The organism is Pseudomonas wadenswilerensis, assembly GCF_900497695.1.
In the GTDB taxonomy this organism is placed as follows: domain Bacteria; phylum Pseudomonadota; class Gammaproteobacteria; order Pseudomonadales; family Pseudomonadaceae; genus Aquipseudomonas; species Aquipseudomonas wadenswilerensis.
The window spans coordinates 342,250-399,920 of the sequence record NZ_UIDD01000006.1 but is presented as its reverse complement, the minus strand read 5'-3'; the positions used below and the strand labels follow the sequence as shown (position 1 = coordinate 399,920).

Genomic DNA, 57,671 nt, shown 5'->3' with positions numbered 1-57,671 from the left:
CAGGGTCAGCGCAACCCCGGCCTGCTCCAGAGCCTGGGCATAGGCCAGGCCTTCATCGTGCAACGGGTCGAAACCCGCCACCGCCAGGTAGGTAGGCGGCAAGCCGCGCGGGTCCGGGTGCAGCAGCGGTGAAACCCGCCAGTCCGTCGCCGAGCCATGCGCCCCCAGGTACTGGCGATAGAACCAGCGCAAGGTGGCGGTTTCCAGCAAGTAGCCTTCAGCGTAGGTGCGGTGCGAGTCACGCTCACGGGACAGGTCGGTCACCGGGTACAGGAGCATCTGCGCCCGCGGTGCAAGGTTCAATTGATCGCGGTGGTGCACGGCGGTCAGGCTCAGCACGCTGGCCAGCGAGGCGCCAACGCTGTCGCCGATGAAGATCACCTGCTGGCTGTCCAGTTGCAGCGCAGCGGCTTGCGTCGCCAGCCAGTTGGCCGCGTCGAGCGTATCGTTGAGCGGTACCGGAAACCCATGTTCCGGCGCGCGCCGATAGGATGGCGCGAACACCGCGAAGCAGCCGCTGGCCGCCAGACGCCGGCACACCGAATCATGGGAGTCGAGGCTGCCGACCACGTAACCACCGCCATGCAGGTAAAACAGCACCGGTAACGGCTTGCTGTCGCTGCCCGGCCGGCGGTACAGGCGCGCCGGCAACAACACCCCATCCCGCGCCGGCAGGGTCAGTTCGCTGACAGTCAGTAGCGCCGGCGGCGTCGGGTCGAGCACCGCCGAAGCCTGTTCGAACACTTCGCGAGCCTGGGTCACCGGCAATTCATGCAGAGGCCGGTTGCTCCCGGTCAGCCGGCCCAGCTCGGCCAGTTCGAGAAACGCCGCCAGGTCAGGATGCACATGCATCATCGTATCCTTCAATAAAGTGAAAAACGGGCCCTGCAAGCAGGGCCCGGGAAGACTCAGCCGTCGATTGCTTCAAGGCTGCACAATTGATCGCGCAGAGACTGCAACAAGGCCGGATGACGTGGAATCTCATCGTGACGGGTAGCCAGCACTTGCCGCTCTTGCCGGTTCGTCAGGCCCTGCTCGAAGCGCTCGACATCGGTGCCCTGCGGCTCGCCCGCCCACCAGCAATGGACCGGGGCGCTCACCTCAGGCAGCGTCTGCAGTTGCTCGCTCAAGGCCTTCAAGCGCATGGCGACCATGAAGCCATGGGCCAGGTCCTGTGCATCAAAGCCCATTCCAGGTTCAGCGCCTTGCTGCAAGCTGCCGACCAGCTCCAGCAACGCCGGGTACTGCAACGGGGCCTGGCAGGTCAGCGCGGGCAGGCTGTGCACCTCGCGCTGCAAGGCCACGGCCAGGAAGGCCTGCAGCTCGCCGGTGTAATCGCTGGTGGGCGCGACCGGTTGCGCCGATGGGATGAAGCTGTCGACCAGGGTAACGAACGCCACTTGCTGGCCCTGGCGTACCAGTTCATCGGCCACCAGCAACGCCAGGGCGCCACCCAACGACCAACCCAGCAAGCGGTAAGGGCCTTGCGGCTGTTTCTGGCGAATGTACTGGGCGTAATCGATGGCCATGGCCGGCAGCGATTCGTCCTGCCAGTCCCGGTCCAGCAACATTCGGCATTGCAGACCATAGACACTGCACTGCCCATCCAGCTGACGGGCCAGCGGCTCGTAGTCGAACACCGTGCCGAAACCGGCATGCAGGCAGAACAACGGCGGCACCTGCGGGCAGCGAGCATTGAGCAACAGCAACGGGTCGAGCCCTTGCTCCTGCACCGGTTCATAGCCGCTGAGCTGAGCAATGCTCGGGCTGTTCATCATGTCCCGCAGCTTGAGCTCGAAACCCAGCGCGGGACGACTACGGACCTTGCTCAAGACCTTGAGAATACGCAGCGAATCACCACCGAGCTCGAAGAAGTTGTCGGTGATACCGAGCTGTTCGACCTCCAGGACTTCCTGCCAAATCTGCACCAGCGCCTGTTCCAGCTCGTTGCGCGGCGCCACGTATTTGCGTTCGATGGCCTCCGGGTCCGGCAGCGCCTTGCGCTCGACCTTGCCATTGGGGCTCAGCGGCAAGGCATCGAGCACCAGGATCCGGCTTGGCACCATATAGTCCGGCAGCACCTGCTGCAGCGCACCGCGCAAGCGCTTCTCTAGCCCGGCCACGCTGTTGGCCACCACATAGGCGATCAACTGGTTGCCATGGGCATTGCGGCGTGCGACCACGACCGCATCGCGGACACTCTCCTGCTCACGCAGACGCGCCTCGATTTCACCCAGCTCGATGCGAAAGCCGCGGATCTTCACTTGATGGTCAAGACGCCCGAGGTAATCGAACACGCCGTCCTCGCGTTGGCGCACCAGGTCGCCGGTACGGTAGAGGCGACCACCCTCGCTGCTGAACGGGTCGGCGACGAAGCGCTCGGCACTCAGCCCCGGGCGTGCATGGTAGCCACGGGCAAGCCCTTGGCCACCGATGTACAGCTCACCGGCGGCGCCCATTGGCAGCGGGTTGAGCTGGCTGTCGAGCACATACAGGGTGCGCTCGCCGACCCGTGTGCCGATCGGCGCGTAGGCGGCGTTGCACTGGGCGTTGGCGTCGACTTTCCACAGCAGTGGCGTGACCACGGTCTCGGTCGGGCCGTAGCCGTTGGTCAGGTAGCGCGGTTTGAGCGTGCGTTTGACCCGCTCGAAATTGGCCTCGGCCACCGCATCCCCCCCAAAGCAGTAGACCTGCACCGCCGGCGGCACGCGGCCTTCGGCATACTCGGCAAGTTGCTGCAGGTAAGCCGGCGGGAAACAGGCGATAGTGATCGCCTGCTCGTGCAGGGCATTGAAGGTTTGTTCGGCTGTCCACAGCTGATTGTCGCGCACGATCAGGCACCCGCCGCACAGCAGGGTCGACAGCCAGCGCTCCTGGGCACCGTCAAAGGCGAACGACATGAACAACAGCTCGCGTGTTTGCGTGTTCATGGCGTAACGCTCGGCAATGGCCCGGCAATGCATGGCAATCGGGCCGCGGGCCACGGCAACGCCCTTGGGCTTGCCGGTAGAGCCGGAGGTATAGATCAGGTACGCCAGGTTGTCGGCCTCGGCGCGTGGCCATGGCCGTTGCGGCGCATCGGGCTGCAGGGTCAGTTGGTCCAGTTCCAGCAGCACCGGCACCCGGGCGTCCCCCAGCCGCTCACGGACGCTGCGCTGGGTGATGAGCACGGCCATGGCCGAGTCCTCGATGATCCAGTCGAAACGTTCACGCGGGTAGTCGATGTCCAGCGGCACATAGGCGCCGCCGGCCTTCATCACGGCATAGAACGCCACGATCACCTCGACCGAACGCTCCAGCGCCACGCCGACAAAGACTTCCGGCCCCACCCCCTGGGCCATCAGGTGCTGGGCCAGCAGTGAGGCACGTTGTTCCAGCTCGGCATAGGTCAGTTGCTGATCGGCGCAGACCACCGCCACGGCATCCGGACGCAGCCGGGCCTGGGTGGCAATCGCCTCGCTCAGGGCCTGGGCCTGGCCCGCCTGCGGCAGGGCATTGCGCTGTTGCAGGGCATGCAGCCCGGCATCGTCAAGCAGGCCAAGACTGCCGACTGTCGCGTGCGGCTGGTCGAGCAAGGCCCGCAGCAGGTTCTCGAAGCCTTGCATGAGTTGTGCGCAGGCTTGCGGCGTAAAACGCTCGCGCAGGTAGAGGAACTCGATCGACAGCGTGGCATTGAGGCTGACGGCCAGGTCCATGGCGTAGTTGGTGACATCGCGGCCACTGGTCTTGCCAAAGCGCAAGCCGGTCTCGCTGCCTTGTTGCAAGCGCTCGTCCACCGGGTAGTTTTCAAACACGATGATGCTATCGAACAGGGCCTGCCCCCCCTGCCCGGCCCAGCGCTGGATATCGGCCAGCGCCGTCTGTTCATGGTCACGGGCTTCCAGGTTGTAGGCCTGCAGCTGCGTCAGCCACTGGTGGACACTGACCTCAGGTTGCACGGTCTGGATGATCGGCAAGGTGTTGATGAACAAGCCGAGCATTTCGTTGGCCCCGGCCAGGGAGGCCGGTCGACCGGCGACCACCGCACCGAAACTGACCGTCTGCTGGCCGCTGTAACGCTGCAGCAGCAACAGCCAGGCGGCCTGTACCAGGGTGTTGGGGGTGACGCGCAGGCGCTGTGCAGCGGCCTTGAATACCTGGGTCTGCGCTTCGTCCCATTTCAGGTACAACGCATCATGGCCCTGCAAGCCGGGCGCCGGTTGCGGGCCGATACTGCTGGCCAGCAGGGTTGGCCCTTCAAGTTCGCGCAGGCGCTCTTGCCAGAACGCCTGGCGGCTGACCGCTGACTGGCGCTGCAGCCAGTCGATATAGTCGCGGTAGCGCCCTTGGCGCATTGGCAGTGCCTGCCCGGCATAGGCCTGGAGCACTTCACCGAGCAAGCGCGAATTGCTCCAGCCGTCCATCAGGATGTGGTGGCTGGTCCAGATCAACTGGTGCTGGTCGGCGCCGGTCTGTACCAGGGCCAGGCGGGTCAACGGCGCGCTCGGCAGGTCGAAGCCTCTGGCGCATTCGGCGGCCGCCAGGGCCTGCAGTTGCTCCTGGGTCACCTCGCGGTCACGCCAGTCCAGGCAGTTGATCGGCATACGCGCCTGCTTGTAGACCAACTGCAAGGGCTGCTCAAGGGTTGCGCTATTGCAGAAGCCAGTGCGCAGGATCTCGTGCCGTTCGATCACCTGGTTCCAGGCCGCTTCGAAGCGAGCGCTGTCGAGGCCTTCGACCTGGACACTGATCTGGTTGATATACAGGTCGGCGCCATTGCCTTCCTGGGTATGGAACAGCATGCCCTGCTGCATCGGCGACAGCGGGTAGATGTCCTCGACCTGCTCCAGGGCCACCGGCAGTTGCTCAAGCTGGGCCTGGCTGAGCCCGGCCAGGGGGAAGTCCGACGGCGTCGCCGAGCGTACCTTCAGTTCACAGCAGTGCTCGATCAGTGCCTGCAGTTCGGCGGCATAATCGTCGGCCAGGCGCTGCACCGTGGCTTCGTCGAACATCTCCCGGCTGAAGCGCCAGCCCAGGCTGAACTCACCGGCATACACCCGGCCGTTCAGGCTCAGCCAGTTGCCCAGGTTGGCTTGCGGGCTCTGGTCCGGGCCCACCGCTTCGGCCGCCGGCACGAACAGCGCCCCCTCCTCGGCATCGAAGCTGGCGTCGAACTGGCCCAGGTAGTTGAAGGTGATCCGTGGCACCGGCAGCACCGCCAGGCTCTCGCGGCTGGCGCTGTCGCCGAGGTAGCGCAAGGCGCCCCAGCCCAGGCCCTTGTCCGGGATCGCACGCAGCTGTTCCTTGACCTGCTGGATGCTGCTGCCCAGGGCGTCGGTGGCGCTGATGCGCAGCGGGAACAAGCTGGTGAACCAGCCGACGGTGCGGGTCAGGTCGAGGTCGTCGAACAGCTCTTCACGGCCATGGCCTTCGAGCTGGATCAGGGTATCGGCCTGGCCGCTCCAGCGCCCGATCACCCGCGCCAGGGCGCTGAGCAACAGGTCGTTGACCTGGGTGCGGTAGGCCGCCGGCGCTTCCTGCAACAGGCGCCGGGTCAGCTCCGGCGACAAGCGGCTGTGCACCGAGCGGCCATGCTGGTTGGCCAGGCTGGCGTCCGCGCGGGCGCCCGGCAGCGCCGTCTGCACCCCGGCCAGTTGCCCCTGCCAGTAGCTGCGCTGGGCCTGGACTTCAGTGCTCAAGGCGTAGGCCTGCAGGCGCTGGGCCCAGTCACGCACGCTGTGGGTGCGGGCCGGCAGTTGCACGGCCTGGCCCTCGCGCAGTTGCTCGTAAGCCTGCTGCAGGTCTTCGAAAATGATCCGCCACGACACGCCGTCCACTGCCAGGTGATGGATCACCAGCAGCAGGCGTTGCTCGCCATTGCCCAGGGTCGCCAGCACCGCACGCAGCAGCGGGCCGCTGTTCAGGTCAAGGCTGCGCTGGGCCTGCTGGCCGAGTTGTTCCAGCGCCTCGGCATCGGCGACCTCGCGCTGCCACAGCACGCTGTGGTTCGGCAGGCCATGGTAGGTCGCCTGCCACTCGCCGTGGTTTTCGACAAAGCCCAGGCGCAGCGCATCGTGCTGTTCCAGCAGCGCCTGCAAGGCCTGCTCCAGCACCGCGCCATCGAGCAGTTGGTGCGGTTTGAGCAGCACCGACTGGTTCCAGTGATGGCGCTCGACCTGCACTTCGTCGAAGAACACCCGGTGGATCGGCAGCAGCGTGCTCGCCCCTTCGACCCGGTTCTGGTCGACCGCAAGGCCGCTGGCCCCGAGGCTTGCCACCGTCGCCAGGCCCTGTACGGTCTGGTGCTGGAACAGTGCCTTGGGAGTGAAATGAATGCCCGCCTGCCGCGCCCGGCTGACCACCTGGATGGAGATGATCGAGTCGCCGCCCAGTTCAAAGAAGTTGTCGCTCAGGCCGACCCGTTCCAGCTTGAGCACGTCCTGCCAGATGGCGGCGATGCGCTGCTCCAGGTCGCTGTGCGGAGCCACGTAGGCGGCTTGCAGCTGGCTCAGGTCCGGCATCGGCAAGGCCTTGCGGTCGAGCTTGCCGTTGGGCGTCAGTGGCAGTTGTTCGAGTTGCAGCAGGTGCACCGGCACCATGTAGTCCGGCAGGTACTGGCGCAGGCCGGCCTTGAGCTGCTCGGCATCGAGCGCCTGGCTGGCCACCACGTAGCCCACCAGTTGCTGACCGCTGGCGCCGTCGACCGCCAGCACCACCGCTTCGCGCACCGCCGGTTGCTGGTGCAGGCGCGCCTCGATCTCGCCCAGCTCGATACGGAAACCGCGAACCTTGACCTGGTGGTCGATACGGCCGATGTACTCCAGCACGCCGTCGGCGCGGTAGCGGGTCAAGTCGCCGCTGCGGTACATGCGCTCGCCCGGCGGCCCGTACGGGTTGGGCACGAACTTCTCGGCGGTCAGCCCCGGGCGCAGCAGGTAGCCGCGGGTCAGGCCGTCGCCGGCCAGGTACAGCTCAGCGGCCACGCCCTGCGGCACCGCTTGCAGCTGGGCATCGAGCAGGTAGCTGGCGGTGTTGAACAATGGCCGGCCGATGTTGGCCTGGCCACCGGCCTGGCGGCGGCTGAAGGTCGAATAGGTGGTGTCTTCCGACGGCCCGTACAGGTCGTAGACCTGCTCCACCGCGGTCTCGGCGTACAGTGCCTCGACCAGCGCCTGCTTGAGCGGCTCGCCGGCCAGGTTGATGATTTTAACGCTCGCCGGGATTTCGCCGGCACGCTGCAAGGCGGCAATCGCCGACGGCACGGTGTTGATCAGGCGTACCTGCTCACGGGCCGGCAACTGCGGCAGTTCCAGGGCGTTGCGGGCCATGACCAGGAAACCGCCATTGGCCAGGGTGACGAAGATCTCCCAGACCGACAGGTCGAAGCACACCGAGGTCGAGGCCAGCACGCCCTGGATGTCTTCAGCGCGGTAGACCTGCTGCGACCAGTGCGCCAGGGCCGCGACGTTGCGGTGGGCGATGGCCACGCCCTTGGGCTGGCCGGTGGAACCGGAGGTGTAGATCACATAGGCGAGGTTCTGCGCCGTGGCGCGCGGCGCCGGCGCACTGTCCGGGTAGCGGGCGTCGTCTTCGACCAGCACGGTGACGATGTCGTCCGGCCAGGCCTCGAGCACCCCGGCCTGGGTCAGCAGCACTTGCGCCTGGCTGTCTTCGAGCATGTAGCTGAGCCGCTCGCGCGGGTAGTCCGGGTCCAGTGGCACATAGGTGCCGCCGGCCTTGAGTACCGCCAGCAGGGCCACCACCAGCTCGGCGCTGCGCGCCATGGCCACGCCGACCCGCACCTCGGGGCCGACGCCCAGTTCGATCAGGCGGTGGGCCAGGCGGTTGGCGCGGCTTTGCAGCCAGGCGTGGGAATAGGACTGTTCGCCATCAATCAGCGCCAGGGCTTGCGGTGCAGCCTGGGCACGCTGGGCGATCAGCTGGTCGATGCAGCTATCGGCATCGAAGGGTTCACGCGCCGGGTTCAGGGCAAACAGCTGGTCACGCTCGTGAACGGCGAGCAATGACAGCTCACCCAGGGCCTGTCCCGGTGCCTGGACAATGGCCTGCAGCAGGCGCAGCCAATGGTCTGCCATACGCTGGACAGTACCGGCTTCGAACAGGTCGGTGGCATAGGTGAACGAAGCCGCCAGGCTATCGGCACTCTCGTGCGTGCTCAGGGTCAGGTCGAACTGGGCATTCTCGCCCGACCAACCGAGGCTGGTGATCTGCAGGTCGAGCGGGCCACCGCCACGCTGCGCACCTGCAACCTGCTCGGCCTGGTGGTTATACATCACCTGGAACAACGGGCTATAGCTGAGGCTGCGCTCCGGCTGCAGGGCATCGACCAGTTGTTCGAACGGCAAGTCCTGATGTTCCTGGGCTTGCAAGGTGACCTGACGCACTTGCTTGAGCAATTCGTCGAAGCCTTGCTGGCCATCAAGGTCGGCTTGCAACACCTGGGTGTTGACGAAAAAGCCGATCAGGCGCTCGGTTTCCAGGCGGTTACGGTTGGCGATCGGCACCCCGACGCGAATGCGCGACTGCCCGCTATAACGGAACAACAGTGTCTGGTAGGCGGCAAGCAGCAGCATGAACAGGGTCACCCCCTGCTGCTCGGCCAACTGGCGCAACGCTCGATGCAACTGACTACTGATCGGCAACTCCAGTCGCGCACCGCGCAAGCTTTGCTGCACCGGCCGGACATGATCGGCGGGCAGCTCCAGGACCACACTCTGACGCCCGAGCTGCTCTTGCCAGTAGTCGAGTTGCCGCTCACGCTCACCCGCATCCATCCACTGGCGCTGCCAGGCGGCGTAGTCGGCGTACTGGATTGGCAGAGGCGGCAACTGCGGCACCTGGCCCTTGCACAGCGCGGCGTAGCACTGCAGCAACTCGTCGATCATCACCTGCATCGACCAGCCATCCGACACGATATGGTGCTGAGTCACCACCAGCACATGGCGCTGTGGGCCGACACCAAGCAAGTCGGCGCGCAGCAGCAGGTCGTGCTGCAGGTCAAAGGGCTTGCACACCGCCTGGCGTACGAAACTGTCGCTGAGCGCTGTTGCATCGCCGTCTTGCGCCAGGGTATGGCGTCGCACCTGGAAATCCACCTGGTCACGGATCAGCTGCACGCACTGGCCATCGCGCTCGGCAAATCCGGTACGCAGGCTTTCATGCCGTTCGAGCAAGGTCACGAACGCTTGCTCAAGCGCCTCGCCATCGAGCTCGCCATCGAGCTGCAGGACCATGGGAATCACATACGCGGTACTGTGCGGATCGAGCTGCCAGAGAAACCACTGACGCTCCTGGGCATAGGACAACGGCACGCCCGCCCTGCGATCGACGGCCTGCATCGGCAGCTGATTGCTGCTCGGCGCCTGGCACAGCGCGGCAACGAAGGCCTGCAAACGGCTGTGCTCGAACACCGTGCGCAGCGCCACCTCCACCGCCAGTGCCTGACGCACCCGAGAGACCAGCTGGGTAGCCAGCAAGGAGTGGCCACCCAGGGCAAAGAAGTCGTCGTCCAGGCCAACCTGCTCGCACTTGAGCAATTGCTGCCAGATTTCGGCCACGGCCTGTTCCTGGGCGCTGACCGGCGCCCGGTACACCGCCTGTACGCTATTCAGATCAGGTGCAGGCAAGGCCTTGCGGTCAAGCTTGCCGTTGGGCGACAGCGGCATGGCCGGCAAAAAGATCAACTGCGTCGGCACCATGTAGTCTGGCAGGCCCCGGCCCAGCTCAGCCTTGAGCTGATCGGCCAGGGCTTGCTGGCTGGCCTGGTCGGCCATGGCCACAGCGCCATCGCTGGCCACCACATAGGCCAGCAACTGCACCCCCGTCGCGCCCTGCCCGGCAATGACCACGCACTCGCTGACAGCGGCTTGCTCCTGCAAGCGCGCCTCGATTTCGCCAAGTTCGATGCGCAGGCCACGAATCTTCACCTGATGATCGATGCGCCCGGCATATTCGATCACCCCATCCTCGCGCTGACGCGCCAGGTCGCCGGTGCGATACAGCCGTTGCCCACTGGCGAACGGGTTGGCGATGAAGCGCTCGGCCGTCAGCCCCGGGCGGCGGTGATAGCCGCGAGCCAGGCCTTCGCCACCCAGGTACAGCTCACCGATCACCCCCGCCGGCACCGGGTTGAACCCGGCGTCGAGGATAAAAGTACTGAGGTTGGCAATCGGCTGGCCGATCGGCACGCTGTGGTGCTCCTGGGCCTGGCAGGTCCAGTGGGTGACGTCGATTGCCGCCTCGGTCGGCCCGTAGAGGTTGTACAGTTTCGCCTGGGCCAGCTGGGTCAGCACCTGCTGCTGGACCTCCAGCGGCAGCGCTTCACCACTGCAGATGATCCGTTGCAGGCTGGTGCAGGTGGCGGCCTCGCTATCGAGCATGAACGCCTGCAGCATCGACGGAACGAAATGCACGGTGGTGACCCGGGACTCGCGAATCAGCCGGGCCAGGCGGGACGGATCACGGTGATCCCCCGGCTGGGCCACGACCAGGCGCGCGCCGCTCATCAGCGGCCAGAAAAACTCCCACACCGATACATCGAAACTGAACGGGGTCTTTTGCAGGACGGTGTCACCGGCATCGAGGCTGTACGCCTGCTGCATCCAGTACAGGCGGTTGCTCAAGGCCCGATGGCGGTTGGCAGCCCCTTTCGGCCGGCCGGTAGAACCCGAGGTGTAGATCATGTACGCCAGGTGCTCGCCATCGTTGACGATGTCCAGATCACCCTGCGCCTCGCCTGCCAGGTCCAGCTCATCGACCGCCAGGGCATGCACAGCCGCAGGCAATGGCAACCCCGGCATCAAGGCAGCACTGGTCAGCACCAGGCTGACGGCGCTGTCTTCGATCATGTACGCCAGGCGTTCGCGGGGATACTCAGGATCCAGCGGTACATAAGCGCCGCCGGCCTTGAGCACCGCGAGCAAGGCAACCACCATCTCCACGCTGCGTTCGAGGGCGATCCCGACCAGTTGATCGGGACCGACACCGGCACTGACCAGCCGCCGCGCCAGCTGGTTGGCCCGGGCGTTGAGCTGCGCATAACTGAGCGCCTGGCCGGCAAACTGCAGCGCCGGCGCCTGCGGTGTACGCCGCACCTGGGCCTCGATCAGGCGATGGATGCACACCTCTTGCGGATAGTCGACGCCGGTCGCATTCCAATCACCGGTGATGCGCTGGCGCTCGTTTGCATCGAGCATGCCCAGTTCACCAACCACCTGTTGTGGGTTGGCAACGATGGCGCGCAACAGATTGCGCCAGTGGCCGGCCATTTTTTCTGCGCTGGCGGCACTGAACAGATCGGTCGCATAGGTCAGTGCCGCCGTCAGGCCCTGGGCGTGCTCTTCGGTGGCCAACGTCAGGTCGACCTGGGCCGTGCTGGCCTCCCGCGCCAGGGGCTGCACCTGCAAACCCAGCCCGTCGTTGCCTGGCGCAGGGCGTTGAAGCGCACTGCCCTGGTGGTTGAACATGGCCTGGAACAACGGGTTGTGACTGAGTGAGCGCTCCGGCGCCAGGGCTTCGACCAGTTGCTCGAACGGCAGATCCTGGTGCGACTGTGCACCCAGCACCCGCTGTTTGACCTGCTGCAGCAGGGAGGCAAAAGACAGCAATGGGTCGAACTGCGCAGCCAGTACCTGGGTGTTGGCGAAAAAGCCGATCAGGCCTTCGGTCTCGACCCGGGTACGGTTGGCCACCGGCACGCCGACACGCACAGCCTGCTGGCCGCTGTAGCGGTGCAACAGGGTCTGGAATGATGCCAGCAACAACATGAACACGGTGACATTGTGCTGTTGCGCCAGCCGCTTGAGCCCTGCCGCCAGCGCCGGATCGATATCGATCTCCAGGCGCGCACCGCGAAAACTCTGGCGCAGCGGCCGCGGATGATCGGTGGGCAGTTCGAGCACCAGCGGCTCACGCCCGAGTTCGCCGACCCAGTAGCCGAGTTGCCGCTCACGCTCCCCGGCGTCCATCCATTCACGTTGCCACAGGGCATAGTCAGCGTAGTCGACAGGCAACTCGGCCAGCTGCACCGGCACCCCACGAACCTGCCCGGCATACACCTGCATCAGTTCGCGGACCAGCACCTGCATCGACCAGCCATCGGCAATGATGTGATGCAAGGCCAGCGCCAGCACATGCTCATCTTCTGCCACCTGCAATACCGCCGCGCGCAGCAGTGGTTGCAGTTCCAGATCAAAGGGCTCGCCCAACTGCGCCGCAAGGAAGGCCTCGATGGCAGTCTCGGTCGCCACGCCTTCGCCGAGAGGCTGGATCGCCAGCTTGAAATCACCTGGCTGACGAATCACCTGCAGGGTCTGCTCGCCTTGCTGGACGAAGCCGGTGCGCAAGGCTGCATGACGGGCGATCAGCACCTCGAAAGCGGCCTGCAAGGCAGGCAGGTTCAGGGCCCCGCGCAAGCGCAAGGCAGCCGGGATGTTGTACGCCGCGCTCTGCGGCTCCAGTTGCCAGAGAAACCACTGGCGCTGCTGGGCGTAGGACAGCAACAACGGTGCGCCAGCCTCCCGCTTGAAGATCGGTGCAACAGCAAAGAGATTGATACCTTTCTCTTTGAGCATGATGGCCAGGGCCTTGCGCTCTTTTGCCGACAATGCCCCAACCGCACCGATCAATTCTTGCACGTCAAAAACTCCTTTAGGAAATCAGCTTTTCAAGCTCTGCGCTTGATAAACGTTTGAGAGCCTCCAAAGATTTAGCCAATTCGTCTTCAAGGGGTTTTGCCTCGTTTCGCAGCCCGCGCGCCTGGCTGCAGAACGCTGCCAGGTCGCTGGCCAGGAACAGATTTTCCAGGGGCACCTCCAGCCCCATCTGCCCGCGCAGACGAACAATGACCTGGGTCGCCAGCAACGAATGCCCACCCAACTCGAAGAAGTTGTCCGCCAGCCCGACCTGTTCGACGTGCAGAACCTGTTGCCAGATCAGCGCCACCTGTTGCTCGAACTCATCGCGAGGTGCCTGGTAGGCCGCAACGGCCTGGTTCAGGTCCGGCAGCGGCAGCGACTGCCGGTCAAGCTTGCCGTTGGGGCTGAGCGGCAGGCGCTCGAGCATGACCCAGTGGGCCGGCACCATATAGGCAGGCAGCGCTGCGGCGACCCAGGCCTTGCAGGCATCGAGCGCAAGCCGGGCTTGGCCGCCAGCTGGCACAAGGTAGGCCACCAGTTGCGCGCCGGTTGCCCCCTGATGCACCTGCACCAGCGCCTCGCCTACCTGCGGGTGCTCAAGCAGGCGGGCTTCGATTTCACCGGGCTCGATCCGATAACCCCGCACCTTGACCTGTTGGTCGAGCCGGCCAAGGTAACCCAGCACCTGGTCCGCGCCTGCCCAGACCAGGTCACCGGTGCGGTACTGGCGCGCCCCCGGCCCGGCAAAGGGATCGGGGATGAAGCGCTCGGCCGTCAAGCCCGGGCGCCCGTAGTACCCACGGGCAAGCAACTCGCCGCCGATACTCAGCTCGGCGGCGACTGCGGCCGCCGCCGGTTGTCCCTGGCTGTCGAGCAGGTACAGCCTGCGCCCGGCCAGGGGCCGGCCGATAGGCAGCACACTCGGTACCGTCTGCTGCGGGTCGAGGTAGACGCTGCAGTCATGCGCGCTGGCGGTCACCGTCGCCTCGGTGGGGCCATAGGCATTGAGCAGTTTTACCGGCGTGGCGAGGGCCTGGCGCCAATCGGCCAGGGCGGCGGCCGACATGGCCTCGCCACCGCAGATCATCAGGCGCAGCGCGGCCATGTCCTGCGGCCCGCCGTGGGCCAGATCACGGGCAATGGTCGCCCAATAGGCGGTGCTCAGGTTGGCCACGGTAATCCCCTGGCTACGGACCTCCTGCAGCCAGCGCTCACTGCTCCACAGCTGGTCGCCGCGCATGATCACCGTCGCGCCGACCGTGAGGCTGGCAAACAGCTGCTCAACGAACGGGTCGAAGTTGAACGTGGCGAACTGCAGCACCCGGTCCCGGGCACTGAGCTGCAACATCTCGATTGCCGCTTGCGTGTGGCGGGCCAGCGCCGCATGACTTACCGCCACACCCTTGGGCCTGCCGGTCGAACCGGAAGTGAAGATCACGTAGGCCAGGTTATCGGCCAACAGCGGTGTCTGCGGATCATCGCTGGCAAAGCCTTGCAGATCGTCATCCAGACTCAACACCTGCAAACCGGCCAGCGCCGGCAGGCGTTGCAGCAAGGCATTGCGGGTCAGCAGCAAGCGGGCGCCGCTGTCGGCGACCATGGCACTCAGGCGCTCCACCGGGTACTCGGGGTCCAGCGGCACATAGGCCGCCCCGGACTTGAGCACCGCCAGCACCGCAACCACCAGGTCGCTGCAACGCTCGATGGCGATCCCCACCAGGGTTTCCGGCCCGGCGCCTTCGCCGCGCAATCGGTGGGCGAGCTGGTTGGCCCGGGCATTGAGCTCGCCATAGCGCAAGTGCTGGCCTTCACAAATCAGCGCAATGGCCTCGGGAGTGCGCGCGGCATTGGCGGCGAAAGCCTCGTGTACCAGCGGGCCAAGGGCGCCGTCCTCGAGCAGGCGCTGCTGCAGATGCTCGGCGTCCAGCAGCGACAACCGTCCAAGGGCTTGGCCGGGATCCTGGGCAAGCCCCATGAGCAGGATGTGCAAATGACCGGCCAGGCCCGCTACGGCGGACGCAGAAAGCGCGGCACGGTCGTAGCTGAACTGGAACTGCAAGGTGTCGCCCAGCCCTGCAGCCAGGGTCAACGGGTAGTTGGTACGCTCGTGTTGTTGCACCCCGTCAAATTGCAGGGCCTGGTCACCCGCCTGCTGCAAGGCCTCGGCGATCGGGAAGTTCTCGAACACCAGAATATGGTCGAACAAGGCCTCGCCACCGCGCCCGGCCCAGCGCTGAATTTCGTACAGCGGCGTGTGCTCATATTCGCGCAAGGCCAGGTTGAGCGCTTGCAACTGTTGCAGCCACGCACCTACGGGTTGTTGCGGGTCCGGGCTGACGATCACCGGCAAGGTGTTGATGAACAGCCCCACCTGTTGCTCGATACCGGGCAATTGCGCCGGACGCCCCGATACCGTGGCACCAAAGCACACGCTGTCCTGCCCTGTGTAGCGTTGCAGCAACAAGGCCCAGGCAGCCTGCACGAGGGTATTCAACGTCAGTCTCTGTCTACGGGCAAAGCCCTTCAACCGCTCGCTGTCGTCGGCGCTCAGGCAGCTGTCGAAGTGACCGATGCCCGAGGCTTGCTCGGGCTTGCTGACAATCGCATCGAGCAACCGCGTGGGCGCTTGCAGGCCAGCCAGCTGCGTCTCCCAGAACGCCTGCGCGGCTGCCGGATCCTGCTCCTGCAGCCAGCCGATGTACTCGCGAATCGAGCGCGCCGGGCGCCCCGGGTCCTGGCCCTGATAGCGCTGCATCACCTCCCCCATCAGGCGCGAGCTGCTCCAGCCGTCCATGAGGATGTGGTGGTGGGTGTAGATCAACTGGTAGGACGATTGCGCGCATCGCACCAGTGCCACGCGCATCAGCGGTGCCTGGGCCAGCTCAAAAGCGCGGGCCCGCTCGCTTGCTGCCAGTTCCTGCAAGGCGGCCTGCAAGTCAGGGCGGCTGCGCCAGTCCAGCAGCTGGAATTCCAGCTCGGCGTGCCGATAGACCGCTTGCAGCGGCTGCGCCTGCTCACCCTGCCAGATGAACCCGGTGCGCAGGATATCGTGCGCATCGACCGTGGCTTGCCAGGCGTGATGCAGGCGCTCGGGGTCCAGGCCACGCACGGTACAGTCGAGCTGGTTGATGTAAGCCCCGGTCTCGGTCTGGTAGAGCGAGTGGAACAGCATGCCCTGTTGCATCGGCGACAGCGGGTAGAGGTCCGCCAGCAGATGGCTGGCCACCGGCAAGGCGTCCAGCGCGGCCTGGTCAAGCCCGGCCAGCGGCGCATCCGAGGGCGTCAGGCCACCCTGCCCGGGCGCCAGGCAATGGCCGACCAGGGCATTCAACTCGGCACCATAGTCATCGGCCAGGCGCTGGATCTGCGCCGGCTCGAACATCGCGTCGCTAAAGGTCCAGTCCAGGCTCAAGCGTCCCTGGTAGACCTGGCCGCTGACCGTCAGCCAGTTGCCCAGCGGCGCCTCCGGGCTGCGTTCGTCACCCTTGGACTCGGTGGCGGGCAGCAACAGCGCCTGGGCATTGAAGGCCCCGTCGACCTGGCCCAGGTAGTTGAAGGTGATACGCGGCGTCGGCAACCCCTGCAAGCGCTCACGGGCAGCTTGCGGGCCGAGGTATTTGAGCGCCCCGAAGCCGATACCACGCTGTGGCACTGCGCGCAGTTGCTCCTTGATCTGCTTGATCGAGTCGGCCAGCGTCGACGCGGGGGCCAGGCGCAGCGGAAACAGGCTGGTGAACCAGCCCACCGTGCGCGAAAGGTCAACATCGTCGAACAGCTCCTCACGGCCATGGCCTTCAAGCTGGACGTTGATCGCCGCCTGGCCGGTCCAGCGGCACAGCACCCGGCTCAGGGCCGTCAGCAGCAGGTCATTGATCTGCGTGCGGTAGGCGCCATTGGCCTGCTGCAACAACCGGCTAGTGGTTTCAGCGTCCAGGCGGGTGACGCACACCTGTTTGCTGGCGCTGCTGGCCGCCTGTGCGAAACGCATGCCTGGCAGCGAAGCGGGAACATCTGCCAACTGCGCCTGCCAGTAATCCAGGCGCGCCTGCTGGGCAGGCGCATGCGCCCATTGCGCCAGGCGCTGCGCCCACTCGCGCAGCGAACTGGTGCGCGGCGGCAATTGCAGCGGCTGCCCGGCCAGGCATTGGCCGTAGGCACTTTGCAAATCTTCCAGCAGAATTCGCCAGGACACGCCGTCGACCACCAGATGATGGGCAGCCAGCAGCAGACGCTGGCTGCCGTCTTCAAGGTTCACCAGCAAGGCGCGCAGCAAGCTGCCGCCGTCCAGGCGCAGGCTGCGCTGCGCCTGGTTGACCAGGCTATCGAGGTCGGCGGCGCTCACCTGATGCCGCTGCCACAGTAGTTCGGCCACCGGCGCCGGCGCCTGCAGGTGGCAGTGCCAGCCAGCGGCGCCAGGCTCGAAGCGGGCACGCAGGGCATCATGCTGATCCAGCAGGGCCTGCAAGGCTTGCTCCAGCACCGGCCCCTGCAGCGCCACCTGCGGGCGCAGCAGAATCGACTGGTTCCAGTGCTGGCGCTGGGGAATGTCGGTGGCGAAAAAGCCCTGCTGGATCGGCAACAGCTGACATACGCCTTGCTCGGCCCCGCGCTCGACCACCTGCCGGGCAGCGCCCTGGGTTGCCTGGGCGGCCAGGCTGCGCACGGTCTGGTGCTGGAAGATATCCCGGGCGCTGAAATGGATGCCGGCGCTACGGGCACGGCTGACCAGTTGAATGGAAACGATGGAGTCGCCACCCAGCTCGAAGAAGTTATCGTCCAGCCCCACCTGCGGGCAGCGCAACACCTCTTGCCACACACTCGCCAAACGCAGTTCCAGGGCCGTCCCGACGCCCTGGCTGGAGGCCACCGACACCGGTGTGACAGGCGCGGGCAAAGCCTTGCGATCAAGCTTGCCGTTGGCGGTCAGCGGCAGACGTTCGAGGACCACCCAGCGGCTGGGCAGCATATAGGCCGGCAGGCGTTCGCGCAGTGCATCAGCCACTTGTGCACTCAACTCGGCAGGCGCTGCAGCGGGGTCGACGGGCACCAGATAAGCCAGCAAGTGCTGTTGCTCGCCTTCCTGCCAGGCCATCACCAGGGCCTCGGCCAGCGCCGGATGACGCCGTAGGCACGCCTCGATCTCGCCGGTTTCGATCCGGTAGCCTCGAATCTTCAACTGCTGGTCAGCCCGACCGATAAACACCAGCTGGCCATCGCCGCCACGACGCACCAGATCACCGCTGCGGTACATCCTGGCACCGGGCTGGGCGGCGAATGGGTCCGGCACGAAACGCTCGGCGGTCAGCCCGGGCTGTTCATGATAACCGCGGGCAATACCCGCGCCGCCCAGGTACAACTCGCCCGGGCAAGTGCTGGCCATCAATTGCAACCCGGCATCGAGCACCAGCGCCTGACGGTTTTGCAGCGCACGGCCAAGGTGGATGGCCGTGTCACCCTCAAGCTCACCGGCCAGCGCACCGACGGTACATTCGGTCGGGCCATAGTGGTTGAACACCCGGCAATCCGGTGCCAGGCGCTTGATACGCTCGAGCAACCCGGGTGTCGGCGACTCGCCGCCGAGGATCAGGCAACGCTGGGGAATGACCGCCTGGTTGTCCTGGCCCAGCAGCGCGGCAAAATGCGAAGGCACCACTTTCAGGGCATCGATGCGCTGCTGCTGCAGGTACTGGCCAAAGCCGTGGCCATCGAGTGCCAGGTCACTGTCGATCAGGTGCAGGGTCCGCCCCTGGCACAAGGCCCCGAACACCACGGTATGGCCGAGGTCGGCTGCCAGGGTCGAGACCAGGGCCAGCCGCTGCACGTCAGCCAGCGGCAGGCGCGCTTCCAGGCCCTGCAGGTAATGCAGCAGCGCCCCATGACTGACCATCACCCCTTTGGGCTGGCCAGTGGAGCCGGAGGTGTGAATCACATAGGCCAGTGCCTCAAGCTCGCTCCGGCATTGCGGGTCGTGCTGCGCCGGGGCATAGGCCTGCGCATCATCAAGGGCCAGGGTCGCCAGTTGCGCGCACGGCGCCAGCGCTTGCAGCGCGCCGGCGCGCCCGAGCACCAGGCTACAGCGACTGGCCTCGACCATCTGCTGCAGGCGCCGTGGTGCCAGCTGGGGATCGAGCGGCACATAGGCCGCCCCACTCTTGAGCGTTGCCAGCAGCGCGACCAGCGATTCCAGCGAGCGCTCGGCAAGTATCGCGACCTTGTCCTGCGCACCGACTCCCAGGGCAATCATGCGGTGCGCCAGCTGGTTGGCGCGGGTGTTGAGCGCGGCGTAGCTCAGTTGTCGTTCGCCCTCCACCAGCGCCAGGCGCTCGGGATGCAACCTGGCCTGTTGCTCGATCTGCCCGTGCACACTGCCCTGCAGCGTCAGCGCTTGGGCTGGCGCCGCACTGGCCAATAGCGCCTGCTGTTGCTGCGGCGCGAGCAGTGCCAGTTCACCCAATGGCCGCTGCGGTTCGGCCAGCGCTGCACGCAACAGGTTAAGCCAGTGCCCGGCCATCTGTTCGATGGTTGCGGCGTCGAACACATCCTCGGCGTAGACCAGCGATGCCTGCAGCTGGCTACCCAGCTCATGGGTGTTGAAGGTCAGGTCGAAACGGGCCGATTCGCTGCCGCTGTCCAGTGCCTGCAGGCGCAAGCCCGGCAGGTTCCGCTCGGTTGCTGGCGCAGCACTGGCCTGGTGATTGAACAACACCTGAAACAGCGGCGTCTGGTTAAGGCTGCGATCAGGCTGCAGGGCATCGACCAGTTGCTCGAACGGCAGGTCCTGATTGGCCTGGGCCTCCTGCACCCGTTCCCGGACCTGGGCAAGCAGTTGCTCGAAGCTCATCCACGGTTCAATCTCGGCCTGCAACACCTGGGTGTTAACGAAGAAACCGATCAGGTGCTGGACCTCGGCACGGCCGCGGTTTGCCACCGGGGTGCCGACCCGCACCGTGCCTGCGGCGCTGTAGCGATGCAACAAAGCCTGGATGCCGGCCAGCAGCACCATGAACAGGGTCGCCCCCTGGCCACTGGCGAAGCGCCGCAAGTCCTGCCCCAGGCCCGGCTCCAGCGCCAGCGTGTGGCGGGCGCCGCGCTGCTCGCGCAGCATCGGCCGCGGGCGATCCAACGGCAACGCCAACGACACCGGTTCGCTGCCCAGCCGTGCCTGCCAGTAGGCCAGTTGCCGATCGGCTTCCCCGGCCTGCAACCACAGACGCTGCCACTTGGCATAGTCGGCATAGTGCACGCTCAAGGCCGCGGGTTGCGCGCCCGCCTGGCCCTGACTGATACGCGCATAGTGACCGCTTACTTCATCGACCAGAATCGGCATCGACCAGGCATCGGTAACGATATGGTGCGTACAGAACACCAGCACATGCTCGTCCTGCCCCAGACGAATCAGCGTGGCACGCAGCAACAGGTCGGTTGCCAGGTCAAAGGGCTGCGCAATCAAGGCGGCCAGTTCGGTCTGCAGAGCCGACTCATCCAGGCCGCTGCGATCCAGCACCTGCAAGCTCAACGAGCGGTCAGCGTGACAGCGCTGCACGACCCTGTCGTCGATCAGTTCGAAGTTGGTGCGCAAGGCTTCATGGCGGTTGATCAGCGCCTGCAGGCTAGCGCCCAGCGCCGCGCAGTCCAGTGCGCCTTGCAGGCGCAACACGGCCGGTTGATTGTAGGCACTCGATTGCGCATCAAGTTGCCAGAGAAACCACAGCCGTTGCTGGGCATAGGAGGCCTGGATGAGTTCGTCGGCCTGCTGGCGCGGCGGGATCGGCAGCATCTCCAGCGACAACCCCTGCTCGATCATTCGCGCCTGCAGTGCTTTCTGCTCCAACGGCCCCAGCGCGGCAAAGCGCTTGGCCAGGGTGAGCATGCGTTCGTTCAGCTGGCTCATACCTGCTCCGCCGCGTCGAACAGGGCTTCGAGGGCATCGACCTTGCTTTCACTCAGGCCGGAATCGCGATACTGCGCCACTTGCTCCGCCAGCAAGGCGACGGTCTCACCCTCGAAGAACACCCGCAGCGGCAGGTTAAGGTTCAGGCGCGCCTGGACTTCGGAGCGGATACGCGTCGCCAGCAGCGAATGGCCGCCCAGGGCAAAGAAGTTGTCATGGATACCCACCTGCTCCAGGTGCAGCGCCTCCTGCCAGATTGCTGCCAGGGTTGCTTCCAGCTCATTACGCGGCGCCACGAACTCGTGGCTCTGCGGCTGCAGCGCCGCCAGGGCATTGCGGTCGAGTTTGCCATTGGGGGTCAGCGGGAAACGCTCGAGCACGCGCACGAAGGCCGGCACCATGTACTCGGGCAGTTGTTCGCGCAAGGCATCGAGCAAGGATTGTTCGGTACTCGCTGGGGTCTGCCCGTCTGTGTGCAGCACATAGGCCGCCAATTGCGCCCCGGCAGCGCTTTCGCGCACGACCACCGCCGCTTCGCGGACACCCGGCAACTGCGCCAGGCGCGATTCGATCTCGCCCAGTTCGATACGAAAACCGCGAATCTTCAGCTGGAAATCCAGGCGCCCAAGGTAGTCGATGCAACCATCGACCCCGGCGCTGACCCGATCCCCGGTACGGTACAGGCGCTGCCCGGGTTCCTTGGCAAAGGGATCGGGAACAAAGCGGCTGGCAGTCAGCCCCGGACGCTGCAGGTAACCCCGCGCAAGCCCCGGGCCACCGACGTACAACTCACCTTCACAACCGAAGCCGGCCATTTCGCCAGCCTCATCCAGGGCCAGCAGGCGGGCGCCAGCGATCGGTGCGCCGATGGGCACCCGCTCGCCTTGCGGATCCTGTTCCAGGGCATGGGCCGAGCACCACACGGCACTTTCCGACGGCCCGTATTCATTGACCAGCAGAGTTTGCGCCAGGCGCTGGCGGTGACGCACGGCGAGCTCCGGCGGACACGCCTCGCCAGCGACGATCACACAACTCAGCGCCGGCTGTTCCAGGTGTTCGAGGATCTGCGCATAGAACGAGGGCAGCGCGAGGAAGTGGGAAATCTGCTCGCGCTCGATCAGTGCGGCAAGGCGTTGCGGATCCTTGTGTTCCTCTTCGCCAGGCAGGCACAGGGTGCCGCCCTGGGCCAGGCTCCAGAAAATCCCGGCAACCGAACTGTCGAAGGAAAACGACGAAAGCATCAGGAAGCGCAACAGCGGCTGGCGATAGAACAGGCCGCGGGCGCGGGTCGAGGCACAGGCATTGGCGTGGCTGATCATCACGCCCTTGGGCTTGCCGGTTGAGCCGGAGGTGTAGATGACGTAAGCCAGGCTCGCCGCAGAATGGCGCTTGCGCAAAGGCAGCAGGTCGCTGGGCGGCAAGGCATCCAGCTGCAAGCGCTGGACCCCGGGCGCCACCTCGATGTCGTCGGCCAGCGGCTGCAGGCTGATCAGGCACTGTGCCCGGGCATCATGCAGCATGAACGACAGGCGCTCGGCCGGATAGCCAGGATCCAGCGGCAGGTAGGCGCCACCCGCCTTGAGAATACCCAGCAAGGCCACGACGATTTCCACCGAGCGCGAACCATACACCGCCACCACGCTGTCGCCACCCACACCGCATGCCTGCAGGGCGCGCGCCAGTTCATCCGCCCGGCGGTCCAGTTCGGCATAGCTCAGGCGCTGATCGCCAATCTGCAAGGCGATACGTTGCGGATGCAAGGCCGCCATCTGCTCGAACAGACCATGCAGGGCATCATCGGCGGCAGCCGGCAGCGCCAGGCTGCGGTCAAAACGGGCCAGCAAGGCTGCGGCCTGCTCGGCATCGACAGTGTTCAGCTGCTCAGGCGCACAGCCAAGATCAGCCGCCGCGTTGAGCGCAAAGGTGTCAAATTGCGTCAGCCAAGCCTGCAATTGAGCAGGTGCGAACCCTTGCCCAGGCGCAGACAGTTGCAGGCAGACGCCATCCGCTTGCGCCCGCGCACTCAGGAAAAGCTTGTCGTTGCGATAGTCATCCAGTTCGACCCGCCACTGTTCAGCCGCTGGCGCCTGGGTGTAGGCGCAGGCAAACACTGGCAGCGCCCCGGCAGCGCTCATGTCCGGTTCATTCAGGCAATCGAGCCAGGATCGGCCCTCGGCCAGTTGCACGGCGAACGCTGCCAGCTGCTCCCGCAACGCCAGGCCAGGCTGCAGGTTGAATGCCTGCGGCAGGCGTCGGGCAAAATGGCCAAGCGTGTGCTGCAGCTGGTCATTGCGTCCGTCGACCTCCAGCGCTACCAGCAGCGGCTGTTGCCGGGTCAGCACGCTGAGGAAACTGCCCCAGAGAAACAGCAGCGCCTCTGGCGGTGCAAGCCCGGCCTCGGCCTGCATTACGGCCAATGCCGAGTTCAGGCCAGGGCTCAAGCGTTGACACTGGTTGCGCTCCCCTGCGCCCTGTTCGATCGCTTCGAAGGGCAAGCGCCGCCCAGGGGCCTGTGCTGCTGCCAGGCCACGCCAGTAGGCTTTGCCCTGGCGAGCGAACGCCTCTTCATCAAGATCGGCCTGCCAGGCGGCGTAGTCGGCATACTGCAAGGCCTCGAAGGGCGCCAGGGTGTCACCCCGGTACAACGCCAGGATCTCTTCTGCCAGTTGCCCGAGCGCTTGCTGGTCGGCGCTGGCCAGGGCCACGCCGACCAGCACCTGCGCGCCGGCCACGCAGGCCACCAGAGGCGCTTGCTCAAGCAACGCATTCAACTGCGCCCGCGCCTGGGCTTCGGTGTGCACAAGGGCAATGCTCACGCGAACCTGCTCGGCGATTTCCTGCACCGGCAGCTTGAGCCCCGCGACCTGGGTGTAACGGGTGCGCAGAATCTCGTGGCGCTGGCCCAGTTCACTCAACACCGCCTCGAGCCGCCCTGGCTCGACCGGCTCGGCAAAATTCAGCCACAGCCGGGCAATGCGCGGTTGTTCGCTCTGGGCCTGGAGAATCAGCGCCTGCTGCGCCGAAGTCTGGAAAATCTCTGCTGGGTTCGCGTCTGTCATGGGGTCTTCCTTAGCCGATCGCCACTTCGCTGCTTTTGAGCGGGATGGCCATTGCCGTGAGTATTTTTCGCGGGCCGGCATAACCGTTGCGCGCATGAATAGTGAAAATGTTGTCGAGGATCACCACGTCGCCCTTCTGCCAGGGGAACTCGACCATGACCTCGCGGTAGAGCTGCTGAAGATGGCGCACGTAGTCCTCGGGAATCGGGCTGCCGTCACCAAAGAAGGTGTTTTGCGGCAGGTCGTCGTCGGCGAACTCGGCACGCAGGCTGTCGCGAATGCTCTCGGGTAAGGTCAGGGCGTTGAAGAAGGTCGCGTGGTTGAACCACACCGTTTCGCCGGTACGCGGGTGGCGCACCATCGCCGGGCCTTTTTGCCGGGTGCGCAGGCGATTACCGGGCTTCCATTCGGGGGTGATGCCGATCTTCGCGCAGTAGGCTTCGACCTCGGCGCGATCCTCGGTCTGGAACACCGTCTGCCAGGGCAGGCCCATGCCGTCGCCATAGTTGCGCACGTAGAGCACGCCTTGGCGCTGGAAGGCCTCGCGCACCTGTGGGTCGATACGCGGCAGAATCAGCCGGGTATCGCCAAACGGCGTCTCGCCACCGCTGGCCGATGGCAGGTCGCAGTAGAAGTACAGGTGCAACGGGAATACCGGCGAGTAGGAGTGCTCGTTGTGCGGGAAGATCTTCTCCGCCGAGGGGTAGTCGGTCGAGCTGTAGACATTGTGCTTGCGGCTGATCTGGGTCCGCGGCGAGGCACGGAACAGGTACTCCAGCGCGCCGCCGGAGATCGCATCGACGCACTGGTTGAATTCGCCGATATCCTCTACCGCAAACCCCCGAAACAGGATGGTCGCGTGCTGGTCGAGCTTGCGTTCGATCAGTTCACGGTTCTGACCGGCCCACTCGGCCAGGTTCACCCCGGCCACCCGCGGGGTGCACAGCAGCGGAATGCTGCTGCCTTCGAACAACGGCGAGAAACTCACCAGGCTGTCCTGGTCCATGTTCAGACTCTTTCGCCGCCCCTTGGCCAGCACCGGTATGGCTTGCGGCTCGCACTTGGACATTTCCCTCTCCCCGTTCGGTAAGGCCGGCAAGCCCCTGGGCCCACCGGCGTGACTATGTCTATTGCACTTGCAGGCGGCTGGCCCGACGCCGAATCGGGTGGTGCGCCTGCAGTTGCGCCTGGCGCGCCGCGACGCGTGCCTGCTCGGCTGCCGCACGAATGTTTGCGGCCTCGGCCAGCACCGCTGCCAGGGTGGCCTGTGGCGCACTCAGCAACTGCTGAAAAATCCCTTGCAACTGAGCGAACAGATCGTCCATGTCGGTGGCCGTATACAGGCTGCCATCGCACTTGAACGCGACCCGAATGGCGCTGGCGTCGTTGACGAACTCGACGATCAAGTCCAGCTCCGTCGCCGCCTGCCCCGCCTCGCAACTCTCTACTCGCAGCCCTTGAGGGTGCGGCATGGCCGCACTGCCCTCCTGGTAGATGAACTTGATTGCAAACAGCGGCGAGCGCCCCGCCTGGCGCGGTAAGCGCAAGGCCTCGACCAGACGATCGAATGGCAGGTCCTGATGGTCCGAAGCCTCGATCACCGTGGTCCGGCAACGGCTCAGCCATTGCTCGACCGTGGCTTGTTCGTTCACCTCTAGTTGCAGTACCAGTTGGTTAACGAAGAAGCCGACCATTTCTTCAATGCCGGCATGATTGCGGTTGGCGATATCGGTACCCAGGCGCACGCGCTGGCTGTCGCTGCGCTGGGCCACGGCCAGGGCAAAGCCCGACAGCAGGAGCATGTACAGGGTCAACCCCCGGTCCTTGGCATGGGCGCGCAAGGCTTCGCTCATGGATGCGCTGAAAGCGAACCCGTGAACCTGGCAGCCGCCCTCGCCGGTGATTGCCAAGGGCAGCTGCGAGCCCGGCAAGCGGGTCAGCGCATGCTGGTCACCGAGGGTGCTGCGCCAGTAGGCGAGCTGTCGCTGCATTTCGCCAGCAGCCAGCCACTGACGCTGCCAGACGGCAAAGTCCACGTAGCCCAGTTCAACCGCCGGCAGCGGCGCGGCCTGGTGTTGCGCGAAGGCGTCATAGAGGGTGACAAACTCACGCAGCAGGATGGCGAAGGACCAGTGGTCGGCGACGATATGGTGCAAAGTCACCAGCAGGTAATGCTGCTCGGACGCCACCTGCACCAGCGCTACCCGCAGCAATGGCCCTTTGACCAGGTCGAACGGCGCGTTGGCTTCGCGCTCCAGCACCTGCTCCAGCCTGGCCTGGCGTTGCTCGGCGCACAGCTCGCGCAGGTCGATCCGCTGCAGCGCCAGCGGCATGCTCGCGTGTTGCAACTGCCAGCTATCCCCGCCTTCCTGCAGGTAAGTGGTGCGCAGCACCGCATGGCGTTGAATCAGCCCCTGGAACGCCTGTTCGATAGCGCCGACATCGAGCACGCCGTCGAGCCTGAGGGCGCGAGGAATGTTGTACATCGAGCTTTCCGGCGCCAGTTGCCAAAGGAACCAGAGCCGCTGCTGGGCATAGGACAACGGCTGAAGCGGCTGCTGTGGCGCTCGCTGCAACGGCGGGGCAACGCCCACTGGCTGCTGGTCGAGGCTTTGCAGGGCCTGGGCAAAAGCGCCCAGGTCGGCAGCTTCGAACAGTAGCCGCAACGGAACATCCAGCCCCAGGGCATGACGCACCCGGCTGATGACCTGGGTGGCCAGCAACGAATGGCCGCCGAGGTCGAAGAAGTTGTCGCGCAAGCCGACCCGGGCAACCTCCAGCACGTCAGTCCAGTACTGCGCCAGCTGGCGCTCCAGGGCCGTGACCGGCGGCACATGATGGTGCTGCAGCAAACTGGCATCCGGCGCCGGCAAGGCCTTGCGATCCACCTTGCCGTTGGGCGTCAGCGGCAGTCGCTCGAGAATCTGCCAGTGCGACGGCAGCATGTAATCGGGCAACCCCTGGCTCAGCGCCTGACGCAAATGGTCGCGCAAGGCCATGCGTGTGGCGACTTCTTCAGCGGCCAGTGGCTGCTCTGGCACCACGTAGGCCACCAGTTGCTGCCCGCTCGCGGCCGGCACGGCCAGCACCACCGCCTGGGCGACTTGCGCCTGTTCCAGCAGCCGCGCCTCGATCTCGCCGATCTCGACGCGAAAGCCGCGAATCTTCACTTGATGATCGATCCGCCCGATGTACTCCAGCGCACCGTCGTCCAGGTAGCGCACCAGATCGCCGCTGCGATACAGGCGGGCCCCGGGCGAGGCGGCAAAGGGGTCAGGTACGAAACGCTCGGCGGTCAACGCCGGCCGACCGTGATAACCGCGGGCCAGGCAGGTGCCGCCGATATACAACTCACCCACCGCCGCGCGCGGCTGCAGGCTCAGATCCTCGGCCAGCACGTAGGCACTGCGCTGGGCAACCGGGCGACCGATCGGTGCGTAAACCGAATCGATGCCGGTGTGCGTATCGGCTTCCCACAGAAACGGCGTGATCACGGTTTCGGTCGGGCCATAGCCGTTGACGATGTGCTGGGGTTGCAACACCGCCTGAATCTGCTCGAAGCCCTCTTTCGGGAACGCCTCGCCGGCAACGTTGAACGAGCGCACTTTCACCCGACGCTCAGAGGTTGCGGCCCAGGCAGCCAGCTGGCAGGCATACTGGGTCGGGAAATAGACGATGCTGGCCTGCTCGGTCTCGATCACCTGCAGCGCCTCTTCGGCGCTCCAGAGCCCCTCGCCGCGCAAGATACAGCGGGCACCACTGACCAGCGGCAACAGCCACTGCTCGGTGCCCCAGTCGAAATTCAGCGAAGCGAAATGCAGGAACCGGTCATCCGGCGAAACCCGGTAGCAGTCCTGCATGGTGCGAATATGGGTGAGCAAGGCCCCCTGCTCCAGGGCCACGCCCTTGGGCTGACCGGTCGAGCCGGAGGTGTAGATCAGGCACGCCAGGTTGTGCGCCGACAGTTCGACCTGCGGGTTGCTGTCATCAGCGGCCAGCTCCAGACTGGCGTAGTTCAGCACCCGGACGTTGTCGGTGCCGACCAGCCCGGCACACTGCGCCTCGGCCAGGATCAGCCTGACACCGCTATCGGCGATCATGTAGGCCAGGCGCTCGGCAGGGTACTCAGGGTCCAGCGGCACATAGGCACCACCGGCCTTGAGAATCGCCAGCAAGCCGACGATCAGCGCCTCGCTGCGGTGCATGCAGATCCCCACCAGCACATCCGGGCCAACGCCGTCGCTGATCAGCCGCCGGGCCAGGCGGTTGGCCCGGGCGTTGAGCGCCTGGTAGCTCAATTGCCGTTGCCCGACCACCAGCGCCACAGCCTGTGGCCGGGAGTGGGCCTGGGCCGCAATCATCTGCGCCAGCCCGAGCGGCGGCTCGGCAACAACCCGGGCTTGCGGCCAGGCCAGCAGCGCCTGACGCTCGGCGGCCGTCACCAGGTCGAAATCAGCCAGCACCCGGTCACCACCCTCAATGAACTGTTCGAGCAGGCCGTGCAACTGGGCCGCCAGCCCGTCAATGGCCGGGGCAGCAAACGCCGCCTGCTGATAGCTGTAGTGCAGGTCCAGGGTCTGGCCCAGGGTCACGGCGATGGTCAAGGGATAGTTGGTGCGTTCAAGGTTACTGACGGCACCGAACTGCACACCCAGCCCTTGCCCTTCGGCCAGGGCAGCGTCCAGCGGGTAGTTCTCGAACACCAGCAAGGTATCGAACAGCGCATCGCTGCCCTGCCCCGACCAGCGCTGGATATCGAACAACGGCGTGTGCTCGTGCTCGCGCAGGGCCAGGTTGGTCTGCTGCACCTCTTGCAACCAGCGACTGAGGGTGTGCCCGGACTGCGGCCGGGCAATCACCGGCAGGGTGTTGATGAACAGGCCAATCTGTTGCTCGATGCCGCGAATCTGCATCGGCCGCCCAGCCACGGTAGCCCCGAAGGCCACCGTGTCCTGCCCGGTGTAGCGTTGCAACAGCAGCAACCAGGCCGCCTGCACCAGCGTATTGAGGGTGACTTTCTGCTGGCGGGCAAAACCGCTCAGGCGCTCGGTCATCTCGCTGCCCAGGTGCTGATAATGATCGCCATGGGCACAACGCTCGGCGACGGCCGCGGGAGCCCGCAGGGCATTGGCCAGGCGTGTGGGCAGGGCCAGGTTGGCCAATTGCGTACGCCAGAACGCTTCACTGGCCTGCGCATCCTGATGCTGCAGCCACTCGATGTAGTCCCGGTACCGACCCGCTACCACCGGCACCGCCTGGCCGCTGTAGCGCTGGAGGACTTCGCCGAGCAGGCGAGCGTTGCTCCAGCCATCGAGCAACAGGTGATGGCTGGTCTGGATCAGGTGGTAGCGCGCTGCTGCGGTGCGTACCAGGGTCAGGCGCAGCAAGGGCGCCCGGCTGAGCGCGAAGCCATCCAGGCGTTGCTGCTCGGCCAGTTGCCCAAGGGCCTGTTCAAGGTCGTCGCGATCACGCCAGTCCAGTACCTGCCACGGCAGCTCGACCTGCTTGTAGACCATCTGCAGCGGGCGCTCCAGCTCACCTTCCCAGACGAACCCGCTGCGCAGAATATCGTGGGCCTGCACCGCACCTTGCCAGGCAGCGTGCAAGCGCTGTGGGTCAAGGCCATCAACATCGACGCGCATCTGGTTGATGTAATCGCTGCCACCTTGCTCGTACAGGCTGTGGAACAGCATGCCCTGCTGCATCGGTGACAACGGGTAGATGTCTTGCAGTTCGCGACTGCACACCGGCAGACGGTCAAGGGCGCCTTGATCCAGGCGTGCCAGGGCAAAGTCCGAGGCAGTGGCCTGGCCCGGCGCCTGCTGGCAGCAATGGGCAATCAGTTCGCGCAGCTCGTCGCTGAAGGCGTCGACCAGCGCCTGGATGCTGTCGGGGGCGAACATCTGCTGGCTGAAACCCCAGCGCAAGGCCAGCTCGCCGCCGTACACCTGCCCTTCCACGGTCAACCAGTTGGCCAACGGCGCCTGCGGGTCCTGGGCCCGGCCGCCGCTAGCGCTAGCCGGGACGAACAGCGCCTGCTCGTCGAACTGGCGATCGAACTGGCCCAGGTAGTTGAAGGTCACCCTTGGCTTTGGCAGCACAGCCAGGCGCGCAGCCAGCTGCGGCGCCCCCAGGTAGCGCAGCAAGCCATGACCGATACCCTTGCCGGGGACGCCGCGCAATTGCTCCTTGACGCCCTTGATGGCCTCGCCGATCTCGGTTGCCGGCACCAGTAGCAGCGGATACAGGCTGGTAAACCAGCCGATGCTGCGCGACAGGTCGAGGTCATCGAACACGTCCTCGCGGCCATGCCCTTCAAGCTCGATCAACACCCCCGGAGCCTTTGTCCAGCGGCTCAGCACCCGCGCCAGAGCCGTCAGCAACAAGTCATTGACCTGGGTGCGGTAGGCCGCTGGCGCCACTTGCAGCAACTGCCGGGTGGTGTCGGCATCGAAGCGGCACTCGATCTTCAGTTCATGGCGGTTTTCCAGGCTGGCCCCAGGGTCGGCGGCAGGCAACTCGGCAACGCTGCTGGCCTGCAGTTGCGATTCCCAGTAATCCACCTCGTCGCCGCGCCGCTGCGCTTCCTGCTCAAGCTGCAACGCCCAGTCCTGGTAGGCGCTGGTGCGAGGTGCCAGGGTGGGCACTTGCCCCTGCTGGACCTGGCGATACAGCGCTTGCAAGTCTTCCAGCAGAATCCGCCACGACACCCCGTCGACCACCAGGTGATGAAGCACCAGCAGCAGTTGCTGGGTCCCGTCAGCCAGGTCCAGCAGCAACACCCGCAGCAATGGGCCGTGCTGCAGATCCAGGCTGCGCTGCGCTTGTTCGCAGCATGCCAGCGCCTGCTGCGCGTCACTGGCCTGGCGTACCCAGAGCACTGCGCCCGGCTGCGCCGCGTACTGTTGCTGCCAACCAGCGGCCTGCGGGGTAAAACGCAAGCGCAAGCTGTCGTGATGGCCCAGCAGGTGGTCCAGCGCCTGTTGCAGGTGCTGCGCATCCACCGGCTCACGCGGGGTCAGGAGCAACGACTGGTTCCAGTGCTGGCGCTGCTCGATCGCCTGGTCGAAGAACCAGCGCTGGATCGGCGTCAGGACGACATCGCCACTGGCCGCCGCCCGCGCCACCACCGCCTGGCCGCGACCGGCCACCTGGGCCAGGCTGCGCACCGTCTGGAACTGGAAAATGTCCTTGGGACTGAGGACCAGACCTACCTGGCGAGCGCGGCTGACGACCTGCATGGAGACGATGGAGTCGCCGCCCAGCTCGAAGAAGTTGTCCAGCACACTGACCTGCTCAAGCCCCAGCAGGTCCTGCCAGATCGCCACCAGCGCCTGTTCGTGTTCATCGGCGGCGTCCACGTGCTCGCGCGCCGCCAGGAGCGTATCGGCCGCCGGCAGCGCCTTGCGATCGAGCTTGCCGTTGGGCGTCAGCGGTAGCTGCGCCAGGAATATCAGCGCCGCAGGCACCATGTAGTCCGGCAGGTGCTCGGCCAGTGCGGCCTTGAGCTGTTCGCGCAGGGCGATCTGCCGGGCAGCCTGGGCATCAACGATCGTCGAGTCGACGGGCACCCCGTAGGCGACCAACTGCTGGCCGGCCGGTCCTTCCTGCACCAGCACCGCCACTTCCCGTAGCAACCGTGTGCCCAGCAGGCGGGTTTCGATCTCGCCCAGCTCGATCCGAAAACCGCGGACCTTGACCTGGTGATCGATACGCCCGACATACTGGATTTCGCCGCCGTCGCGGTACCGCACCAGGTCGCCGGTGCGGTACAGGCGTTGACCTTCGCCGGCAAACGGATTGGGCAGGAACTTCTCGGCGGTCAGCCCCGGCCGGCCCAGATAGCCGCGCGTGATGCCGGCCCCCGCCAGGTACAGCTCGGCAGCCCGCCCCTGGGCTACCGGTTGCAACTCGGCATCGAGCAGATAGCTGGCGGTATGCGGCAACGGGCGCCCGATACTGGCCCGCCCACCGGCCTGGCGACGGGTCCAGGTCGAATAGGTGGTGTCTTCGGACGGCCCGTACAAGTCGTAGACATGCTCCAGGCCCGGGAGTTGATAGAGGCTGTCGACCAGGCTCTGTTTCAGCGGCTCGCCTGCCAGGTTGATAATCCGCACGCCCGGCGGGATCTGTCCGCTGCGCTGCAATGCGCCAATCGCCGACGGCACGGTGTTGATCAGGCGCACCTGATCACGCCCAGGGAGTTCGGGCAACGCCAGGGCATTGCGCGCCAGCACGATGAAGCCACCACCGGCCAGGGTCACGAACAATTCCCAGACTGACAAGTCGAAACAGATCGACGTGGACGCCAGCACCCCCTGAATGTCTTCTGGGCGATAGGCCTGCTGCGACCAATGCACCAAGGCCAGGACATTGCGATGAGTAATCGCAACCCCCTTCGGACGCCCGGTGGAACCGGAGGTATAAATGACATAGGCGAGGTTGCTGGCGCTGCCGCGCAGGCCGGGGGCAGTGGGTGGCCAACTGCTCAGCGCCGACTCTTGAGGTTCGACCAGCATTACCTGTGCACGGGTTTGCAAGGCCAGTTGCTCGACCACCCCGGCATCACTGAGCAGCACCCGCGCACCGCTGTCCTCAAGCATGTACGCCACCCGCTCGGGCGGGTAATCCGGATCCAGCGGCACATAGGCACCGCCGGCCTTGAACACTGCCAGCAACGCCACCAGCAGGTGTGGGCTGCGCGGCAAGGCGATGCCCACTCGCACCTCCGGGCCAACCCCGGCGGCGATCAGGCGATGGGCCAGGCGGTTGGACCAACGCTCGAGCTCAAGGTAGCTGTAACCCTCGTGACCGTGCAGCAACGCCAGCGCATCGGGCTGTGCGGCGGCCTGCTCAGCGATCAGCTGGTGCACACAGAGGTCCTGACGGTAGCCTGGGCCGACCGGGTTCCAGTCATGAACCATGCGCTGGAATTCAGCAGGGTCGAGCAGGCTCAGTTGGCCGATGCTTTGCTGGGGCGAGGCGACCATTGCACGCAGCAGGTTCAACCAGTGCCCGGCCATGCGCTGGATCGTTTCCAGCGTGAACAGGTCTTCGGCAAAGGTCAGTGCCGCCTGCAACTGTCCGGCCTTTTCCCAGGTGTCCAGGCTCAGGTCGAACTGAGTGGTGCGCCCCTGCTGTTCGATCAAGCCCAGGCTCAGGCCCGAAGCAGTCTTCACCGAGGTAATGTCGGTGACCACTGGCTGGTGGTTGTACATCACCTGAAACAGCGGGTTATGGCTCAGGCTGCGCTCCAGCTTGAGCGCTTCCACCAGGCGCTCGAACGGCAGCTCCTGATGTGCCTGCGCCCCTAGCGCGGCCTCGCGCACCCTGGCCAGCAGTTCGCTCACGCACGTCTGGCTGTCGACCTGGCAACGCAATACCTGGGTGTTGACGAAAAAGCCGATCAGGCCCTCGACCTCATTGCGATTGCGGTTGGCAATCGGCACGCCGACGCGCAGGTCGGTCTGCCCGCTGTAGCGATGCAACAGGCATTGGAATCCGGCCAACAGGACCATGAACAAGGTCGATTGATGGGCCTGGGCCAAACCCCGCAGTTGCTCGGCCAGCGCCGTATCGACCGTGAAGGTGTAGCGCTTGCCACGGTGGCTCGGCAACGCCGGCCGGGGGAAATCACAGGGCAGCTCCAGCACCGGATGCTCGTCGCCCAGCACCGATTGCCAGTACTGCAGTTGGCGCTCCTGCTCTCCGGCTTGCAACCAGCAACGCTGCCACAGCGCGTAGTCGCTGTACTGGATCGGCAGCGCTGGAAGCTCGGGAGCCTGGCCGCGCTCATGGGCGTCGTAACAGCGAACGAACTCATCGATCAGCACGTTCATCGACCAGCCGTCGGAGACAATATGGTGCAAGGTCAACAGCAGTACGTGGCGCTCGGGGTCAAGCTGCAGCACGGCCACCCGCCACAAGGGGCCCTGCTCAAGATCAAAAGGCCGCAGCGCCTGTTGTTGCGCATGTTCACGGACGGCGGCGTCCTGCTGCGCCGGGTGCAGTGCACTGAGGTCGATGCATTCTATCTGCAGCGCTTGCGGCGCCGGCACTTGCAGCAGGCTCCCGTCGTCCTGCCGGGCGAATGCGGTACGCAGGGTCTCGTGCCGCTCACTGAGGCTGATGAACGCTTTTCGCAGGGCCTGTTCATCCAGGCGGCCCTGCAAGCTGACCGCCCCCGGCAGGTTGTAGGCGGCGCCTTGCGGCTCCAGTTGCCAGAGAAACCACATGCGCTGCTGCGCATAGGACGGCAGACCGCGCTCGGCTGCCTGAACCTGGGCGGGAATGGGAAAGAGCGCGAAATCGACCCCTTCACGGGCCAGTGCTTGCAGAAAGATCCGGCGCTTTTCCGGCGGCAATTCTAGGAATCGGCTGGCAAGTTTACGGGAGTCTTGTGCATTCATCGGCGTTCATCCATCCAGTGGGGCAGCGAGCCGGGCAGCTCGGTGTCCATGGGAAACGGATGGCCAACGGGGAAAATTAACCGTTGTAGCGGGGCGCCACCGGTCGGCTGAAACATTTGCTTTCAACTAACCCTGCGGGTTTTACGATTCTCGTTCGTCTTATCTATTGCAGTCCCAAGGCTGAGCATCGGCTCGACCTCAATTTCTCTGAAAAGACACCTGCAATGTCCCAGAAAGCGAAAAAGTCCAAATCCAGGCTGTGGTTCCTGGTCCATAGCTGGCTCGCCCTGCCGATCTGGTTTTTCGTCCTGATCGTCTGCGTCACCGGCACCCTGGCGGTGGTCAGCCAGGAAATCGTCTGGCTGGCCAACCCCGATGTGCGCGCCAGCAAGCCTGATGGCGACGCCGAGCGGCTGAGCTTCCAGCAGGTGCTCGATGCCCTGCACAAGGCCGAGCCGGACATGGCCGTGAACTTCATCAGCCAGCCGGATGGCTCGCACTTCGCCCTCACCGCCTCCGTGGTATTCCCGGACGGCAGCGCGCCGACCCTGTACGTCAACCCCTACACCGGGGCGATCCAGGGCAAGAGCCCGTCGTTCAGCTTCGAGGCCTTCACCCGTGCCCTGCACGGCTGGTGGCTGGTGCCGTTCACCAATGGCTACAGCTGGGGCTGGTACCTGGTGTCGCTGCTCGGCCTGCCGATGCTGGCCTCGCTGGTCACCGGGCTGGTGGTCTATAAACGGTTCTGGAAAGGTTTCTTTAAGCCGACCTTGCGCTTCAACCATGGCGCGCGGATCTTCTGGGGCGACTTCCACCGCCTGAGCGGCATCTGGTCGATCTGGTTCATTGCGGTGATTTCCATCACCGGCACCTGGTTCCTGATCCAGGCGATCCTGGGTGACAACCACATCACCCTCTCCACGGAACCGGTGGTGCCGGTGATTGCCCGTGAAGACGTGCCACGCACCGAATCGGGTGCACCGGCCCCGCGCATCAGCCTGGATGACGCCACGCGCATCGCCAAGGAGCAGATCCCTGGCCTGGACGTGAGCTTCGTCTCCCTGCCCGGCAATGCCTATGCCCACGTCTACCTGGGCGGACGCGGCTGGTACCCGTTGATGTTCCAGACCGTCAACGTCAACCCGTACAACAGCAAGATCGAGTCGCAGTTCCTGATCGACGACCGCTCGACCCTGGAGTTCGTCACCGAATCCATGCGCCCGCTGCACACCGGCGACTTCGGCGGCCTGGCGATCAAGCTGATCTGGGCTTTCTTCGGCCTGGTGCTGTCGATGATGGTCTTGAGCGGCCTGCTGATCTGGACCAAGCGTACTGCCCAGGCCACCGCCGCCGCCCTCAAACGCGAGCAGAGGCCTCGCAAGCAAATCGCCACCGCTACCGATACCGCCACGGAGGCCAGCCTATGAGCAAGGCAGCAGTTGCGCCGCAAAGCCCGTTGAGCCGTTTCTGGCACAAATGGCGCTTTCACCTGAACATCCTGTTGTTGCTGATTCCGCTCGGCTTCATGCCCAAGTACTTTGCCGACGCGGCGTTGTTTCGCGGTGACAGCGGCCTGGGCGAGCGTGAGCTGGGCGAGATCCAGGTCGGCCCCTGGAGCGTGCAGCTGGCCGAGTTGCGCGATGAAGCTCCGCGCGCCGATGGCCCTGCCGGTTACTTCAAGGCCTTCAATCTGGCCCTGTGCCAGGCCTGTATCCCCGAGGTCAAGGCGGCTTACCTGCGCATCGGCAAGCCGCGCAGCCTGCGTGCCGCCGGGACAATCTTCTTCGGCACCCCGTACCGCATGAGCACCGGCCTGCCAATCCCGCTCAAGACCCGCGCGGACGCCGACATCTGGATCACCCTCGAAGGCTGGGACGGCAGCATGCACCAGGCCGCCGTGCCGCTGAGCAAGGCTTCGCCGGCCACCGTTGCCTGGCTGAACAAACAAGGAGGCAAATGATGAAGTCCCGCAAGCTGCTCCTGCCGTTACTGCTGCTCGGCGCTGCCGGCCCGGCCCTGGCCCACAACCCGATGTGCGAATGCAAGCCGATCGATGGCGAGCAGATCGAATGCACTGGCGGCTTTTCCGACGGTAGCGGCGCGCCCGGTGTAACCCTCGATGTGATCGGCTACAACGAAGAGATCCTCGTGCCGGGCAAGCTCGGTGAAAACTCCAAGCTGACTTTCAAGCGCCCGGACGGCGAGTTCTACGTGCTGTTCGACGCCGGCCCCGGCCATGTGGTGGAAATCGACTACGCAGATATCGAGCAATGAGCCGCGTCCAGGTGGTGCGCCCGGCCGGCGCCGGGCATGAAACCTTGTACGTGCTGCTGGTCAGCCTGCTGATCCTCGCGGTGGCCGCCGGCATCGTTGCCCTGCGCGGCGAACGGCATGACGAGGTGAGCATCGAGGCCCACCAACTGGATGCCCGCCGCGACCTCAATGCGGCCGAGCAAGGGGTGTACGCCGACCTGCGGGTGGCCTTCGACGAGATCCAGGCACGCCGCGAAGAGGAGCCGCAACTGCTGGCTGTCGAAGTCCTCGCCGAAGAAGGTTTCCCTCCATTTGTGCTCGACGCCAGTAGCGCCAGCCGCGGCCAGCACCAGTGGCAACTGCTGCAGGAGCGTGCCTATCTGGGCCTGAGCCAGGCCAGCGCGGTGGCCGGCAGTTTCCTCCTGCTGGTGCCTGAAGCCCAGGACGGCGCCGCCGATGTCTGGCTGCAGCGCAGCCCCGCCGCCGCCGTGCCTGCCGACTTCAGCCAGGCCGCCCTGATCGCCGCCGGCTGGCAACAGATCGCCGCCCACTACGACGCCGGCGTCACCCGCCAGCATAGTCACTGACACAAGGACGCCCCATGTTTCGCGCCACCCTCGCCCGTCGTCTTCTAAGTGTGTTCCTGGCCTGCGCCCTACCCGCCCTGGCCCTTGCCGACAACGGCAAGCCGCTGCGCATCGGCATCACCCTGCATCCGTACTACAGCTACGTGAGCAATATCGTCGGTGACAAGGCCGAGGTGGTGCCGCTGATTCCGGCCGGTTTCAACCCCCACGCCTACGAGCCACGGGCCGAGGACATCAAGCGCATCGGCACCCTGGATGTGATCGTGCTCAACGGTGTTGGCCATGACGATTTTGCCGACCGCATGATCGCCGCCAGCGAAAAGCCCACCATCGCCACCATCGAATCGAACAGCAACGTACCGCTGCTGGCCGCTACCGGCGTGGCTGCACGCGGTGCCGGCAAGGTGGTCAACCCGCACACTTTCCTGTCGATCAGCGCCAGCATCGCCCAGGTCAACAACATCGCCCGCGAGCTGGGCAAGCTCGACCCGGACAACGCCAAGTACTACAGCCAGAACGCCCGCGCCTACGCCAAGCGCCTGCGCAAGCTGCGCGCCGAGGCCCTGGCCCAGGTCACCGAAGCGCCGGGCGCGGAGTTTCGCGTGGCAACCATCCACGCCGCCTACGACTACCTGGTGCGCGAGTTCGGCCTGGAAGTCACCGCCGTGGTAGAACCGGCCCACGGCATCGAACCAAGCCCCAGCCAGCTGAAAAAGACCATCGACCAACTCAAGGCCCTGGACGTGAAAGTGATCTTCTCGGAGATGGACTTCCCCTCGGCCTACGTCGAAACCATCCAGCGTGAATCGGGGGTGAAGATCTACCCGCTGACGCACATCTCCTACGGTGATTACAGCAAGGAGAAGTACGAAGTCGAGATGAAGCGCAACCTCGACACCGTGGTGCGGGCGATCAAGGAGTCCCAGGCATGACCGTGGCGCAACCGCTGCTCAACCGCGCCTGCGGGCCGGACATCGCCTTTGCCGAGGTCGACCTGACCCTGGGCCGCACGCGAATCCTCGACAAGGTCAGCTTCAACGTCGCCGCCGGCAGCGTGCATGCGCTGGTCGGGCCCAATGGCGGCGGCAAGAGCTCGCTGATCAAGACCCTGCTCGGACAGATGCCGCACCACGGCCAGTTGACCCTGACCTGGCCGGGTGAAGAGCAGATCATCGGCTACGTGCCCCAGGCACTGGAATTCGACCGTGGCCTGCCGATGACCGTGGATGATTTCATGGCCGCCATGTGCCAGCGTCGCCCGGCTTTTCTCGGCTTGTCACGCAAGGTGGCGCCCGCCATCGATGCCGCGCTGCAGCGGGTCGGCATGCTCGACAAGCGCAAGCGGCGCATGGGTGCCCTCTCCGGTGGCGAGCGCCAGCGCGTACTGCTGGCCCAGGGACTGATCCCGGCGCCGCAACTGCTGGTGCTCGATGAGCCGATGTCGGCGCTGGACGAGGCTGGTATCCAGGTGTTCGAACGCCTGCTGCACGAGTGGCGCGCCGCCGGGACCACGGTGCTGTGGATCGAGCATGACCTGGAAGCCGTGGCACGCCTGGCCGACCGCGTCACCGGCCTCAGCCGCCGGGTGCTGTTCGATGCGCCACCGAAACAGGCGCTGACCCCGGACCGCCTGCTCAGCCTGTTCTCCATCCACCCGCGCAGCGAGAGCATCGCCTGATGAACTACGAAGAATTTCGCCTGCTGATCCAGGGTTGGGCTACCGCCGGCTACCTGCCCGAAGCCCTGGCCTATGGTTTTGTGGTCAATGCCCTGCTTGCCGGCCTGATGATCGGCCCGGTGCTCGGCGGCCTCGGTACCCTGGTGGTGGTCAAGCGCTTTGCCTTCTTCTCCGAAGCCGTCGGCCATGCGGCGCTGACCGGTGTAGCCATCGGCATTTTGCTCGGCGAACCCTACACCGGCCCCTACGGCAGCCTGTTCGGCTACTGCCTGCTGTTCGGCATCCTGCTGAACTTTCTGCGCAACCGCACCGGCCTGTCGCCCGACACGTTGATCGGCGTGTTCCTCTCGGTGTCGCTGGCCCTGGGCGCCAGCCTGCTGCTGATGCTGGCCGGCAAGATCAACGTGCACATCCTCGAGAACGTGCTGTTCGGCTCGGTGCTGACCGTCAGCGGCCAGGACCTGCTGGTGCTCGGCATCGTCGGCAGCCTGGTGCTGGCCCTGGCCCTGCCGCTGTACAACCGCATCATGCTGGCCAGCTTCAACCCGCAGCTGGCAGCGGTGCGCGGCGTCGCGGTGAAGCGCCTGGACTACCTGTTCGTGGTGCTGGTGACCCTGGTCACCGTGGCCGCGGTGAAAGTCATCGGCGCGATCCTGGTCGGCGCCCTGCTGGTGATTCCGGCAGCGGCGGCGCGCTTGATCAGCCAATCGCTCAAGGGCTTTTTCTGGGCCTCGGTGCTGATTGCCACCCTGAGCACCCTGGTGGGCATCCTGCTGCCGATCGTCTTCGACCTGCCGGTGCCTTCGGGTGCGGCGATCATCCTCGTCGCCGGCTGCTGCTTCGCCCTCGCCGCCCTCGCCCGCGGCCTTGTTCCACGCCTGCAAGGAAACCCGGCATGACCTTCAAACTCCAGCACCTGTGCCTGGCCCTGGCGCTCGCCGGCCTGCCGACCCTGAGCCTGGCCCAGAGCGCCCCCGCGGCGGCCAGGCAACAAGCGGCCGGGGTCACCGTCCTGGCTTCGCTGCCGGTGACCAACACCCTGGCCAGCGCCCTGCTCGACGGTACTTCGGTAAAAGTGCAGCGTGCGGCGCCGGCGAACATTCCGGCCTCGCGCCAGCCGTCGTACTTCAGTGGCCGCGGTGGTGCCAGCCTGCAAAAAGCCGCTGGCGGCGCCGACGCGGTGATCGGCCTGCGCTCGATCTGGAGCGACGACCCGCTGTACCCGGTGGCCCGGCGCAGCAATATCCGCATCGTCGAGATCGACGCCGCGCGCCCGGTCGATGGTGCCCTGCCGGGCATCGCCGTGCAGGGCAACAACGCCTTTGCCGGCTACCCCTGGCTCAACCCGAGCAACCTTGGGCGCATGGCCGATGTGCTGGCCAACGACCTGGGGCGCTTGAGCCCGGCGGACCAACCGAAGATCCAGAGCAACCTGGCCGCCCTCAAGCGCCAGCTGCTGGAGCTCAGTGCCGGCAGCGAAGCGCGCCTGGCCGAAGCGGACAACCTCAGTGTGGTCAACCTGTCGGATCGCCTGGACTACCTGGTCAGCGGTTTGAACCTGGACCTGATCGACCACCCGCAAGTGGCCGATGACCAGTGGGATGCGGCGGCGCTCAAGCGCCTTGGCGATGAACTCAAGGGCCAGGACGTGGCGCTGGTGCTGCATCACAAGCAGCCGAGCAAGGCAGTGGCCGAGGTGATCGCCGCGTCCGGAGCCAAACTGCTGGTGGTGGAGACCGATGCCCAGGATTCCCTGGCGGGGTTGAAGGCCAGTGTCGAGCAGGTGGTGGGGGCGTTGGTGGCGGGTAGCAGCTGACCTTGGCTATTTTGGGGCTGCTTTGCAGCCCATCGTCGGCAAAGCCAACTCCCACAGGTATTGTGGGAGCTGGCTTGCCAGCGATAGCTTCACCACCGACTCATCGCTTCATACAGCGCTGATAGCGCTCATCCACCCGTTTGGCAAACCAGGCCGTGGTCAGTTTGCGGGTGATCTTCGGGCTTTTCAGCTCGATCCCCGGCAGCTGCGCCCGTGCCACGGCCTTGCCCGCCGCGCCATCGGCCAGGGCATAAACGCCCTTGTACAAGCGGGTGTCTTCAAACTCCAGGCTGTCGCCCTTCTCCAGCTGGTTGCGGATGCTGACATTGCGCAAATCCAGCTTCAGCCCCAGGCGCCTTGCCGCCTGCTCGGTGGTACCGGGCATGATCGCCCCCGGCGCGATCAGGTCGCCGTCCAGCGCCAGCGCCACGCCCGTGGCCCTGCTCAAGGCACTCTGGAATGCCGCGTTGCGGCTGGCGTACCAACCGGCATTGAAGTCACCAAAGCGATAGAGCTGGCGATCATAGTGGGTGGGGTAACCGAGCAGGTGGGCGATGCCGAAGTACATGCCGCCGCGCCGACTGAAGACTTCCTGGCGGATGGTGCCGCCATAGGGATAGGGATAGTCCTGGGCATGCTGTTCGGCAAAGTCGATGCTGACCTGCATCGGCCCGCCGGTGCGCACCGGGTTCAAGCCGCCGAGCAGGGTCTTGCCCATGGGCAAGGCACCGATCAATTCATCGAACAGGTCGCTGAGCTCTTTTTCGCTGCGCACCGCATCCAGCCGCTGGCCATAGGTCTTGCCGGTCGGCGAGCGGGTTTGCAGGGTGGCGTCGATCAGCAGGTTGGGGATATGCAGGCTGGCGGCGCGGCGGTCGATCTCTTGCCGGGCGATGCGGCCCAGACCCGGTACTTTCGGGTCGGCCTGGAAGGTCGACTCCTGTTCGGTGACCGCCAGCACTGCGCACAGGTTGCTCTTGCTGGCGGTGATCTTCTGCGCGGCAAAGGCGCTCTGGATATCCCGCGCCCAGCCTTCGCGGTCCTTGGCGGTGGCCGGCAGCAGGCGCACGATCTGGGCGCGCACCTTGGCCGGGGCCTGCTCAGGCGCTTCACGCTGGGTGACGCAGCCCTGAACGGCCAACGCCACGCTGATAACAACCAGCCAACCGGGTAATTGCATGGGCTCTCCCGCCGCGTCTGGCAATAGCTGCACAGTAGCGGCGGGCGGCCACGACTGCAATCAGCAGCCTGGTTTGGTCAGTTGCGTACCAAGGGTCACGGCGGTGATGGCCACCGGCTTGAAGCTCTGCAGGGCGACCGGGTCGAAGCTGCGTTCGCAGTTGTATTTGTTGTCGATGACAAAGTCATCGCCCTTGCGCTTCTTCATTTCGTCCGCCCATTTTTGCGAGGCAGCAATGGCCTCATCATCGATGAGTATGGCTTCGACCAGGACCTGAGTGAAGCCGACCGCACGGGGCCCTTCCCACAGGGCATACACCGACGGATCGGCGGCGTTGCCACACATTTCCAGACAGTCGGCATAGAACTCCAGCGGGCCACCGGTGGACTCATGCAGGGCGGCAAAGGTCAGCGGCTGGTTGGCGGGCGGGGCGAAGGTGCCGATGAACGAGCCGAGGTCGGCCTTGCAGGTCGGCGACAGCTCCAGGCGCAGGTCGTTGATGCTGCCGCCGGTTGCGTCGGCAGTGATTTCGCAGCCCTGCACCTTGTAGGTGTGCTTGTCGCCGAAGCTGGTGCGGGCGACGCCTACGACCGATTCGAAATACTTGAGGTTGGTGCCGAGCATTTCACCATTGAAGACCTGGGCAACAGTGGCGTTGGCCTGGGCGATCATCGGCAGGCAAGCCAGGGCCAGGGTCGAGCCGATAGTCAGCAGTGCACGCGATTTCATCTGAACATCCTGTAAGCAATCAAGTGCCGCGCACTTTAATGCAGCGCCGCGCGCAACACCACTGGCCAGCGTCTCAGTTCGACGCTTACGGCTGCTCGCCCACCATGTAGGTCTTGCTGATATGACGGAACTGCTCATGGGCCGAGCTGCCCATCAGTTCGAACACCACCATCTCGCGGGTGACGATCTGCGCCCCAGCCGCGCGCATGCGGGCAATGGCGGCGTCGCGATTGTGGGCCCCGCGACAATCGCAGGCATCCTCGACCACGAATACCTGCTTGCCCAGTGCCAGCAGGCCGAGCACGGTTTGCAGCACGCAGATGTGGGTTTCCATGCCGCACACAACCACCTGCTCGCGAGCCAGCAGCGATGCGGGCAGGCACTCGGCAGCGACGCAGGAGAAGTGCAGCTTCTCCACCACCTGGGCACCTGGCGAAGCTTCCTTGAGTTCGGCCACGGTCGGCCCCAGGCCCTTGGGATACTGCTCGGAAAACACCGTCGGCAACCCCAGGGTGGCGGTCGCTGCCAACAACCAACGGGTGCGCGCCAGGGTGCCGGCCGGGTCGCTCACCGCGCCAATGAGTTTTTCCTGAACATCGATGACCAGCAAGCTGGCCTGGTTCGGCTTGATCAACATCGCGTGCACCTGTGTTCCGGGTAAACCTCAAGGCTCGCCCATTCACCGTCGCTGCGTCAATGTTCAAGCCGACAGGCGATGGGGTTCCAGGGCCGCGCTGAGCACGCCGAGGACGCGCTCTTCATGCTCATGGATGAAGAAGTGTCCCCCTGGGAATACCTCCAGCGAGAAGTCGCCGACACTCTCCTGACGCCAGGCCAGCAATTGCGCCTCGCTGGCTTTGTCGTCTTCCCCGCCCAATACATGCAAGGGGCAATGCAGGGGCGGACGCTGACGATAGACATAACGCCCGCACAGCAGAAAGTCGGCGCGCAGCACCGGCAGGGTCAGGCTCATCAGCTCCTGGTTGGCCAGCACCTCTTCCGGCGTACCCTGCAGCTTGCGCAGCTCGTCGATCAGCACCTCATCGCTCTTGGGCTCACGCCAGTTGCCGCCGTCATAGTCTTCACGCCGGGTTGGCGCGGCCGTGCCGCAGGCAAACAGCGCCACCGGCGGCGGGCAGCCCAGCGCCTGCAGCTCGTGGGCCAGCTCGAAGGCAAGCAAGGCCCCCAGGCTGTGGCCGAGCAAGGCATAGGGCTGACTGGCTGCCAGACGCTGCTCGCTGGCCAACTGGCGGGCCAGCACCTGCATGTCAGTCAATAACGGCTCGCCCAGGCGCGCACCGCGCCCGGGCAGCTCCACCGGGCGCACGCTCAACCAGGCCGGCAGCTTGCGCCGCCAGCGGCTGTAGACCATGGCACTGGCACCGGAGTACGGCAGGCACAGCAGGGTCAATGCAGACACGCGCGCCCCTTACTGCGTCGCAGCGGTTTCGGCCATCTTCTGGCGCAGGCTCAAGGGGCGCATGTCGGTCCAGACTTCGTCGATATACGCCAGGCACTCCTTCTTCAGGCCGCTTTTGCCAACCGTGCGCCAGCCCGCCGGGATCGCCTTGTAGTCGGGCCAGATGGAATACTGCTCTTCGTGGTTGACCACTACCTGGAACACGATGTCTTCGCGGTCGAATACGGATGTCATTGCCTGTCTCCTGGATTGATTGGGCCCGTCACGCCGGTGGCGTACGGTGGCTTTCTAGAGAACGAACGACAGGCGCGACAAATTAATCCGCAGTGACCAGCACACTGGCCAGCTCACAACGCTGAAACGGACCCGAGGCCTGGCTGTCGCCGCTGACCACCACCTGCACGCTGTATGAACCCGGCACCGGGGTGTCGAGCCAGGTACCGAGCTGACCGGCAGCGGCCCCCAGGTGCACCACGCGCTGCTGGTGGGCGAGGATGTCCAGCTCCGGCAATAGCGTATGGCGCAACGCGGCGAGCCTGGCCAGGGGCTCGGCAATGCCGGTGGCACGGTCGAACGGCAGCGCCTGCACCGTGCGGAGTTGATCGTGGTATTTGACCAGGGCGTCAGCCAGGCTGAGGGTCGGCCCCTGCACGATGGCATGGGCGCGGACATTGCTGATCACCTCGCCACCGGCCTGCAGGTGCGCCGTGAGTGCCAGCGGCTGGCCAACCGCGTGGCGCGCGGCCATTTCGACGCCCAGGCGAATGTTGGCAGGCCCGCTGCGTGCCGTCACCGAGTGCTGCAACGCCCCGGCCGTGCAACTGATCGATTGCCCGCTGCCGGCGAACTCGACCTGCAGGTACCACTGCCCCGGTTCCGGGTGGGGAAGATTGAAGATGACAAAACCGGCGCCGATGATACTCGGCGCCAGCGGGCTGGTGACGCCACTGGGGTCGACCAGAGTCACCGACAGCTGATTGCCCCGCGGGCTGCCACTGGTATAGCTCACCTCGCGACTCGACCACACCAGCGACAACTGCGCCGCACCCGGACGCTGGCCGATGACCAGCGGAATCAACTGGTAGCCATGCTGGGCGATGTCGTTGAGCTGGTTGGTCAATAGCGCTGCATTGGCGCTGGTTGCGCGGATCTGGTTGTAGACCTTCATCAGGTCCACCGCGCGGGGCGCATAGAAGTAGCGCCCGCCGGTGCGCTGGGCAATCTGCTGGAGCAGGTGCTGATCGGCCTGGGGGCCCAGGGCGCAGGCCATCACCGGATAGATCGGCAGCACCTCCAGCGGTGACGGCCCGTCATTGTGCTGGCCGTCGCTCAAGAGCACGCAGGCACGCGACAACCTGGACGAATCGAGAAAACTGCGGCTGTGCTGCAAACCCAGGCCGAGGGCGCTGGACAGGCCGTCAAAAGCCAACCCGGCCACCGCGGTGGCGGCACTGGCGGTGATATTGAGCAGCGGGTCGACCGTGGCCAGGCCACCGTTGCCGGTGAACACCGTGCGCGCCTTGTGATCACAGGCCACCACGGCCAGCTTGTCACCCGCCTTGAGCAAACGCAGGAACGCCTGGGTATCGATCAGCGCCTGCTCGACGTGACCGTATTGGCTCATGCTTTCCGATATATCGATTATCGGCACTACTGAAACCGTGCTCATGCCCTGTGCTCCCTGCTCATGGGCTTTTTCTGGATCATAGCTACGGCGAATACCCTGTCAAACGACCTGGGTGACATAAAAACACCATTGGTCGGCGCAGGGTACTCAAGACAGCGCGGGTCGAGGGACGACACCCGCCCCTCGCAGCACCGGCACTCAGGTGTTGGACTTGAGCTTGGTCCACAGCCGCGTGCTCAGGCGGGCGATGGCCGGTGGCAGGTCTTCGACGGTGAAGAGTTTTTCCAGCACGTCCTTCGACGGATAAATCGCCGCATCCTGCTTCACCGCAGGCGTGAGGAACTGATCCGCAGCGCTGTTGGGGTTAGCGTAGTGGATGCTGTTGCTGATGTTGGCGATCACTTCAGGGCTGAGCAGGTAGTTGAGGTAGGCGTAGGCGTTCTTCTCGTGGGGCGCGTTTTTGGGAATGACCAGCATGTCCATCCACAGGGTCGAGCCCTCCTCCGGGATCGAGTAGGCGATATCGATGCCGTTGTTGGCCTCCCTGGCGCTGGCCGCAGCCTGGACCACGTCGCCGTTGAAACCGATCACCGCGCAAACGTTACCGTTGGCCAGGTCGCTGATGTACTTGGAGGCATGGAAGTACTGCACATAAGGACGGATCTTCAGCAGTGCCTGCTCGGCCTGCTTGTAGTCCGCAGGCGTATGACTGTGGTGCGGCAGGCCCAGGTAGTTGAGGGTGATCGGCAGGATCTGCGTCGGGTTGTCGATGATCGCCACGCCGCACTGGCTGAGCTTCTTGATGTTCTCTTCGTCGAAGAACAGGTTCCACGAACGGGTGACGTCGGTGCTGCCGAAAATTGCCTTGATCTTCTCGACGTTGTAGCCGATGCCGGCGGTGCCCCACATGTACGGAAAACCGTACTGGTTGCCGGGGTCGTTGACCTCGAGCTTTTTCATCAACAGCGGGTCGAGGTTCTTCCAGTTGGGCAACTGGCTCCTGTCCAGGGGCTGGATCGCCCCGGCCTTGATCAGCCGTGACATGAAGTGGTTGGAGGGGCTGACCACGTCATAGCCGGTGTTGCCGGTCATCAGCTTGGATTCGAGCACTTCGTTGCTGTCGTGAATGTCGTAGGTCGCCTTGATGCCGGTGGCCTTGGTGAAGCTGGGCAAGGTGTCGTCGGCGATGTAGCCGTTCCAGTTGGAGATGTTCACTGCTTCGACAGCGTATGAAGCGGCGGAAAACGTCGCGAGCAAGGCAACCAGGGGCAGCGTTTTGAATTGCATGATCATTCACCTTTCAAAGGAGCTTTGTTCTTGTTGGGATAGACGGTGTTCTAGATTTCAGTCCTGGCTCGCAGCGCTTCCACACGCATCCGCAGCATGGCACCGATATCGAGCAGCGGCTTGGGGGGCAACCAGCCGGGTTGCGCCCGGGCCATGACCGAGGTCAGCAGCGGCGAGCTCGCCCCGCTGGCAAGCTCTGCCAGCAGACGCCCCCACAAGGTGCCGCGGGCAACCCCGGAGCCATTGCAGCCGGCCACGGCAAACACGCCTTCTTCGACCTTGGCGAAGTACGGCTGGCCGGAGCGCGAGGCGCTGAGGTGGCCGGTCCAGGTGAACTGGATGTCTTGTGCGCTGAACCACGGAAAACGTCGCTGCAAGCCCCGCAGATGATGCTGCTGACGTTGCTGCAGTTCACTCGGGCCAAGGTCCCGCGCGCGGTATTCGGCGGTGTTGCGGATCATCACCCGGCGGTCCGGGGTCAGCCGTACTGTGGCGCCCAGTGGCCGGGTCGAGAGCACGCCCCACGGCTCGACGTTGCCGATGGCGCTGAACTCGGCGTCGGTCATCGGTCGGGTGAGGCTGGCGCTCAATTCCATCGCGAAGGTGCCACTGGTGTCGATGCCGGCCCGTGGAACAAAGGCGTTCAGGCACACCAGTACCTGTTTAGCCTCGATGCTGCCATCGGCACTGTTGGCGCGCACACGGCCCTGATCGAGGCGCTCAAGGCTGTTGATATCGGTGTTTTCATACAGCGTGACACTGGCTGGCAGTGCATCGAGCAAGCCCTTCACGTACTTGGCCGGTTGCAGCAAGGCGTTGCCGTTGCCGCACCAGATCGCTGCCTGGTAATGGCTGCTGCCGAGCTTGTGCTTGAGCACCTCACCTTGCAGGAACTGCGCCTCGGCGCCGACGGCACGCAGGGTCGCCAGCTTGGCTTCGACATGGGTGAGCTTGTCCGGGTCGTTAACCGCGAAAAAGTAGCCGTCTTCGCGAAACTCGCAGTCGATGTCGTGGCGCACGATGCGCTGGCGCACTTCGTTGCTGGCGACCTGGCCGATCGCGGTATCGGTTTCGTAGTCGGCAAAGCCCCCATGGCCAAGCAATTCGTTGTCAGCCGGGTGTTCATGAGCGACGACAAAACCGGAGTTGCGTGCCGACGCGCCTTGCGCGGCGTGCTGGCGATCAACCACGACAACCCGCGCCTGCGGGTGCATTTCAGCCAGGGTATGGGCGGCACTGAGCCCGGTGATGCCCGCGCCGATCACCAGCCAGTCGGCTTTTTGCGCGCCGCTCAGGCGAGCGCGTACCGGTGAACTGCCCGCCAGGGCAATCCAGCCACATTGGTTTTTCATGCATCACCTCTCGACATGTATGCACACAGCGCATGGACGTTTTATGCTGGTGGCGGCTGCCATGGCCAGAATCTAAAAGGTCTTTACTGATACAACCAACGTTATAAATTCATCGGGGCATTCGAAAAACGCATGGATAAAGTTCGCCACCTGCCTTCGCTGCAAGCCCTGCAGGCGCTGGTCGAAGTCGCCGATACCGGCAGCTTCACCCAGGCCGCGCATAAGCTGTGCCTGACCCAGAGCGCGGTAAGCCGCAAGATCCAGCTGCTGGAGAGTCATTTTGGCGTAGCCATGTTCGTGCGCAGCAGCCGCAGCCTGCAGCTCACTGCCGAGGGCGAACAGGTGCTGGCCAGCGCACGGAGTATTCTCGAGCAACTGAAAACCCTCGAAGAACGCCTGTCGCCGCAACAGCGCCCGTTCCGCATCCGCATGCACGTGTCGCTGGCGGTGCGCTGGTTGCTACCCAGGCTTAGCGAGTTCTACCGCTTGCACCCGGACATCTCGTTGTCGATCGAGACGGTGGCCACCGAGATTGTGGAACCGGCCACGGACAGTGATGCGTACATCCTTTACCTGCCCGAGCCTTCCAGTGATTCGGCCTGCTCGACACTGTTCGAGGAAACCCTGGTGCCGGTGTGCACGCCCGGCCTCGGGTTGGATTCAGAGGCAGACCTGGTGCGCTTTGCACTGCTGCATGGCTCCACCGACCAGCAGACCTGGAGCCAGTGGCTGGCGGCGCGGGGCGGCAAAGCGCTGGCGGATTACCGGCACATACCGTTCAACCTCGACGAATTGGCGCTGGATGCGGCGGCGCGAGGCTTGGGGGTGGCGATGACCGACCTGACCCTGGCCGCGGAATCGATTGATCGCGGCGTGCTGATCGTGCCGTTCGGGCAGCCACTGAAGACCGGCGGGGTGTATTCGTTGTGCCTGCAGGCCGCAGGAGCCGGGCATCCGGCGTGCGCGGTGGTGATGCAGTGGTTTGCCGAGCAGCGCGGTGGCTGATCCTGTTACATTTACCGCCTGTCCAACCCTCCAGAGCCTGAAAATGGATCTTCACGCACTTCTCGCCTTCACCCTGGTTGCCGCGATTGCCATCGCCAGCCCCGGCCCCGCTACTTTGATGGCGATCAACAACAGCCTGGCCTACGGGCCGCGTTATGCGGTGTGGTCCTCGCTGGGTAACGCCAGCGGGCTGTTCTGCCTGTCGGCGGCGGCCATGCTCGGCCTCGGCGCGCTGCTCGCCAGCTCCGAGTGGTTGTTCAACGCGGTGAAGATCCTCGGTGCCGGCTACCTGTTCTACCTCGGTGCCAAACAGTTGATGAAAAAGAGCCCGATGCTGGCAAGCGATGTTGCAGGGGGCCAGGCACCGGTCAAGCCCTCACGCTGGAAGCTGTACAAATCGGCCTTCCTCACCGCCGCCACCAACCCCAAGGCAACGATGTTCTTTACCGCCCTGTTCCCGCAATTCATCGACCAGAGCGCTGCGCTGTTGCCGCAGTTCCTGATCCTCACCGCGATTTTCATGGGCTTGTCGCTGACCTCCCTGAGCCTGTACGCCGCCCTCGCCTCGCGGGCCAAAGGCGTGCTGACCCGGCCGGCGTTCTCGCGCTGGGTGAGCCGGGTGGTGGGCTCGACGTTTATCTTCTTTGGTGCGGCAATTCTGACCATGCGCCGTCAGGGTGCTTGATCTAGAGAGCAGCGCAAATCCTGTGGGAGCTGGACTTGCCAGCGATCGAGCGCGTAGCGGTCGTAATTCAGGCAATACCTGATGTGTTGGCTGTACGGCGACATCGCGGGTCAAGCCCGCTCCCACAGACAATGCATCAACCCTGGTCGACACCACGCTTGAATACCCACCCCAACCCCGTTACCCTCCTTCAGTCGCTGCCAATTCAGCGACCGGGTGTGCAAGCCCGAACGATGTGGAGCAATCAGTACCTTGAGACCTTCCCGGCGCGTCTTTGCGTCCGAGGAATAGTTTTATGGTGGCTGTGCGTGGGAGGCCTTCGGGTCTGCCGGGTCCTATATCCTCGGTCTTGCACACCTGCGCACAGCTGCCACCCATTCGTGTGCAAGCGGATGCTGGCAGTTTCCTGGCTGATATAGGAGATGCAGCATGATCAAGATCGTTCCTGATCCACCGCCAGCCGGCGCCCTTCCTCACACTGCCGACGCGCCTTTCGGGGCTTGTGCTGCAGGTCATCCCCCGTTGTTTTCTGTACGCGCCGGTATCGAGGCGCATGACGCGTTGGTGCATGCGTCGATGTATTTGCGTTGCGCCCATGACACTGGCATGCAGGCATGCGACAAGGTTGATGCCGACGCCCGCGGAATGATTTGGGCAACACTGCACTCGGTCGAGATGGCCAAGGGGCTGGTGGATGCGTTGCTTGATGGGATCGAGACACAAGCCTTGGAGCGCAAGGCAGCCAGGTAACAATCCAGGGGGACGCAAGCGCCTGGTTTTGGGGCCGCAGGTGCGGCCCATCGCTGGCAAGGCCAGCTCCCACAAATCCTGCGTCCAACCTCCAGAGACCTACCCAACGATGAACTATCAAGCCCCGACTCTCTGGGCTGGACATCAATACTGGCCACTTAGTAGCATCCAATCAGCAGGACTGCGTAACTCAATACGACTATCACCAGCCAGGGAGGCTGAATGAACACGATTGTCCATCGACCCATCCACGCAGCTCTACGCCCCACCCTCGGCTGGTCCGATACCTGGCAGGGCCCTGACCAAGGTCTGATCCGCTGCTGGGAGGCTGGTCGTGAACGAGCCCTCAAACATCCCGACATTGCCCAGCGCTGCATCGCCGGTGAGCTCCCCGTGCTGGGCTGGAAAGGTGGTGTCGAACGCACCTTGAAGAAACTCGAGAAGTTCGGCTCGCTCAAGTATCTGGCTCACTGGCAAGGTTTACGCGGTGACGACCTGCAAATCGATACCACAGCGGAACTGACGATTAGTTGCAGCCGTACAGGGATGGTCGTGACTTTCACACCCGAGCAAAGCAAATACTACAACTCACAGGTTGATAACGAAGAGTAAGGAAGCTTGCATCATGGTCGACTTGCATCAGGAATTCGAAAACAGTCGTTTCTACCACCAGGCCCGTATCGACCGACGCTCGGCGGACGCCTTACTCGGCATTGCCGCAGGGCTCACTGCAGATAACACCATCAACCAGCGAGAGGCTGAGTTTCTAAAAAACTGGATCGAGCATCATCTGGCACACCTGGATGATCCAGTGATCAACCTGCTCTACCGACGCCTGGCCAATATGCTCAGCGATGGAATTCTGGATGCCGACGAGTCGGCGGAATTGTTGGAGATACTCCAGCAATTTACCGGCGCCCCCAGTAATAGTCCTCGCCCTTTTACTGCGCCCACCACACTCCCCCTTAATGATCCAGCACCTGCCCTCGACTGGCCAGACAGGGTGTACCTTTTTACTGGCGCCATGGCCTATGGGCCACGTAAGGAGTGTGAGGCCCTCGTGCTAGATCGCGGAGGCTTGATTGGCGGCTCGGTGAGCAAAAAGGTGCACTTCCTGGTGGTGGGGAGTGTCGGGAACGAGCAATGGCTGCACAGTAGTTATGGTACGAAGATCAAGAAGGCTGTGGAGATAAGAGAGGCTGGGGGCGGGATCGCGATTGTTAGCGAGGAGCATTGGCAGAAGGCGGTATTTGGGCAAAATTGACCCTAACAAGAAAACTTCGCTAACACTCCACTCACCGCCTGCCAGAGCGATTAGTCCGCACACTAAAAAAGAGAAAACGATGCCTGAGAAAAAATCCTCCTATGTAAAAAATGGACGCTTAGGTGAGGTACTAGCCCTGATACAGGTTTTGGCTTACGACCGTAATACTAGTCGTAGCGAAGCGGGTTTGAAAGATGAATTAAAAGAAAAACCGGAGTCAGAAAACTCGTGGATCAACCTTGCTAAAAACCACCCAGAACTCTTCCGTGTTCGCGAAGAACAGGGGGCTATTGATAGAGTATCTCTAGTTTCACGCTACATTCTCCCCCACACGACAGAAAACGGAAAAAAAGTAAGACCTCCGCTGGACACCTCTGTAGTTAACAAATTAATAGAAGTAGCAATCGAGCTCCATGATCGAGAAAGAAAGCATGCCGAACGCTGGAAGATTTTTATTCCTATGCTAGTCGCAGCCATCAGCGCTAGCGCCGCGATCACCGCAGCCTTAATATCCAAAACTTAACCTCCCAGAAAATCATAAAACTTTTCGGAGCCCCAACAATGCTTGAACACTTTAAATACATAGCCCCACTTGCAACCTTTGCATTAGGTATATGGGCAACACCGCTAATAGAAAACAGAAAAGAGAAGGCAAAGGCCAAGGCCATCTTTAACAACCTCAGCTTAGAGCTCGACGATGAGCTAATCGAGCTTGAAGCAAGATTAAAGAAAATGGCCGCCGCGCTGATATCACTAAAAAAACTAAAAAACGGAGAGCCCGAAATCGGCCAGCCATTCTACTATGTCCCTAGAGATACAATCTGTCAGTTCCTGAAGCCCGCAACCGAGACATCTTTTAGGCGTTTCAACAAAAGCCAGCGCTTTGCAATCAAGTCACTCAGCGTCCAGGTAGAAGCAATTAATGGCTATAGAAGTCAAATAAAAAACACCCAAGCAACACACGAAACATTCGACGAAGTTATCAAAATCTACAAGCGTTACTTGCATACAGGCAGCTGCATGCTTAACACCATGCGCATAATCTCAGGCAAACCCCAAGCCAATTTAAGCGGCGACGACAACGCAATAATCAATACAGTCTTGAGCGAGTTAAAGATCGAGCTAAACGCGAGTGATCTCATCATTACCTCAACCCTCCAAATAGAGAACCCTAGTAAAAACCTGACAACGCAAGCAATTCGCTAGCCTTGGTAACCCCCTCAATGCCTACTCCGCTGAAAACCTGCTGGCCCTCAAGCTGGCGCAACGTGCCCGGCATTGACTACAGCGCGCCGACCCTCGACCTGCAGGCCATTGTGCCGAAAGCCGGCGACAAGACCTGGGCACAGTTCGATAGGCACGACAATGTGCAGGCTGGCGAGACCGTGCAACTGCTATGGTGCCCGCCGCTGTCCGCCGTCAATGGCTGGAGCGAACAGCCTTCGGAAATTGCCCTGAGCTACCTGCTGAAGGCGCTCGTGCTCAGTTGCATGGGCGACACCTATGAACTCGACATCCTTGGCAGCGAGCGGCTACTGCCAATGCTCAGGTCCCTGCCCCACGATCAGGGCGCCTGGGCACTGCAGCAAGTCGGTGGCGAGGAGGCGCAGATCTTTGCCCTGGAGGAAGCCTGCTGGAGTGCCTGCGCGGTGGTCGAGGGGCTGACCTACCTGAGTGCCTGCACGCCGTTCGAAGCGCATATGGAGCTGATACTCGAGGTGACAGGCGATGAGGTTGTCGGGCTGTTCTCGGCGCATGTCGACCCGGGCGGGGCTTTCTATTCGTTTGGCCGGCGCAAGCTGGAAGGTCGGGAGCTGAGGGCGGTCGAGCAGGTGCTGAAGGTTGCGCAACCGCTCAAAGACTCTCAGGGCCGCTACCTGCTGACTTGAAGGCCTCATCGCTGGCAAGCCAGCTCCCACAGGCCCTGCACCATTCCTGAGAACAGCGGCAAACCTGTGGGAGCTGGCCTTGCCAGCGATGGGTTGCAAGGCAACCCCGAGGGCCTACTGGCCGAGTAGCTCCCGCGACATCAACCACTGCTCCTTGCCCCAGGCCTCGAACCGCTCGCGCACGCTCCAGCCGCGTTTGGCGTAGTACGCGCTCTGGTCATGGGTGTGCAGGTACAAGGTGGCCACGCCGCGCTCCCGGGCTCGCTGACAAATCCCTTCAATCAGTTTTTCCGCCAGGCCCTGCCCGCGTGCCTGCGGCTCGACCAGCACACAAGCAAGCCAGGGCCCTAGCTCCGGGCGCCCGGGCAGGTCATCGCGGGCCAGCGCAGCGCCACCGAGCAAGCGTCCTTGATCGAGCGCAACCAGGCATTGCCAGTCACCGTTGCGCTGGCCCTCGGCGAACTCTCGCCGCCATGCTTCCAGCGAAATATCGGCGTACTCATAGCTGAACTGCCGATACAGCCGCTCGGCGAAGGTGTCGCAGTGCTGCATGTGGTGTTCAAGCCATTCCAGGTTCGGCATGTGCAGTCCTTTTTATGTTTTGCTCAGGTGCCCGAGCGCTCGGGCAACAGACTACGGTCAAACACGAAGGGCGTCTCGGCTTTCGGCGTGTGTTCGAACAGTTGCTGGGGCCGGCCCATTTTCGGGAAGTTCTTTTCGCCGGTGTCGCGAATCCAGCCCTCGTCCTTCATGCGCTCCAGGCGCTTGCGCAGGGAGGTGTTGTTGACCGGGTGACCGAGGCAGGCCTGCACGGCGTTGAGTGCATCGAGCACGGTGAAGCGCTCGGGCGCCAGGTACAGCGGCAGGTTGGTATACACCGCCTTGGACGCCAGGCGCTCGCACGCCAGCTGCACCAGCAGGTTATGGTCGAACGGCAGCACCCGCTTGCGCCCGATGACGCTGGCGACGTCGACAAAGCACAGCTGCTCAGTGCCGGCCTCGACCTCCGGGCCGAGCAAGGCCAGGTAGTAGGTACTCATCGACCAGCCACGCGGGTCGCGAAAGGCGTTGCCCTCGGTGCCCACCTGTTCCAGGTGACGCGGCAGGATCCGGGCCTTTTCGCTCATCGCCCGGTCAGCCGCGGCCGCCAGGGTATTGTCCGGGGTGCGGCCGTTGACGATCACCCCCGGCAGCGCCCACTCACCTTCGTGGGGCGCGCGATCGCGCCGGTACAGCAGCACTTCCAGCTGCTTGCTCTCGGGGTTCAGGCGCAACGCGACGATGTCGACGCTGGCCAGTACTTCTGCAGCACTCACTGTGGACTCCTATACACCTCAAACTCTGCAACGATGTCGGGCAGGCACCAGGCTGCCGGCAGCGCCTGGCCATTGCGCAGGCCGGCGCGAATCGCCGAGCTGTGCACGCCCAGTTGCTCCTCGGCCACCAGCAGGCCGAAGTCTGCCAGCAGTTCCCGGCCTCGATAGAAGCCAGCAACATTGGCCTGGTTATCCTCGCCGATGACCAGGGCGATATCAGCGCGGGCAATACCGCTGCGCTCGCTCAACGCGCACAGCAGGTCATAGCTGTACACCGCCCCGCCCTCGCCGCCCAGCTCACGCTCCACGGCCGAGCAACTGACCCGCTCGCTCCCGAGCCGCTCGATCAGCCGCTGCAACCAACGACAACGCAGGTCGAAGTCGACCATGCGCTTGCCATGGGCATGCCGGTAACTGGGCACCACGAGCACCTGATCGGCCCACTCCAGCGCCCGGGTGATCACGCTCAGGTGGCCGGGGTGCGGTGGGTCGAAAGCACCACCGTACACGGCCAGACGAAACCGCACCGGGCCCGACTCATATATTTCACTATGCATACTATATCCACCGTGGTTGCTTCTGAAAAAGAAAAAGCGGTTGACATACATATTACACCTAGTGAATTATGTGTCCACACCCAGTGCAGGAGCCACCCCATGAAAATCGCCAGCTTCGATGTCGACGCCCAAAACGGCTTCACCGACAACGCCCCCTCCGAGTTGCCAGTCCCCGGCGGCGCCGAGATCGCCCCGGCACTCAACGCCATGGCCAAGCGCGCCAGCCTGCGCATCGGCAGCAAGGATGCCCACACGCCGAAAGCCGCCTGGGTGGTGGGTAGTCACGCCGAGATGCTGCAGCCACTGGACATGGCCAACGCCGACCTGACCTGGGTCAGCCACTGCGTGCCGGGCACGCCGGGCTTCGAGCTGCTGGCCGGCCTGCCTGCGCCGATCGACTACGACTTCTTCGTGTGGAAAGGCATCGAACCCGACCTGCATCCCTACGGCGCCTGCTACCACGACCTGGCCAGCCGCCGCTCCACCGGGGTTATCGAGTACCTCAAGGTGCAAGAGGTCAAAGCCGTGATTGTCGGCGGCCTGGCCCTGGATTTCTGCGTCAAGAACACCGCCCTGCAACTGCAGGCCGCAGGCTTGCAGGTGTTTCTCTACCAACCGGCATGCCGGGCGATTTCCGCCCAGGGCGCCGCAGCGGCCATGGCCGAGATGACCGGCCAGGGCATCATCGCCTGCGCCGACCTCGCCAGCCTCGACCAGCAACTGAACGCATTCAAGGGAGCATGAACATGAGCGAGAGCGTCTTCGGCCCAAGCATCATCCAGAACCTGCTGGACACCGACTTCTACAAGATCACCATGATGCAGGCGGTGCTGCACAACTACCCCAACGCCGAGGTGGAATGGGAATTCCGCTGCCGCAACAGCGAAGACCTGACCCCGTACCTGGCCGAGATCCGCTACCAGATCGAGCAGCTGGCCGAGGTCTCGATCACTCAGGACCAGCTGGCTTACCTGGGGCGCATCCCTTTCATCAAGCCGGACTTCATCCGCTTCCTCAGCCTGTTCCGCTTCAACCTGCGCTACGTGCACGTTGGCGTCGATGATGCCGGGCAACTGGCGATCCGCCTGCGCGGGCCCTGGCTGCACGTGATCCTCTACGAGATCCCGCTGCTGGCGATCGTCTCCGAAGTGCGTAACCGCTACCGCTACCGTGAAGTGGTGATGGAACAAGTGGGTGAGCGCCTGTACGAAAAACTCGACTGGCTCAAGGCCGAAGCGTCGCCTGCGGAACTGGCCGGCCTGCAACTGGCTGATTTCGGTACCCGTCGGCGCTTCTCCTACCGGGTCCAGGAGCACGTGGTGCACACCCTCAAGCAGGACTTCCCGGGGCGTTTTGTCGGCACCAGCAACGTGCACCTGGCGCGCGAACTGGACATCAAGCCGATCGGCACCATGGCCCACGAGTGGTTCATGGCCCACCAGCAACTGGGCCCGCGGCTGATCGACAGCCAGGTTGCCGCGCTGGAATGCTGGGTCAAGGAATACCGCGGGCTACTCGGCATCGCCCTGACCGACTGCATCGGCATGGACGCCTTTCTCAAGGACTGCGACCTGTACTTCGCCAAGCTGTTCGACGGCCTGCGCCACGACTCCGGGGACCCGCTGCTCTGGGCCAACAAGGCCATCGCCCACTACGAGAAACTCGGCATCGACCCGAAGAGCAAGACCCTGGTGTTCTCCGATGGCCTGAACTTCGCCAAGACCCTGCACCTGTACCGCGAGCTCAGCCCACGAATCAACGTCAGCTTCGGCATCGGCACCAACCTGACCTGCGACATTCCCGGCGTTGAGCCGATGAACATCGTGATCAAGATGACCGCCTGCAACGGCGCTCCGGTGGCGAAGATCTCCGACAGCCCAGGCAAGACCCAATGCCGTGACGAGAACTTCGTCAGCTACCTCAAGCACGTGTTCAAGGTTGAAGGCCAGTAAAGGAGAAGCACATGAACAGTCGCCAGATCGAGATTGCCAAGGCCCTGGGCGTGGTGGCGCCCTTCGCAGATAACGCGGCAGTACAGAACGAGATCCGCCAGCGCATCGATTTCATCAAGCAGACCCTGCTCGATGCGCGCTTGAAGGTGTTGGTGCTGGGCATCAGCGGCGGCGTCGACTCGTCAACCGCCGGGCGCCTGGCGCAGCTGGCGGTCGAGCAATTGCGCAGCGAACAGGCCGACAGCGACTACCGCTTCATCGCCATGCGCCTGCCGCACAACACCCAGCATGACGAGCCCGATGCCCAGGCCGCACTGGCCTTCGTCGGCG

The 57,671-nt window shown here is 64.3% G+C and carries 36 protein-coding genes (2 of these 36 only partly in view); 19 read left to right on the top strand and 17 right to left on the bottom strand.

Annotation, left to right across the window (positions count from 1 at the left end):
* The 6 genes in view from CCOS864_RS10610 to CCOS864_RS10580 are tightly spaced (at most 58 nt apart) and all read right to left on the bottom strand, a layout consistent with a single transcriptional unit that may run on beyond the window.
* Positions 1–852 carry the 5' portion of an alpha/beta hydrolase gene (locus tag CCOS864_RS10610; protein ID WP_115086246.1) on the bottom strand. 111 nt of this gene lie to the left of the window's left edge, so the window shows 852 of its 963 coding nt (coding positions 1–852); the start codon lies at positions 850–852; its stop codon lies off the left edge, out of view.
* Positions 853–908: 56 nt separating this feature from the next.
* Entirely contained in the window at positions 909–12,635 is an 11,727-nt protein-coding gene (locus CCOS864_RS10605; RefSeq protein ID WP_244211899.1) for a non-ribosomal peptide synthetase, read from the bottom strand.
* A 13-nt stretch (positions 12,636–12,648) separates the two neighbouring features.
* Entirely contained in the window at positions 12,649–20,526 is a 7,878-nt protein-coding gene (locus CCOS864_RS10595; protein ID WP_244211898.1) for a non-ribosomal peptide synthetase, read from the bottom strand.
* Entirely contained in the window at positions 20,523–23,585 is a 3,063-nt protein-coding gene (locus CCOS864_RS10590) for a non-ribosomal peptide synthetase (protein WP_115086245.1), read from the bottom strand. The genes CCOS864_RS10595 and CCOS864_RS10590 overlap by 4 nt, the downstream gene beginning before the upstream one ends.
* A 10-nt stretch (positions 23,586–23,595) precedes the next feature.
* Positions 23,596–24,654: a TauD/TfdA family dioxygenase gene (locus CCOS864_RS10585; protein ID WP_115086244.1), complete on the bottom strand. Its 1,059-nt coding sequence runs from the start codon at positions 24,652–24,654 to the stop codon at positions 23,596–23,598.
* Between the two features lie 58 nt (positions 24,655–24,712).
* Positions 24,713–33,994: a non-ribosomal peptide synthetase gene (locus CCOS864_RS10580; protein WP_115086243.1), complete on the bottom strand. Its 9,282-nt coding sequence runs from the start codon at positions 33,992–33,994 to the stop codon at positions 24,713–24,715.
* 224 nt (positions 33,995–34,218) lie between these two features.
* On the opposite strand from CCOS864_RS10580, the gene CCOS864_RS10575 reads away from it, so the two are divergent.
* The 8 genes from CCOS864_RS10575 to CCOS864_RS10540 are packed head-to-tail and all read left to right on the top strand — an operon-like array spanning position 34,219 to position 40,328.
* Positions 34,219–35,421, top strand: a complete 1,203-nt coding sequence (locus tag CCOS864_RS10575; RefSeq protein ID WP_115086242.1) for a PepSY-associated TM helix domain-containing protein — start codon at positions 34,219–34,221, stop codon at positions 35,419–35,421.
* Positions 35,418–35,954 (top strand): thiamine pyrophosphate-binding protein, encoded by a 537-nt coding sequence (locus CCOS864_RS10570; RefSeq protein WP_115086241.1) that lies wholly within the window; start codon positions 35,418–35,420, stop codon positions 35,952–35,954. Before CCOS864_RS10575 ends, CCOS864_RS10570 begins: the two co-directional genes overlap by 4 nt.
* Positions 35,954–36,268, top strand: a complete 315-nt coding sequence (locus CCOS864_RS10565; protein WP_115086240.1) for a hypothetical protein — start codon at positions 35,954–35,956, stop codon at positions 36,266–36,268. The genes CCOS864_RS10570 and CCOS864_RS10565 overlap by 1 nt, the downstream gene beginning before the upstream one ends.
* Positions 36,265–36,834 (top strand): DUF6162 family protein, encoded by a 570-nt coding sequence (locus tag CCOS864_RS10560; protein ID WP_115086239.1) that lies wholly within the window; start codon positions 36,265–36,267, stop codon positions 36,832–36,834. Before CCOS864_RS10565 ends, CCOS864_RS10560 begins: the two co-directional genes overlap by 4 nt.
* Positions 36,835–36,848: 14 nt before the next feature.
* A complete protein-coding gene (locus tag CCOS864_RS10555; RefSeq protein ID WP_115086238.1) occupies positions 36,849–37,766 on the top strand; it encodes a metal ABC transporter substrate-binding protein in 918 nt (305 codons plus the stop codon).
* Positions 37,763–38,512: a metal ABC transporter ATP-binding protein gene (locus tag CCOS864_RS10550; protein WP_115086237.1), complete on the top strand. Its 750-nt coding sequence runs from the start codon at positions 37,763–37,765 to the stop codon at positions 38,510–38,512. Before CCOS864_RS10555 ends, CCOS864_RS10550 begins: the two co-directional genes overlap by 4 nt.
* Positions 38,512–39,411 (top strand): metal ABC transporter permease, encoded by a 900-nt coding sequence (locus CCOS864_RS10545; protein WP_115086236.1) that lies wholly within the window; start codon positions 38,512–38,514, stop codon positions 39,409–39,411. Before CCOS864_RS10550 ends, CCOS864_RS10545 begins: the two co-directional genes overlap by 1 nt.
* On the top strand, positions 39,408–40,328 hold the full coding sequence (locus CCOS864_RS10540; protein ID WP_115086235.1) for a metal ABC transporter solute-binding protein, Zn/Mn family: 921 nt from the start codon (positions 39,408–39,410) through the stop codon (positions 40,326–40,328). Before CCOS864_RS10545 ends, CCOS864_RS10540 begins: the two co-directional genes overlap by 4 nt.
* Positions 40,329–40,428: 100 nt before the next feature.
* Here CCOS864_RS10540 and CCOS864_RS10535 read toward each other — a convergent pair whose 3' ends face one another.
* The 8 genes from CCOS864_RS10535 to CCOS864_RS10500 form a co-directional block, all read right to left on the bottom strand.
* The gene (locus CCOS864_RS10535; RefSeq protein WP_166675666.1) at positions 40,429–41,508 is read right to left on the bottom strand and encodes a DUF1615 domain-containing protein; all 1,080 of its coding nucleotides are present in this window, start codon (positions 41,506–41,508) and stop codon (positions 40,429–40,431) included.
* 60 nt (positions 41,509–41,568) lie between these two features.
* Positions 41,569–42,237, bottom strand: coding sequence for a hypothetical protein (locus CCOS864_RS10530; RefSeq protein WP_115086234.1), 669 nt, complete (start codon positions 42,235–42,237; stop codon positions 41,569–41,571).
* 85 nt (positions 42,238–42,322) lie between these two features.
* Positions 42,323–42,874: a hydrolase gene (locus CCOS864_RS10525; protein ID WP_115086233.1), complete on the bottom strand. Its 552-nt coding sequence runs from the start codon at positions 42,872–42,874 to the stop codon at positions 42,323–42,325.
* 63 nt (positions 42,875–42,937) lie between these two features.
* Complete coding sequence (locus tag CCOS864_RS10520) at positions 42,938–43,657, bottom strand: thioesterase II family protein (RefSeq protein ID WP_115086232.1); 720 nt, start codon at positions 43,655–43,657, stop codon at positions 42,938–42,940.
* A 9-nt stretch (positions 43,658–43,666) separates the two neighbouring features.
* Positions 43,667–43,891, bottom strand: a complete 225-nt coding sequence (locus CCOS864_RS10515; protein WP_115086231.1) for an MbtH family protein — start codon at positions 43,889–43,891, stop codon at positions 43,667–43,669.
* An 82-nt stretch (positions 43,892–43,973) separates the two neighbouring features.
* The gene (locus CCOS864_RS10510) at positions 43,974–45,326 is read right to left on the bottom strand and encodes a vWA domain-containing protein (protein ID WP_115086230.1); all 1,353 of its coding nucleotides are present in this window, start codon (positions 45,324–45,326) and stop codon (positions 43,974–43,976) included.
* Positions 45,327–45,482: 156 nt separating this feature from the next.
* The gene (locus CCOS864_RS10505; RefSeq protein ID WP_115086356.1) at positions 45,483–46,571 is read right to left on the bottom strand and encodes a polyamine ABC transporter substrate-binding protein; all 1,089 of its coding nucleotides are present in this window, start codon (positions 46,569–46,571) and stop codon (positions 45,483–45,485) included.
* A gap of 50 nt (positions 46,572–46,621) precedes the next feature.
* Positions 46,622–47,923: an NAD(P)/FAD-dependent oxidoreductase gene (locus tag CCOS864_RS10500; protein WP_115086229.1), complete on the bottom strand. Its 1,302-nt coding sequence runs from the start codon at positions 47,921–47,923 to the stop codon at positions 46,622–46,624.
* A 132-nt stretch (positions 47,924–48,055) separates the two neighbouring features.
* Between CCOS864_RS10500 and CCOS864_RS10495 the strand changes: the two genes are divergently transcribed.
* The 8 genes from CCOS864_RS10495 (at position 48,056) to CCOS864_RS10460 (ending at position 53,516) form a co-directional block, all read left to right on the top strand.
* The gene (locus CCOS864_RS10495) at positions 48,056–48,928 is read left to right on the top strand and encodes a LysR substrate-binding domain-containing protein (protein ID WP_115086228.1); all 873 of its coding nucleotides are present in this window, start codon (positions 48,056–48,058) and stop codon (positions 48,926–48,928) included.
* Between the two features lie 43 nt (positions 48,929–48,971).
* Positions 48,972–49,613 (top strand): LysE family translocator, encoded by a 642-nt coding sequence (locus CCOS864_RS10490; RefSeq protein ID WP_115086227.1) that lies wholly within the window; start codon positions 48,972–48,974, stop codon positions 49,611–49,613.
* A 429-nt stretch (positions 49,614–50,042) separates the two neighbouring features.
* Entirely contained in the window at positions 50,043–50,363 is a 321-nt protein-coding gene (locus CCOS864_RS10485) for a DUF6124 family protein (RefSeq protein WP_115086226.1), read from the top strand.
* 222 nt (positions 50,364–50,585) lie between these two features.
* The gene (locus tag CCOS864_RS10480; RefSeq protein ID WP_115086225.1) at positions 50,586–50,975 is read left to right on the top strand and encodes a hypothetical protein; all 390 of its coding nucleotides are present in this window, start codon (positions 50,586–50,588) and stop codon (positions 50,973–50,975) included.
* Between the two features lie 13 nt (positions 50,976–50,988).
* Positions 50,989–51,627, top strand: coding sequence for a BRCT domain-containing protein (locus CCOS864_RS10475; RefSeq protein WP_115086224.1), 639 nt, complete (start codon positions 50,989–50,991; stop codon positions 51,625–51,627).
* A gap of 79 nt (positions 51,628–51,706) precedes the next feature.
* Positions 51,707–52,150 (top strand): hypothetical protein, encoded by a 444-nt coding sequence (locus tag CCOS864_RS10470; protein WP_115086223.1) that lies wholly within the window; start codon positions 51,707–51,709, stop codon positions 52,148–52,150.
* Between the two features lie 38 nt (positions 52,151–52,188).
* Positions 52,189–52,833, top strand: a complete 645-nt coding sequence (locus CCOS864_RS10465; protein ID WP_115086222.1) for a hypothetical protein — start codon at positions 52,189–52,191, stop codon at positions 52,831–52,833.
* Between the two features lie 17 nt (positions 52,834–52,850).
* Complete coding sequence (locus tag CCOS864_RS10460; protein ID WP_244211897.1) at positions 52,851–53,516, top strand: hypothetical protein; 666 nt, start codon at positions 52,851–52,853, stop codon at positions 53,514–53,516.
* A gap of 114 nt (positions 53,517–53,630) precedes the next feature.
* Here CCOS864_RS10460 and CCOS864_RS10455 read toward each other — a convergent pair whose 3' ends face one another.
* The 3 genes from CCOS864_RS10455 to CCOS864_RS10445 are packed head-to-tail and all read right to left on the bottom strand — an operon-like array spanning position 53,631 to position 55,389.
* A complete protein-coding gene (locus CCOS864_RS10455) occupies positions 53,631–54,098 on the bottom strand; it encodes a GNAT family N-acetyltransferase (RefSeq protein WP_010222493.1) in 468 nt (155 codons plus the stop codon).
* 23 nt (positions 54,099–54,121) lie between these two features.
* Positions 54,122–54,832, bottom strand: coding sequence for an NrtR DNA-binding winged helix domain-containing protein (locus tag CCOS864_RS10450; RefSeq protein WP_115086221.1), 711 nt, complete (start codon positions 54,830–54,832; stop codon positions 54,122–54,124).
* Positions 54,829–55,389 (bottom strand): adenylyltransferase/cytidyltransferase family protein, encoded by a 561-nt coding sequence (locus tag CCOS864_RS10445; RefSeq protein WP_115086220.1) that lies wholly within the window; start codon positions 55,387–55,389, stop codon positions 54,829–54,831. Before CCOS864_RS10445 ends, CCOS864_RS10450 begins: the two co-directional genes overlap by 4 nt.
* 99 nt (positions 55,390–55,488) lie before the next feature.
* Here CCOS864_RS10445 and CCOS864_RS10440 point away from each other — a divergent pair, with 99 nt between their 5' ends.
* The 3 genes in view from CCOS864_RS10440 to nadE are tightly spaced (at most 11 nt apart) and all read left to right on the top strand, a layout consistent with a single transcriptional unit that may run on beyond the window.
* The gene (locus CCOS864_RS10440) at positions 55,489–56,133 is read left to right on the top strand and encodes an isochorismatase family protein (protein WP_115086219.1); all 645 of its coding nucleotides are present in this window, start codon (positions 55,489–55,491) and stop codon (positions 56,131–56,133) included.
* 2 nt (positions 56,134–56,135) lie between these two features.
* On the top strand, positions 56,136–57,341 hold the full coding sequence (gene pncB / locus CCOS864_RS10435; RefSeq protein ID WP_010222497.1) for a nicotinate phosphoribosyltransferase: 1,206 nt from the start codon (positions 56,136–56,138) through the stop codon (positions 57,339–57,341).
* Between the two features lie 11 nt (positions 57,342–57,352).
* Positions 57,353–57,671, top strand: the start of a protein-coding gene (gene nadE / locus CCOS864_RS10430) for an ammonia-dependent NAD(+) synthetase (RefSeq protein WP_115086218.1). Its footprint extends 539 nt past the window's final position; 319 of the gene's 858 nt are visible here — the first part of the coding sequence; it begins with the start codon at positions 57,353–57,355; its stop codon lies beyond the right edge, outside the window.

Coding starts and splice junctions, on each gene's coding strand:
- CCOS864_RS10595 (WP_244211898.1), bottom strand. CDS start 20,526: ATGAGCCAGCTGAACGAACGCATGCTCACCCTGGCCAAGCGCTTTGCC.
- CCOS864_RS10590 (WP_115086245.1), bottom strand. CDS start 23,585: ATGACAGACGCGAACCCAGCAGAGATTTTCCAGACTTCGGCGCAGCAG.
- CCOS864_RS10585 (WP_115086244.1), bottom strand. CDS start 24,654: ATGTCCAAGTGCGAGCCGCAAGCCATACCGGTGCTGGCCAAGGGGCGG.
- CCOS864_RS10580 (WP_115086243.1), bottom strand. CDS start 33,994: ATGAATGCACAAGACTCCCGTAAACTTGCCAGCCGATTCCTAGAATTG.
- CCOS864_RS10575 (WP_115086242.1), top strand. CDS start 34,219: ATGTCCCAGAAAGCGAAAAAGTCCAAATCCAGGCTGTGGTTCCTGGTC.
- CCOS864_RS10570 (WP_115086241.1), top strand. CDS start 35,418: ATGAGCAAGGCAGCAGTTGCGCCGCAAAGCCCGTTGAGCCGTTTCTGG.
- CCOS864_RS10565 (WP_115086240.1), top strand. CDS start 35,954: ATGAAGTCCCGCAAGCTGCTCCTGCCGTTACTGCTGCTCGGCGCTGCC.
- CCOS864_RS10560 (WP_115086239.1), top strand. CDS start 36,265: ATGAGCCGCGTCCAGGTGGTGCGCCCGGCCGGCGCCGGGCATGAAACC.
- CCOS864_RS10555 (WP_115086238.1), top strand. CDS start 36,849: ATGTTTCGCGCCACCCTCGCCCGTCGTCTTCTAAGTGTGTTCCTGGCC.
- CCOS864_RS10550 (WP_115086237.1), top strand. CDS start 37,763: ATGACCGTGGCGCAACCGCTGCTCAACCGCGCCTGCGGGCCGGACATC.
- CCOS864_RS10545 (WP_115086236.1), top strand. CDS start 38,512: ATGAACTACGAAGAATTTCGCCTGCTGATCCAGGGTTGGGCTACCGCC.
- CCOS864_RS10540 (WP_115086235.1), top strand. CDS start 39,408: ATGACCTTCAAACTCCAGCACCTGTGCCTGGCCCTGGCGCTCGCCGGC.
- CCOS864_RS10535 (WP_166675666.1), bottom strand. CDS start 41,508: ATGCAATTACCCGGTTGGCTGGTTGTTATCAGCGTGGCGTTGGCCGTT.
- CCOS864_RS10530 (WP_115086234.1), bottom strand. CDS start 42,237: ATGAAATCGCGTGCACTGCTGACTATCGGCTCGACCCTGGCCCTGGCT.
- CCOS864_RS10525 (WP_115086233.1), bottom strand. CDS start 42,874: ATGTTGATCAAGCCGAACCAGGCCAGCTTGCTGGTCATCGATGTTCAG.
- CCOS864_RS10515 (WP_115086231.1), bottom strand. CDS start 43,891: ATGACATCCGTATTCGACCGCGAAGACATCGTGTTCCAGGTAGTGGTC.
- CCOS864_RS10510 (WP_115086230.1), bottom strand. CDS start 45,326: ATGAGCACGGTTTCAGTAGTGCCGATAATCGATATATCGGAAAGCATG.
- CCOS864_RS10505 (WP_115086356.1), bottom strand. CDS start 46,571: ATGCAATTCAAAACGCTGCCCCTGGTTGCCTTGCTCGCGACGTTTTCC.
- CCOS864_RS10500 (WP_115086229.1), bottom strand. CDS start 47,923: ATGAAAAACCAATGTGGCTGGATTGCCCTGGCGGGCAGTTCACCGGTA.
- CCOS864_RS10495 (WP_115086228.1), top strand. CDS start 48,056: ATGGATAAAGTTCGCCACCTGCCTTCGCTGCAAGCCCTGCAGGCGCTG.
- CCOS864_RS10490 (WP_115086227.1), top strand. CDS start 48,972: ATGGATCTTCACGCACTTCTCGCCTTCACCCTGGTTGCCGCGATTGCC.
- CCOS864_RS10485 (WP_115086226.1), top strand. CDS start 50,043: ATGATCAAGATCGTTCCTGATCCACCGCCAGCCGGCGCCCTTCCTCAC.
- CCOS864_RS10480 (WP_115086225.1), top strand. CDS start 50,586: ATGAACACGATTGTCCATCGACCCATCCACGCAGCTCTACGCCCCACC.
- CCOS864_RS10475 (WP_115086224.1), top strand. CDS start 50,989: ATGGTCGACTTGCATCAGGAATTCGAAAACAGTCGTTTCTACCACCAG.
- CCOS864_RS10470 (WP_115086223.1), top strand. CDS start 51,707: ATGCCTGAGAAAAAATCCTCCTATGTAAAAAATGGACGCTTAGGTGAG.
- CCOS864_RS10465 (WP_115086222.1), top strand. CDS start 52,189: ATGCTTGAACACTTTAAATACATAGCCCCACTTGCAACCTTTGCATTA.
- CCOS864_RS10460 (WP_244211897.1), top strand. CDS start 52,851: ATGCCTACTCCGCTGAAAACCTGCTGGCCCTCAAGCTGGCGCAACGTG.
- CCOS864_RS10455 (WP_010222493.1), bottom strand. CDS start 54,098: ATGCCGAACCTGGAATGGCTTGAACACCACATGCAGCACTGCGACACC.
- CCOS864_RS10445 (WP_115086220.1), bottom strand. CDS start 55,389: ATGCATAGTGAAATATATGAGTCGGGCCCGGTGCGGTTTCGTCTGGCC.
- CCOS864_RS10440 (WP_115086219.1), top strand. CDS start 55,489: ATGAAAATCGCCAGCTTCGATGTCGACGCCCAAAACGGCTTCACCGAC.
- pncB (WP_010222497.1), top strand. CDS start 56,136: ATGAGCGAGAGCGTCTTCGGCCCAAGCATCATCCAGAACCTGCTGGAC.